The 55,736-nt window shown below is 64.9% G+C and carries 52 protein-coding genes, 2 tRNA genes and 1 pseudogene (2 of these 55 cut by a window edge); 26 read left to right on the top strand and 29 right to left on the bottom strand.

The genetic code is table 11. The annotated features are described in order from the left end of the window. Both EA796_RS01930 and EA796_RS01925 read right to left on the bottom strand, forming a co-directional pair. Window position 1, bottom strand: partial view of an rRNA pseudouridine synthase gene (locus EA796_RS01930; protein ID WP_021442517.1) — a 1-nt sliver only. It extends 710 nt beyond the left edge of the window; only 1 of the gene's 711 nt is visible here; its start codon straddles the left edge of the window (only 1 of its three bases is visible, at window position 1); the stop codon falls past the left edge of the window. Window positions 2-63: 62 nt separating this feature from the next. Continuing rightward, window positions 64-558: a shikimate kinase gene (locus tag EA796_RS01925; protein WP_122107322.1), complete on the bottom strand. Its 495-nt coding sequence runs from the start codon at window positions 556-558 to the stop codon at window positions 64-66. A 147-nt stretch (window positions 559-705) separates the two neighbouring features. Here EA796_RS01925 and wecB point away from each other — a divergent pair, with 147 nt between their 5' ends. The 4 genes from wecB to EA796_RS01905 are packed head-to-tail and all read left to right on the top strand — an operon-like array spanning window position 706 to window position 8,020. Next, a complete protein-coding gene (gene wecB / locus EA796_RS01920; protein WP_122107321.1) occupies window positions 706-1,848 on the top strand; it encodes a non-hydrolyzing UDP-N-acetylglucosamine 2-epimerase in 1,143 nt (380 codons plus the stop codon). A gap of 6 nt (window positions 1,849-1,854) precedes the next feature. Then, a complete protein-coding gene (nrfB, locus tag EA796_RS01915; RefSeq protein WP_122107320.1) occupies window positions 1,855-4,029 on the top strand; it encodes a cyclic di-3',5'-guanylate-activated glycosyltransferase NrfB in 2,175 nt (724 codons plus the stop codon). Continuing rightward, window positions 4,026-7,175, top strand: a complete 3,150-nt coding sequence (locus tag EA796_RS01910; protein WP_122107319.1) for a phage receptor — start codon at window positions 4,026-4,028, stop codon at window positions 7,173-7,175. Before nrfB ends, EA796_RS01910 begins: the two co-directional genes overlap by 4 nt. Further along, entirely contained in the window at window positions 7,175-8,020 is an 846-nt protein-coding gene (locus EA796_RS01905; protein ID WP_122107318.1) for a DUF4434 family protein, read from the top strand. The genes EA796_RS01910 and EA796_RS01905 overlap by 1 nt, the downstream gene beginning before the upstream one ends. A 7-nt stretch (window positions 8,021-8,027) precedes the next feature. On the opposite strand, the gene EA796_RS01900 is transcribed toward EA796_RS01905, so the two are convergent. The 8 genes from EA796_RS01900 to EA796_RS01865 form a co-directional block, all read right to left on the bottom strand. Continuing rightward, window positions 8,028-8,447 (bottom strand): thiol-disulfide oxidoreductase DCC family protein, encoded by a 420-nt coding sequence (locus EA796_RS01900; RefSeq protein WP_305955977.1) that lies wholly within the window; start codon window positions 8,445-8,447, stop codon window positions 8,028-8,030. A gap of 38 nt (window positions 8,448-8,485) precedes the next feature. Further along, entirely contained in the window at window positions 8,486-9,808 is a 1,323-nt protein-coding gene (gene rimO / locus EA796_RS01895) for a 30S ribosomal protein S12 methylthiotransferase RimO (RefSeq protein WP_021446054.1), read from the bottom strand. A 96-nt stretch (window positions 9,809-9,904) separates the two neighbouring features. Next, the gene (locus tag EA796_RS01890; protein WP_122107316.1) at window positions 9,905-10,453 is read right to left on the bottom strand and encodes a cytochrome b; all 549 of its coding nucleotides are present in this window, start codon (window positions 10,451-10,453) and stop codon (window positions 9,905-9,907) included. A gap of 136 nt (window positions 10,454-10,589) precedes the next feature. Further along, window positions 10,590-10,666 (bottom strand) — tRNA-Met (locus tag EA796_RS01885). Between the two features lie 115 nt (window positions 10,667-10,781). After that, a tRNA-Met gene (locus EA796_RS01880) sits at window positions 10,782-10,858 on the bottom strand. A 551-nt stretch (window positions 10,859-11,409) separates the two neighbouring features. Then, the gene (locus tag EA796_RS01875) at window positions 11,410-13,455 is read right to left on the bottom strand and encodes a pyridoxamine 5'-phosphate oxidase family protein (protein ID WP_122107315.1); all 2,046 of its coding nucleotides are present in this window, start codon (window positions 13,453-13,455) and stop codon (window positions 11,410-11,412) included. 53 nt (window positions 13,456-13,508) lie between these two features. After that, window positions 13,509-14,135 carry a glutathione S-transferase family protein gene (locus tag EA796_RS01870; RefSeq protein WP_122107314.1) on the bottom strand — a complete coding sequence of 209 codons (627 nt, stop codon included), beginning with the start codon at window positions 14,133-14,135 and terminating at the stop codon, window positions 13,509-13,511. A gap of 31 nt (window positions 14,136-14,166) precedes the next feature. Next, entirely contained in the window at window positions 14,167-15,054 is an 888-nt protein-coding gene (locus tag EA796_RS01865; protein WP_122107313.1) for an alpha/beta fold hydrolase, read from the bottom strand. A 174-nt stretch (window positions 15,055-15,228) separates the two neighbouring features. Here EA796_RS01865 and EA796_RS01860 point away from each other — a divergent pair, with 174 nt between their 5' ends. Beyond that, window positions 15,229-15,807: a CGNR zinc finger domain-containing protein gene (locus tag EA796_RS01860; RefSeq protein WP_122107312.1), complete on the top strand. Its 579-nt coding sequence runs from the start codon at window positions 15,229-15,231 to the stop codon at window positions 15,805-15,807. A 222-nt stretch (window positions 15,808-16,029) separates the two neighbouring features. On the opposite strand, the gene EA796_RS01855 is transcribed toward EA796_RS01860, so the two are convergent. The 4 genes from EA796_RS01855 to EA796_RS01840 form a co-directional block, all read right to left on the bottom strand. Next, window positions 16,030-19,164, bottom strand: coding sequence for an efflux RND transporter permease subunit (locus tag EA796_RS01855; RefSeq protein WP_122107311.1), 3,135 nt, complete (start codon window positions 19,162-19,164; stop codon window positions 16,030-16,032). 1 nt (window position 19,165) lies between these two features. Beyond that, window positions 19,166-20,254, bottom strand: a complete 1,089-nt coding sequence (locus EA796_RS01850; RefSeq protein WP_122107310.1) for an efflux RND transporter periplasmic adaptor subunit — start codon at window positions 20,252-20,254, stop codon at window positions 19,166-19,168. Between the two features lie 181 nt (window positions 20,255-20,435). After that, window positions 20,436-20,645, bottom strand: a complete 210-nt coding sequence (locus tag EA796_RS01845; protein ID WP_003243425.1) for a 4-oxalocrotonate tautomerase family protein — start codon at window positions 20,643-20,645, stop codon at window positions 20,436-20,438. 76 nt (window positions 20,646-20,721) lie between these two features. Continuing rightward, window positions 20,722-21,456, bottom strand: a complete 735-nt coding sequence (locus tag EA796_RS01840) for an SDR family NAD(P)-dependent oxidoreductase (RefSeq protein ID WP_122107309.1) — start codon at window positions 21,454-21,456, stop codon at window positions 20,722-20,724. Window positions 21,457-21,600: 144 nt separating this feature from the next. Here EA796_RS01840 and EA796_RS01835 point away from each other — a divergent pair, with 144 nt between their 5' ends. Both EA796_RS01835 and EA796_RS01830 read left to right on the top strand, forming a co-directional pair. Further along, window positions 21,601-22,515: a LysR family transcriptional regulator gene (locus EA796_RS01835; protein ID WP_122107308.1), complete on the top strand. Its 915-nt coding sequence runs from the start codon at window positions 21,601-21,603 to the stop codon at window positions 22,513-22,515. Window positions 22,516-22,685: 170 nt separating this feature from the next. Then, window positions 22,686-23,114, top strand: coding sequence for a cupin domain-containing protein (locus EA796_RS01830; protein ID WP_021446044.1), 429 nt, complete (start codon window positions 22,686-22,688; stop codon window positions 23,112-23,114). A gap of 84 nt (window positions 23,115-23,198) precedes the next feature. Here the strand turns inward: EA796_RS01830 and EA796_RS01825 are convergent, their stop codons facing one another. Together EA796_RS01825 and EA796_RS01820 are read right to left on the bottom strand one after the other, a co-directional pair. Further along, window positions 23,199-23,741 (bottom strand): thioredoxin family protein, encoded by a 543-nt coding sequence (locus tag EA796_RS01825; protein ID WP_232460336.1) that lies wholly within the window; start codon window positions 23,739-23,741, stop codon window positions 23,199-23,201. Window positions 23,742-23,844: 103 nt separating this feature from the next. Continuing rightward, window positions 23,845-24,264 carry an Ohr family peroxiredoxin gene (locus EA796_RS01820; RefSeq protein ID WP_122107307.1) on the bottom strand — a complete coding sequence of 140 codons (420 nt, stop codon included), beginning with the start codon at window positions 24,262-24,264 and terminating at the stop codon, window positions 23,845-23,847. A 491-nt stretch (window positions 24,265-24,755) separates the two neighbouring features. Here EA796_RS01820 and EA796_RS01815 point away from each other — a divergent pair, with 491 nt between their 5' ends. The 4 genes from EA796_RS01815 to EA796_RS01800 all read left to right on the top strand — a co-directional run bounded on the left by EA796_RS01815 (window position 24,756) and on the right by EA796_RS01800 (window position 27,931). Continuing rightward, complete coding sequence (locus EA796_RS01815) at window positions 24,756-25,235, top strand: hypothetical protein (protein ID WP_122107306.1); 480 nt, start codon at window positions 24,756-24,758, stop codon at window positions 25,233-25,235. A gap of 62 nt (window positions 25,236-25,297) precedes the next feature. After that, on the top strand, window positions 25,298-26,143 hold the full coding sequence (locus EA796_RS01810; protein ID WP_122107305.1) for a DUF692 domain-containing protein: 846 nt from the start codon (window positions 25,298-25,300) through the stop codon (window positions 26,141-26,143). After that, on the top strand, window positions 26,136-26,879 hold the full coding sequence (locus tag EA796_RS01805; RefSeq protein ID WP_122107304.1) for a DUF2063 domain-containing protein: 744 nt from the start codon (window positions 26,136-26,138) through the stop codon (window positions 26,877-26,879). The genes EA796_RS01810 and EA796_RS01805 overlap by 8 nt, the downstream gene beginning before the upstream one ends. Window positions 26,880-27,103: 224 nt before the next feature. Beyond that, window positions 27,104-27,931 carry an AraC family transcriptional regulator gene (locus tag EA796_RS01800; protein WP_122107661.1) on the top strand — a complete coding sequence of 276 codons (828 nt, stop codon included), beginning with the start codon at window positions 27,104-27,106 and terminating at the stop codon, window positions 27,929-27,931. 119 nt (window positions 27,932-28,050) lie between these two features. On the opposite strand, the gene EA796_RS01795 is transcribed toward EA796_RS01800, so the two are convergent. Beyond that, window positions 28,051-28,548: an Rrf2 family transcriptional regulator gene (locus EA796_RS01795; RefSeq protein ID WP_122107303.1), complete on the bottom strand. Its 498-nt coding sequence runs from the start codon at window positions 28,546-28,548 to the stop codon at window positions 28,051-28,053. A gap of 328 nt (window positions 28,549-28,876) precedes the next feature. Here EA796_RS01795 and EA796_RS01790 point away from each other — a divergent pair, with 328 nt between their 5' ends. Both EA796_RS01790 and EA796_RS23020 read left to right on the top strand, forming a co-directional pair. After that, window positions 28,877-30,079 carry an NAD(P)/FAD-dependent oxidoreductase gene (locus EA796_RS01790; protein WP_122107302.1) on the top strand — a complete coding sequence of 401 codons (1,203 nt, stop codon included), beginning with the start codon at window positions 28,877-28,879 and terminating at the stop codon, window positions 30,077-30,079. Window positions 30,080-30,710: 631 nt separating this feature from the next. Then, complete coding sequence (locus EA796_RS23020; protein WP_147459024.1) at window positions 30,711-31,100, top strand: hypothetical protein; 390 nt, start codon at window positions 30,711-30,713, stop codon at window positions 31,098-31,100. A gap of 311 nt (window positions 31,101-31,411) precedes the next feature. On the opposite strand, the gene EA796_RS01780 is transcribed toward EA796_RS23020, so the two are convergent. Further along, window positions 31,412-31,873: a DUF6130 family protein gene (locus tag EA796_RS01780; protein ID WP_031304011.1), complete on the bottom strand. Its 462-nt coding sequence runs from the start codon at window positions 31,871-31,873 to the stop codon at window positions 31,412-31,414. Window positions 31,874-32,080: 207 nt separating this feature from the next. Here EA796_RS01780 and EA796_RS23250 point away from each other — a divergent pair. Further along, window positions 32,081-32,452: pseudogene (locus tag EA796_RS23250) on the top strand (transposase); the annotation flags it as partial. Window positions 32,453-32,689: 237 nt separating this feature from the next. Here the strand turns inward: EA796_RS23250 and EA796_RS23600 are convergent. The 3 genes from EA796_RS23600 to EA796_RS01765 form a co-directional block, all read right to left on the bottom strand. Continuing rightward, the gene (locus EA796_RS23600) at window positions 32,690-32,818 is read right to left on the bottom strand and encodes a co-regulatory protein PtrA N-terminal domain-containing protein (RefSeq protein WP_371921447.1); all 129 of its coding nucleotides are present in this window, start codon (window positions 32,816-32,818) and stop codon (window positions 32,690-32,692) included. Between the two features lie 132 nt (window positions 32,819-32,950). Beyond that, window positions 32,951-33,370 (bottom strand): cupin domain-containing protein, encoded by a 420-nt coding sequence (locus EA796_RS01770; RefSeq protein ID WP_122107300.1) that lies wholly within the window; start codon window positions 33,368-33,370, stop codon window positions 32,951-32,953. A gap of 5 nt (window positions 33,371-33,375) precedes the next feature. Next, on the bottom strand, window positions 33,376-33,816 hold the full coding sequence (locus EA796_RS01765; protein ID WP_122107299.1) for a carboxymuconolactone decarboxylase family protein: 441 nt from the start codon (window positions 33,814-33,816) through the stop codon (window positions 33,376-33,378). Window positions 33,817-33,890: 74 nt separating this feature from the next. Here EA796_RS01765 and EA796_RS01760 point away from each other — a divergent pair, with 74 nt between their 5' ends. After that, the gene (locus EA796_RS01760) at window positions 33,891-34,844 is read left to right on the top strand and encodes a LysR family transcriptional regulator (RefSeq protein WP_256679062.1); all 954 of its coding nucleotides are present in this window, start codon (window positions 33,891-33,893) and stop codon (window positions 34,842-34,844) included. Between the two features lie 193 nt (window positions 34,845-35,037). Here the strand turns inward: EA796_RS01760 and EA796_RS01755 are convergent, their stop codons facing one another. The 4 genes from EA796_RS01755 to EA796_RS01740 form a co-directional block, all read right to left on the bottom strand. Next, entirely contained in the window at window positions 35,038-35,538 is a 501-nt protein-coding gene (locus EA796_RS01755; RefSeq protein ID WP_122107297.1) for a YkgB family protein, read from the bottom strand. A 408-nt stretch (window positions 35,539-35,946) separates the two neighbouring features. After that, window positions 35,947-36,471, bottom strand: a complete 525-nt coding sequence (locus tag EA796_RS01750) for a DoxX family protein (protein ID WP_256679061.1) — start codon at window positions 36,469-36,471, stop codon at window positions 35,947-35,949. Window positions 36,472-36,593: 122 nt separating this feature from the next. Then, a complete protein-coding gene (locus EA796_RS01745; protein WP_122107296.1) occupies window positions 36,594-37,892 on the bottom strand; it encodes an ATP-binding protein in 1,299 nt (432 codons plus the stop codon). Further along, window positions 37,889-38,629, bottom strand: a complete 741-nt coding sequence (locus EA796_RS01740) for a response regulator (protein ID WP_003243444.1) — start codon at window positions 38,627-38,629, stop codon at window positions 37,889-37,891. The genes EA796_RS01745 and EA796_RS01740 overlap by 4 nt, the downstream gene beginning before the upstream one ends. A 274-nt stretch (window positions 38,630-38,903) precedes the next feature. Between EA796_RS01740 and EA796_RS01735 the strand changes: the two genes are divergently transcribed. The 4 genes from EA796_RS01735 (at window position 38,904) to dinB (ending at window position 42,929) form a co-directional block, all read left to right on the top strand. Then, window positions 38,904-39,170, top strand: a complete 267-nt coding sequence (locus tag EA796_RS01735; RefSeq protein ID WP_122107659.1) for a DUF2790 domain-containing protein — start codon at window positions 38,904-38,906, stop codon at window positions 39,168-39,170. A 61-nt stretch (window positions 39,171-39,231) separates the two neighbouring features. After that, window positions 39,232-40,458: a cytochrome c biogenesis protein DipZ gene (locus EA796_RS01730; RefSeq protein ID WP_122107295.1), complete on the top strand. Its 1,227-nt coding sequence runs from the start codon at window positions 39,232-39,234 to the stop codon at window positions 40,456-40,458. A gap of 63 nt (window positions 40,459-40,521) precedes the next feature. Beyond that, on the top strand, window positions 40,522-41,643 hold the full coding sequence (locus EA796_RS01725; RefSeq protein ID WP_122107294.1) for an AGE family epimerase/isomerase: 1,122 nt from the start codon (window positions 40,522-40,524) through the stop codon (window positions 41,641-41,643). Between the two features lie 227 nt (window positions 41,644-41,870). Next, window positions 41,871-42,929, top strand: a complete 1,059-nt coding sequence (dinB, locus tag EA796_RS01720; RefSeq protein ID WP_122107293.1) for a DNA polymerase IV — start codon at window positions 41,871-41,873, stop codon at window positions 42,927-42,929. Between the two features lie 61 nt (window positions 42,930-42,990). Here dinB and EA796_RS01715 read toward each other — a convergent pair whose 3' ends face one another. From EA796_RS01715 to EA796_RS01700, 4 genes are read right to left on the bottom strand one after another with little or no spacing between them, the layout of a single operon-like run. After that, entirely contained in the window at window positions 42,991-43,389 is a 399-nt protein-coding gene (locus EA796_RS01715; protein WP_122107292.1) for an META domain-containing protein, read from the bottom strand. A gap of 4 nt (window positions 43,390-43,393) precedes the next feature. Next, entirely contained in the window at window positions 43,394-43,825 is a 432-nt protein-coding gene (locus EA796_RS01710; protein ID WP_122107291.1) for a hypothetical protein, read from the bottom strand. Between the two features lie 27 nt (window positions 43,826-43,852). Continuing rightward, window positions 43,853-44,848, bottom strand: coding sequence for a 2-hydroxyacid dehydrogenase (locus EA796_RS01705; protein WP_122107290.1), 996 nt, complete (start codon window positions 44,846-44,848; stop codon window positions 43,853-43,855). A gap of 9 nt (window positions 44,849-44,857) precedes the next feature. Further along, complete coding sequence (locus tag EA796_RS01700; protein WP_122107289.1) at window positions 44,858-47,608, bottom strand: response regulator; 2,751 nt, start codon at window positions 47,606-47,608, stop codon at window positions 44,858-44,860. Window positions 47,609-47,726: 118 nt separating this feature from the next. On the opposite strand from EA796_RS01700, the gene EA796_RS01695 reads away from it, so the two are divergent. The 7 genes from EA796_RS01695 to EA796_RS01665 all read left to right on the top strand — a co-directional run. Continuing rightward, window positions 47,727-48,437: a response regulator transcription factor gene (locus tag EA796_RS01695; protein ID WP_122107288.1), complete on the top strand. Its 711-nt coding sequence runs from the start codon at window positions 47,727-47,729 to the stop codon at window positions 48,435-48,437. Further along, window positions 48,434-49,768 carry a sensor histidine kinase gene (locus tag EA796_RS01690; RefSeq protein WP_122107287.1) on the top strand — a complete coding sequence of 445 codons (1,335 nt, stop codon included), beginning with the start codon at window positions 48,434-48,436 and terminating at the stop codon, window positions 49,766-49,768. Before EA796_RS01695 ends, EA796_RS01690 begins: the two co-directional genes overlap by 4 nt. Window positions 49,769-49,881: 113 nt before the next feature. Further along, the gene (cysM, locus tag EA796_RS01685) at window positions 49,882-50,793 is read left to right on the top strand and encodes a cysteine synthase CysM (protein WP_122107286.1); all 912 of its coding nucleotides are present in this window, start codon (window positions 49,882-49,884) and stop codon (window positions 50,791-50,793) included. A 3-nt stretch (window positions 50,794-50,796) separates the two neighbouring features. After that, complete coding sequence (rlmD, locus tag EA796_RS01680) at window positions 50,797-52,149, top strand: 23S rRNA (uracil(1939)-C(5))-methyltransferase RlmD (protein ID WP_122107285.1); 1,353 nt, start codon at window positions 50,797-50,799, stop codon at window positions 52,147-52,149. 119 nt (window positions 52,150-52,268) lie between these two features. Beyond that, window positions 52,269-54,512, top strand: coding sequence for a GTP diphosphokinase (gene relA, locus EA796_RS01675; RefSeq protein WP_021442157.1), 2,244 nt, complete (start codon window positions 52,269-52,271; stop codon window positions 54,510-54,512). 93 nt (window positions 54,513-54,605) lie between these two features. Next, window positions 54,606-55,436, top strand: coding sequence for a nucleoside triphosphate pyrophosphohydrolase (gene mazG / locus EA796_RS01670; protein WP_122107284.1), 831 nt, complete (start codon window positions 54,606-54,608; stop codon window positions 55,434-55,436). A gap of 182 nt (window positions 55,437-55,618) precedes the next feature. Then, a protein-coding gene (locus EA796_RS01665; RefSeq protein WP_021442159.1) for a DUF2058 domain-containing protein crosses the window boundary here: on the top strand, window positions 55,619-55,736 show its 5' portion. 422 nt of this gene lie beyond the right edge of the window; only the first 118 of its 540 coding nucleotides appear in the window; its start codon is at window positions 55,619-55,621; the stop codon falls past the right edge of the window.

Genomic DNA, 55,736 nt, shown 5'->3' with positions numbered 1-55,736 from the left:
TGCGGGGTGGCTCGGCTGGCAAAAGGGCGGCCATTGTAACGCCCCGCCTGTAGGCATGCGGGGTTATTCGGCAGATGAGTTCGGGTAGTCGTGCGGGCTTTGGTATTCGCGCTTGCGCCCGGTGAATCCCTCGAACAGCGCACGATGGCGCGCCAGGCCGTACTCGTCCTGCCGTATGGGGTACTCGCCGACCCACTGGATCAGGTTGTCGAGCATGGCCTGCTGCTCGGTGGCACTGGCGAACTTCTCCGCTTCCCAGGGGCGCCGTCGGCAGTGGGCGATACAGGTATCGACGCCGGGATTGAGGAAGATCAGCTCGTCGCAGTGGAGCAGCGCGGTCTCGATCAGGTCGCCATAGCAGCCTTCGATCACCCAGTGTCGATGTGCCTGGATAAAGCCCATCAGCAATGCCCGGCTTTCGCCAAGCGGTTTGCGCTGAGGCCCCTCGTTCCAGGCGATCTCGTCCAGCGCCAGACGGGCGACGGCGCGGCCGCCGATCAGCTGCCGGGCCAATGTGCTCTTGCCGGCACCGGCATTGCCCAGCAGCACGATACGCATGGGTGCGTCTCCATTGATTTGGCTCAAGGCAACTCTAAATCGGCCTGGACAGGGCGCGATAGAGCGACTTGTATTGCCGGTGCGAGTTCTTCTCATCAGGCAGACGGCCGATTCCCCCTCATGGAGAGCCAGGCCAAGGAGCGGTGCATGTCCCTCAAGGTTCAGATGGTCTTCGGCACCCGGCCCGAGGCGATCAAGATGGCGCCGCTGGCGCGGGTACTCAAACACTGGCCGGGGGTCGAGCTGTTCGTCTGTTCCACCGGCCAGCACCGCGAGATGCTGCGCCAGGTGCTCGCCGCCTTCGAGCTGGGGGTGGACGAGGACCTCGACCTGATGACCCAGGGCCAGACCCTCAACGGCCTGGCGCAGCAACTGCTGCTGCGCCTCGATGCCAGCTACGCCCGGGTGCAGCCGGATATCGTCCTGGTCCACGGCGACTCCACCACCAGCTTCGTCGCCGCGCTGGCCGCCTTCCACCGGCAGATCGCCATCGGCCACGTCGAGGCCGGCCTGCGTACCGGCAACCTGCGCGCGCCCTGGCCGGAAGAGGCCAACCGCACCCTCACCGGAGTGCTCGCCGACCTGCATTTCGCCCCCACCGACAAGGCCCGCGACAACCTGCTGCGCGAGGGCCGCGCGCCGGCCGATATCGAGGTCACCGGCAATACGGTGATCGACGCCCTGCTGTGGATGCGCGATCACCTGCGCAGCAGCGGCTGGCAGCCGGCGGCCGATTCGCCGTTGGCGGCGCTGGCGGCGGAGCAGCGCCTGGTGCTGATCACCGGGCACCGGCGGGAGAACTTCGGCCAGGGTTTCGAGCAGATCTGCCAGGCCCTGGCCGAGCTGGCCGGGCGCTACCCCGAGGTGCAGTTCGTCTACCCGGTACACCTCAACCCGCAGGTGCAGGGGCCGGTGCGCGGCCTGCTCGGCGGTCTGGCCAATGTTCATCTGGTGGCGCCGCAGGACTACCCGCACTTCGTCTGGCTGATGGACCGCGCCTACCTGATCCTCACCGACTCCGGCGGCGTGCAGGAAGAGGCGCCGGCGCTGGGCAAGCCGCTGCTGGTGCTGCGCGAGGTCACCGAACGGCCCTCGGTGCTGGAGGGCGGCACGGTGCGGCTGGTGGGCACCGACCCGGCGCGCATCGTCGCGCAGACCGCGCGCCTGCTCGACGATGCCGAGGCCTACCGGGCGATGAACCGGGTGTTCAGCCCCTATGGCGACGGCCACGCCAGCGAGAAGATCGCCCAGCGCCTGCTGCGCTGGGCCGCAACAGCCAAAACCGAGTGACGCGCGATGAGTCTGGATCTGGTCGACCTGCTGGCCTATGTGCTGTATGCCCTGAAATACCTGGCCATCCTGCTCGCCGCGCTGATGTTCCTGCTCGGCCTGGATGACCTGTTCATCGACCTGGTGTACTGGGGGCGTGCGCTGATCCGCCGCTTTCGCGTCTACGCCGAGCACGAGCGCGCCGACGAGAAGCTGCTCTACGGCACGCCGGAAAAGCCCCTGGCGATCATGGTGCCGGCCTGGCAGGAGGTCGGCGTGGTCGGCGAGATGGCGCGCCTGGCGGCCTCCACCCTGGACTACGAGAACTACCAGATCTTCGTCGGCACCTACCCCAACGACCCCGACACCCAGGCCGACGTCGACGCCGTGTGCCTGCATTACCCCAACGTGCACAAGGTGGTCTGCGCCCGCCCCGGGCCGACCAGCAAGGCCGACTGCCTGAACAACGTGATCGATGCCATCCTGCGCTTCGAGGCCGAGGCGCGGGTGGAGTTCGCCGGCTTCATCCTGCACGACGCCGAGGACGTGATCTCGCCGCTGGAGCTGCGCCTGTTCAACTACCTGCTGCCGAACAAGGACCTGATCCAGGTGCCGGTCTACCCCTATGCCCCGGAGTGGAGCGGCTTCACCGCCGGGCATTACGTCGACGAGTTCGCCGAGAACCACGGCAAGGACGTGGTGGTGCGCGAGGCGCTCACCGGCCAGGTGCCCAGCGCCGGCGTCGGCACCTGCTTCAGCCGCCGCGCCATCGCCGCGCTGCTGGAAGACGGCGACGGCATCGCCTTCGACGTGCAGAGCCTGACCGAGGACTACGACATCGGCTTCCGCCTCAAGGCCAAGGGCATGAAGTGTATCTTCGCCCGCTTCCCGGTCAGCGATCCGAAACTGGCCCTGGCGCAGGAGTCCGGGCTGGGCATGAGCCAGCGCTTCGCCCAGGTGATCTGCGTGCGCGAGCACTTTCCGCGGACCTGGGCGCACGCCATCCGGCAAAAATCGCGCTGGATCACCGGCATCGTCTTCCAGGGTACCCGCAACCTGAGCTGGAGCCCGCGGGCGGCGCTCAACTACTTCCTCTGGCGCGACCGCCGCGGGCTGTTCGCCTACCTGCTGAGCTTTCTGGTCAACCTGCTGTTCTTGGTGCTGCTCGCCATGTGGCTGATCGGCCTGTTCAACCCCGAGGCCTGGCATTTTCCCTCGATCCTCTCCGGCAGCCCGCTGCTCAGCACGCTGCTCTGGCTCAACGGCCTGCTGCTGCTCAACCGCCTGTTCCAGCGCGGCTACTTCGTCACCCGCTTCTACGGCATCGGCCAGGGCCTGCTGTCGGTGCCGCGGATGATGTGGAGCAACTTCGTCAACTTTTTCGCCAACGTCCGCGCGCTCAAGCAGGTGCTGGAGATGGGCGACTCGCGCCGGGTGGCCTGGGACAAGACCACCCACGAATTCCCCTCGCTCGGGCAGAGCCCGCAGACGCCGCTGGGCCGGCGCCTGGTCGAACAGGGCCTGATCGGCGAGGCGCAGCTGACCGCGGCGCTGACCAACCCGGTGCGGCGTCGTCTCGGCCGCCAGCTGTTGCTCGACGGCCTGCTCGACAGCCGCCAGCTGTTGCAGGCCCTGGCCGCGCAGCTGGACGAGCCCTGGGCGCCGCTCAACCCCTTCCGCCTCGACCAGCGCCTGATCCGTGCCTTTCCCCGGCGCCTGGCGCTGCGCTATGCGGTGCTGCCGGTGGCGGAGGAGGGCGAGACCCTGGTGCTGGCCAGCGAACGCCTGCTCAGCCAGGTCTCGGTCGGCGCCATCAGTCGCCAGCTCGGTCGTCCGGTGCGCTGGCAGCTGGCGCCGCAGGGGCGGGTGACCCTGGGCCTGCGCCACTGGTATGGCGGCCGTCACAGCAGCGAGGAGAGCCGCACCATGCTTGCCGCACTGCAGCGCCATGCCGACGACGAGGCCCTGCTGGAGCAGGTGTGCAAGCACCAGGTGCTGTTCGGCGACCTGCTGCAGGTGCGCGGCCTGCTGCCGCCGTCGCTGTTCAACCAGGCGCTGATCGACTTCGACCCGGAGCGGCACTCCCTCGGCCAGCACCTGCTGCAGCGCGGGGTGATCGGCGAGGAGGTGCTGCGGCAGGCGCTGCGCGAACAGGCCGAGGAACAGCACGAGTCCTATCGGCTTGTGGAGGCGCGGGTATGAAGCGCCTGCTCGCTGTGTCCCTGCTCGCCGGTCTGGTCGCCAATGCGCCGATGGCCGCCGAGCCCTTGACCGGCTTCCAGCAGTTTCGCAGCTACCCCTTCCTCGACCGCGCCTACCGCGAGGCCGGCCGCGGCAACTGGGCGGAGGTGGAGCGGCTGATGCGCCATCTGCTCGAGCGAGTGCCGCGCAACGACGAGGCGCGCAGCCTGCTGGTCGAGGCGCTGGCCAAGCAGCGCCGCTACCGCGAGGCCGAGGCGCTGGCCACGCAGCTGAGCGACGGTCACGATGCCCTGCTGGAGCTGCGCCTGACCTGGATCGAGCAGGACCCGCCGGGCACCTCGCTGGTCGAAGCCTGGCTGGCGCAGAGCGAGGGCGACGACCATGTGCGCCTGTGGCAGGCCTACAGCCTCAGCCTGGCCAGGTTCGGCGGCGCCAAGCGTGCACTGGACTGGCTCAACGAGATTCCGCCCAAGGGCGACGACCAGGTGCTGCGCATGGCCCGCGCCAACTGGGCCGAGCGCCTGCGCGACTGGTCCGCCACCGAGCAGCAGCTGGCTGCGCTGGAGGCCGAGGGCCGGCTGAGCGAGGACGACTGGCGGCGACTGGCCAATGCCCGCGTGCAACTGCTCGACGAGGCCGGCCTGCAGCGCCTGCTGGCGCGGCCGCCGTCGCCGGCGGCGGAGCGGCAGCTACGCCTGGCCATGCTCGATCGCGCCGTCGCCCTGGGGCAGCTGGAGATGGCCAAACGCTGGCTGGCCAGCCTGCCGCCGGCCGACCGCGACAGCGCCGAGCAGCGCGGCCGTCTGTGGGAGCTGGCGCGCCAGGGTGGCGATACGCCGCTGGTGCGCGAACTGGGCGAGCAGCTCGGGCGGCCCTGCCTGGAGACCGCCGAATGGCTGTCGCGTCATGACCCGGGCGCGGCCCTCGAGCAATTGCACGACTGCCGCGCCGAGGACGATCCGCAGACCTGGCTGGTGCTGGCCCAGCGCCTGCAGGCCGAGGATCTGCTGCAGCGCCAGCGCCTGGCCGAGCCCTGGGACTCGGCGCGTCGCGACAGCCTGCTGGCGCTGTGGCGCGAACAGGGCCGCGGCGACCTGGCCCTGGCCTGGCTGGCGCGTCAGCCGCAGACCCCGGCGGTGCAGCGCCAGCGTGCCGAACTGCTGCAGGCCGCCGGCCAGCGCGAGCAGGCCGAGCGCCTGTGGTTCGACTACTACCGCAGCAGCGGCGACCTGCAGGCGCTGGATCAGGCCAGCTACCTGGCAGTGCAGGCGGGGCGCCACGATGTGGCGCGGCAGTGGCTGGAGCAGGCCTTCGACAGCCGCGGCGGGCGTCTGCCGGCGCCGCTGTTGCAGCGCCTGGCCGGGCTCTATGCCGAGGCCGATGCGCCTCTGGATATGGCGCGCGCCCAGGCGCTGCTGGCGCATCTGGACGGCGACAGCCGTGCCGCGCTGCTCGGCCGCCTGGCCGAAAGCGGCCACTGTGCCTGGGTGCGGGGCGAGATCGCCGATACCACGCGCAACCCTGCCGAGCTGCGCGTGCTCGGCCGCTGCGCCATGCCGGTGCGTCCCGGCGAGGCGGTGGTCTATTACCAGGCGGCGCTGGCTCAGGGCGATCAGGCCAGTCGCCTGCCGCTGGCCTATGCCCTGGAGGCCGCCGGCGATGCGCCGGCGGCCTGGCGCATCTGGCGCGAGCTGGCGCCGGCGCAACTGGACAACATCGGCCGGCTGACCGCCGCGCGCAGCGCCCTGGGCGCCGGCGAGGCGCAGGCCGCCGAGCGCTACTGGCAGGCGGCGCAGTCGACCAGTGCCGACGACTGGGCCCTGGGGGCAGCCATCGCCCAGGCCGGCGGTGACCTGCCGCTGGCCCTGCAGCGCCAGCGCCTGGCGCTGGACCAGCGGCCGCAGGCCGGTCACTACTATGGCGCCGCGGCCACCGCCCAACTGGCCGGCGACACGCAGCAGAGCACGGCCTGGCTGGCCGAGGCGGCGCGGCTGGAGCCGGCCAACCCGCGTTACAACGCCGACTACGCCATGCGTCTGGCCGCCGCCGAGAGCGCCGAGGAGCGGCGCCGCGCCATTGCCCCGCTGCAGCGTGCGACGCGCGACTATCCCGAGGACTACCGCCTCGGCGAGACCCTGGCCTGGCGTTACGCCGAGGCCGAGGACAGTGTGGCGGCGCGCCTCGAGCTGCGCCGGGTGATCGACCTGGAACAGCACCCGGTGGCCGGCGACGACCAGTACGGCAGCCTGGAGGCGCGGCGCTACCGTCAGCGCCGCGCCCATGAGAGCCTGTCGCGGCGCGACAGCTTCACCCTGGCCAGCGTCTGGTCGCCGGCCGGGGTGGCCACCAATGACATCCTGCGCGACGACGGCAGCCGCGCCGGAGAGAGCCGGCGGGCGGCGTCCAGCAACGTGCAGATGGCCGTCTGGGACCACGCCCTGGGCGCCGAGCCGAGCCGCGCCGGACGCAGCCTGTCGGTCTACGGCCGGGCGCTGCTGGGCGGCGACGGGCGCCACCGCTACGGCCGTTCCCTGGGCACCGGTCTGGGCCTGCGCTATCGGCCGCTCGGCACGCACAACCTCAATCTGTACAGCGAGCTCTATGCGCAGAGCGAACTGGACGACGCCGACTTCGACGGTTTCAGTCTCGGCCAGTGGCTCAATCCGGCCGCGGTGTCCGAGGCGCTCAACGATCACGTGCGCAAGGGCCGGGTCAGCACCGACCTGCTGCTGCGCGCCACCGCCTCCTTCTTCGATCAGGGCGACTGGCGCAACGACTGGCGGGTCGACGAAACGCAGTGGAACGAGCGCTCCCTCTATCTCGACGCCGCCTGGTGGACCCGCGCCGGCGATCATGCCTGGCTGTCGCGCTACCAGCAGGGGCGCACCTACAAGCTGGCCGCGGCCGGCGCGCAGACCCTGATGCCCTACGGTTTCGTCGAGTTCAGCGCGCAGGACCCGCGCAGCCACTGGCGCCAGGACTGGCGCAGCGGCCTCGGCCTGCGCTGGCAGCTGTGGTACGGCGACAGCCGGTACAACGCCTATCCGGCCAACCTCAAGGTCAATGCCGAGTACCAGTGGGGGCTGGGCGGCAACCTGTACGAACGGGCCAGCGGCGTGCTGCTGCGAGTGGAGGTGGATTTCTGATGCGTAGCCTTGTTCTGGCCTTCTGTCTGCTGCTCGTCGCCCAGCTGCACGCCGAGGAGCGCCTGTTCTTTCAGCCGCTGAATGCCGACAGCCGTCTGCAGGAGCAGGCCTGGCGGGATATCTGGCGCGCCAGTGCCGACGCCGGGGTGAAGACCCTGCTGGTGCAGTGGACGGCCTATGGCGAGGCGGATTTCGGCGGCGCCGACGGCTGGCTGGCCAACAGCCTGCGCGCCGCGCAGGAACAGGGCCTGCAGCTGGTGCTGGGGCTGTACATGGACCCGGCCTATTACCAGCGCCAGCGCGAGCTGGACGGCCCGGGCCTGCAGGCCTACTGGCAGTACCAGCTGGGCCTGTCGCTGGCGCACCAGCGGCTGCTGCGCGAGCAGTGGCAGTTGCCCGTGGCCGGCTGGTACCTGCCGCTGGAGTTGGACGACGTGCAGTTCCTGGCCGGCGAGCGGCGCCAGGTGCTGCGCCGCCAACTGCAGGATTTCGCCGCCCAGCTCGACGCGCCGCTGCACCTGAGCGCGTTCAGCGCCGCGCGCCTGAGCCCGCACGCCTATGCGGCCTGGCTCGGCGACTTGCAGGCGCTGGGCATCTCGGTCTGGTGGCAGGACGGCGAGGGCACCGCCAGCCTGGCGACGCCGGTGCGCCGCGCCTATGGCCAGGCACTGCCCTGCAGCATCGGCATCGTCCGCGAAGCCTTTCGCCAGACCAGCGCAGACGGCCAACCGTTTCGCGCCGAGCCGGCCGAACCGCAGCGGCATTACTCCGGCTGTCATGCCGATGCCGTGTTCTCGCTGCGTTATCGCCCCTGGGGCGCGCCGCTCAGGGACAGTGCGCACTAGCGCTGCATCAGCCGGGTGGCCAGCGCCCCTGACGGCGCAGGCGGCGCAGCACCCAGCGTCGGTAGGTCCACGACAGCAGCGGGCGCAGGCCGGGCAGGGCCAGCAGCCAGGCCAGCGGGCGCAGGCGCGCAGTGCGTTGTAGCAGCAGGATGTAGGCGTCCAGCTCGCGGTGGATGCGGCCCTGTTCGTCCGCCACGTGCAGTTCGCTCAGTGCCGCTTGCGGGTCGATGCCGGCGGCGCGCAACTCCTCGTCGCGGCCACTGATATCCAGCCACTGCACGCTGTCGGCGGGCTGGTCGCTGAGGCGTTCGTAGCGGCGGCGGTCGGCGACGCAGCGCGGACAGGCACCGTCGTAATAGACCTTGATCGGCATGGTGGCGAAGCGGTGAGGAACCTGCCGTTGAGTATAGGCCTGCAGAAATGACAAGCCCCGCTCGGGGCGGGGCTTGGCGGTGCGGCGTAGGCTTAGATCAGTTCGCCCCACATGTCGTATTCATCGGCATCGACGATGCGCACGCGCACCTTGTCGCCCGGCTTGACCGCGGTGGAGTCGATAAACACGCTGCCGTCGATCTCCGGGGCGTCGGCCCAGGAACGGGCCACGGCGCCTTCGCCGTCGACTTCGTCGACCAGCACGTCCATCTCCAGGCCGATCTTGGCCTGCAGGCGCGCGCTGCTGATCGCCTGCTGGTGGGCCATGAAACGCTCCCAACGCTGCTGCTTGATCTCGTCTGGCACAGGTTCGAGATCCATGTCGTTGGCCGGGGCGCCGTCGACCGGGCTGTACTGGAAGCAGCCGACGCGATCGAGCTGGGCTTCGCTGAGCCAGTCCAGCAGGTACTGGAAGTCTTCCTCGGTCTCGCCGGGGAAGCCGACGATAAAGGTGGAGCGGATGGTCAGCTCGGGGCAGATCTCGCGCCATTTCTTGATCCGCGCCAGGGTCTTGTCCTCGAAGGCCGGGCGCTTCATGGCCTTGAGCACTTTCGGGCTGGCATGCTGGAAGGGGATGTCCAGGTAGGGCAGCAGCTTGCCGGCGGCCATCAGCGGGATCACGTCGTCGACGTTGGGGTAGGGGTAGACGTAGTGCAGGCGCACCCACACGCCCATCGCCGACAGCGCCTCGCACAGTTCGAGCATGCGCGTCTTCACCGGCTGGCCGTTCCAGAAGTCCAGCTTGTACTTGAGGTCGACGCCGTAGGCGCTGGTGTCCTGGCTGATCACCAGCAGTTCCTTGACGCCGGCCTTGACCAGGCGCTCGGCCTCGCTCAATACGTCGCCGACCGGGCGGCTGACCAGCTTGCCGCGCATCGAGGGGATGATGCAGAAGCTGCAGCTGTGGTTGCAGCCCTCGGAAATCTTCAGGTAGGCGTAGTGGCGCGGGGTCAGCTTGATGCCCTGCGGCGGCACCAGGTCGATCAGCGGGTTGTGCTCGGTCTTCGGCGGGATCACCTCGTGCACGGCGTTGACCACCTGCTCGTACTGCTGCGGGCCGGTGACGGCCAGCACGCTGGGGTGCACGTCGCGGATGCTGTCTTCGGCCACGCCCATGCAGCCGGTGACGATCACCTTGCCGTTCTCGGCAATGGCTTCGCCGATGGCGTCCAGCGATTCGGCCTTGGCGCTGTCGATAAAGCCGCAGGTGTTGACCACCACCACGTCGGCATCCTGGTAGGTCGGCACGATCTCGTAACCTTCCATGCGCAGCTGGGTCAGGATGCGTTCGCTATCGACCGTGGCCTTGGGGCATCCCAGGGAAACGAAGCCGACTTTCGGTGTGGCGGTGGACATGCGGGCTAACCTCGATGGGCGCCCCGGGGGCGCCGCTGATCAAAAAGTGCGCAATTCTAGCGGCGGATCGGGCACTTGACCAGAGGCGCCTGGTCTTCAGTTGCGTTTGGGCAGCATGCGGACCAGGGTGTTGTCGCCGCCTATATAGTGGTGCAGCAGGCCGGCCGCGGCGTGCAGGCCGATCAGCCAGTAGCCGGCAGTGCCGGCCAGCTCGTGCAGTTCCTTGAATTGTCCGACCAGCTCCTTGTTCGGGCCGATCAATGCCGGCAGCTCCAGGCCGAAGAAGGGGATGGGCTTGCCGGCGGCACTAAGGATCAGCCAGCCGACCAGCGGCGTGCCGATCATCAGGGCGTACAGGGCGACATGCATCAGTTTCGCGGGTACGGCTTGCCAGGCGCTTAGCGCCGGCTCGATCTTCGGCGCCGGGGCGATCACGCGAGCCAGCAGGCGCAGCCAGACCAGGGCCAATACGCTCAGGCCGAGCATGAAATGCCATTGCTTGAGCAGCTCGCGGGCGTCGCTGCCCTTGGGGAAATTGCCTTTGAGTTCGATGCAGGCGTAGACGGCGGCGATCAGGATCAGCATCAGCCAGTGCAGGCCGATGGACAGGCTGCCATAGCGGGACGGGGTGTTCTTCCAGTTCATCAGGGCGTTCCTCTGTCGATAACCTGCGTCTTCTGCAGGTACGGTAAGGGTATGCCCGCCTGGCTTAAGGGAAGCTGAGGAAGATCAACGGCGGAAACGAAAAAGGCCACTCGTTTGAGTGGCCTTTTTCTGAAGGTGGTTGCGGGAGCAGGATTTGAACCTACGACCTTCGGGTTATGAGCCCGACGAGCTACCAGACTGCTCCATCCCGCGCCGATGATTCTACGCCTGATTTAAATGCTGTCAATCGGTTTGTTTGTTTTAATCGACTGAGTCAATTGAAGGCGCAAACAAAAAGGCCACTCGCTTGAGTGGCCTTTTCGATGTTTGGTTGCGGGAGCAGGATTTGAACCTACGACCTTCGGGTTATGAGCCCGACGAGCTACCAGACTGCTCCATCCCGCGTCTGTGGGTCGGCATTCTACCGTCGGCTGCGCCGCTGTCAACCATGTATTTGAAGAAAACTGTTTTCAACTCAGGTGCTTAGCGTTAAACAGCTGTTAGATTTCAGGGCTCCAGGCCAGGCCGGGCAAGGCTTCCAAGGGTGTCGTGCGCCAGATGGTCCACGTCGCCTGTGCATCCCATGTCCGAGTGTTTTTGGCGTCCCACTGGTGGTCGACTGGGTGTTTTGTGTCCGTTAGCGTTCGCAAGCGTGCGGGTCCAGCAGTGGAAAAAGCGGGTATTCACGCGGGGTTCGTAAACCGCCAGGAGATACCCGCCATGCCTTTGACTGGTGTCCAGATGCGCCAAGCCAGGCCCGGTCGTCCCAAGTCCCCCCAAATTCAGTGACGGGCGGGGCTCTTTTCATTCGGCTCTAAGTCGTTTCTCAGCCCGCACCTAACCGTTGCAAGCGAGCTGTTCGGGCCGAATGTTGAGATTCGCCGGACCAGTTACAGCACGGAAGATTTCAAGCCCGGCGATGGAGGTGATTTCATCAGCTATTTCCGTGTTCCTCATCAGATATCCAGAACCAGCGGCTGCCCACCGCTTTCGTCTAAAGCGGGTACAGCGCAACAGATGAGCGCCATGCCTTCGTCCGGCATCTGAGCCGGGAGATGGGGGTAGTGCACCTGGCCGCTGAGCACTTTCGTCCGGCACATGCCGCAGGACCCACCACGGCAGCTGAAGTCGGGAGACAGACCACGGCTTTCCGCCAGTTCCAGCAGGCTGCCGCTGCCTGGTTTCCAGCGGGCTTCCCTGGCCGAGGCGGAGAAATACACCGGCGCCGGCGCTGTTGCCGCCGGCGGCTGAGCGGGTTTTGCAGGGTGATTGTCCTCTTTGCGTTGCAGTGTCGAGGGGCCAAAGGTCTCGGCGTGGATGCGTTGATCGGCGATGTTCAGTGCGCGCAGGCCGTCGTAAATCGCTTGGACAAAGCCCCCGGGGCCACATAAGTAGAAGTCGTAGTCGTCCACCGGCAGGTGAATCTTGATCGTCGCGACGTCGAGACGTCCGAGCAGTTCATGATCCCGGCCCAGCACTGTATTTTCTTCCGGGCAGCTGAGGGCGCGGTGCACCTGCAACAGATCAGGGCAGCGTTTGCGCAGATCCGCGATTTCCTGCTGAAAAGGCAATTGCTTCAAGGTTCGCGCGGACTGGAACAGGTGAATGCGGCGCTTGTTTCCCGACAGCTGGTTCTGCGCCACCAATTCCCGCAGCATCGAAAGCAATGGCGTCATGCCGACGCCTGCGCCGATCAGTACCACGGGGCGTGGCGTGTCTCCGTCAAGGGTGAAGCGCCCCATGGGTGCGCGTACCTGTAGCCGGTCACCGACTCGAACCTGGTCGTGCAGGTAGCGCGAGACCAGCCCCTGAAGCTTGACGCTGATGCGCAGAAAGCTGTCAGAGGGTGCGCTGGACAGGCTATAGGTGCGAACCAGCACCTGCCCCCCGGCAGCCTTGGGAATGCGTAGCGGTAGATGCTGTCCCGCCATGAAACTGACCGTCCCGCCGTTTGGGGGCTGGAGGTAGAAGGAACGGATGTCCTGGCTTTCCTGTTCCAGGCGGATCACTTGCCAGTCCTGCCACTGATTGCGCTGCTGCCCATCGGCTTCGGCCCAGGTACCGGTCATCAGACTGGTCGGCGCGTATTCCTGGAAATTCCAGCGAATCGATAAGGCGCGCGGTCGAAGCACGGCCTGCTCTACGTCGAGGGTCCAGAGGCGTTCGGCACCCTTGAAAGCGCCGATCATCGGGCTATTGGCAATCAGTTCCGTCGTTCCAAACAGTTGCAACACATCGCCATTGAGAAAATCGACAAAAAGCAATCCGGCGACCGGGTTCAGGTGCAGGTTGCCCAGGGTGTTGAAGTGCAAGTTGCCGGCGTAGTCCGGGATGGTCAGGCGGTTCCCGCTGACTTTAATGAATCCAGGCCGCCCACCGCGATGGGAGACATCCACAGAGCGTTGGCCGTCTTCGTGCTCGACGTAGCTGGCGACGAAGAACGTATCGGCATTGCGGATCATCGCTGTCAGGCTGGCGTCCAGCGCCGCGAAGTCCTGGCGTGCGTCCTGCTCGTCGCGGCCTGTCTCCTCGCGGGTGTAGGTGCGTTGCTGGATGTACTGCGGGCAATTGCCGAAGGAGTGCTCGACGGCGACTTCCAGACGACCCGCTTCGACTTGTCGGAGGACGCCGTTCATGCGGTTGCGCCGCCGTGTGTGCAACTCGATGCCCAGCAGGCCGATCGCGCTGCCGGTCGCAAAGCCGCTGGCCGCCGGGTCCTGCTGGTCGAGTTCGGTGGCTAGCACCAGGCAGCGGGGATCGGGCGAGGTGACGAAGCCTTCCGGCCCTTCGAGTAGCGTCGCCCAGGGCCGGCCCTGGGCATCCACTGCGCCGACGATCATGAAGGGCAATTGGTGATAGAAGTCACGGTGCTGGTCTGGCATGTAGTCACGGATCACCCGCTGACCGTAGGACTCCATGTCCCCGGAAACGCCGGCGCGTTCTTGCATCGCCTTTTCGCCGGCATGCCAGGGAGAACGGCGGGGATTGGTTGAAGTATCCATCACGAAAACCTCGCTGGAGAGGCTGCCGGGCGTACCGGCAGCGGGCGGCGGGTTCAGCCGGCCTGCAGGCCCGCCACGGAGCGCTGCATGGGCACGAAGCCGGGCAGGGCCTCGATGCGGGTCAGCCAGGCGCGGAGGTTGGGGTATGGCGCCAACGACACATTGCCCTCCGGCGCGAGCGCGATGGAGGTGTAGTTGGCGATGTCAGCAATGCTGGGACAATCACCGGCGAGGAAGGGCGTTTTGGCCAGTTCGCCATCCATGATCTGGAACAAGGCATGGGCGCGGGCGATGACTTCTTCGGCATCGAAGCGGGCGCCGAATACCCTGATCAGCCGCGCGGCCCCAGGCCCGAAGGCGACCTGGCCGGCGGCCACCGACAGCCAACGCTGTACACGGGCCTCGCCTAGGGGATCTGTCGGCAGCCAGCGACCGTTGCCATATTTTTTCGCCAAGTAGACGAGGATGGCGTTCGAGTCGCTGACGATGGTGCCGCCGTCGTCGATCACCGGCACCTGACCGAAGCTATTGAGGGCGAGGAATTCGGGGTGCTTGTGGGCCCGCTTGGCCAGGTCGACGAAGATCAGCTCGGTGGGCACCTTCAGCAACGCGAGCAGCAGCTCTGCGCGGTGGGCATGCACCGACAGCGGATAACGGTAGAGTTTGATGGCGCGGGTCATGGCGCTAGCTCCGGTCGAGTTGGGCAAGACATCAGGCCTGAATACTCCCCAGCACGTCCCGGATGCGCCGGGCGATATGATCCACATGGGTTTCCAGGGCGAAGTGCCCGGTATCGAGCAGCTCCACGATCGCATCGGGATTGTCGCGTTTGAAAGCTTCAGCGCCCGGCGGGATGAAGAAGGGATCGTGCGCGCCCCAGATCACCAGGGTAGGCAGTCGCGTATCGCGCAGGAACGCTTGGAAGGCCGGGTACAGCTTCAGGTTGTTGGCGTAATCGAGGAACAGGTCGAGCTGGATGTCCTTGTTGCCTGGACGTTCCAACAGCAACGCATCGAGGTAGTACGACTCGGGCGCCACCCGCTCCACGTCCTTCACGCCATGCAGGTACTGCCAGCGGGTGCCGGCCAGGTTCAGCACGGCATCGTTCACCACCTGGCGGCGCTCGGGATTGCCCGGTTCGGCCCAATAGTCGCGGATCGGCTGCCAGGCATCGCCCAAACCTTCCAGGTAGGCATTGCCATTTTGCGAGATCAACCCGGTGACTCGATCCGGATGGGCCAGGGCCAGGCGCAGGGCGGTGGGTGCGCCGTAGTCGAATACGTAGAGGGCGTAGCGTTGCAGGCCCAGCTTCTCGACGAAGGCGTCGAGGGTGAGCGCCAGGGCATCGAAGCTGTAGCGGTATTCACGCTCAGCGGGCACCTCGGTGAAACCGAACCCCGGCAGGTCCGGCGCAACGATATGGAACATGTCGGCCAGCAGCGGGATCAGTTCGCGGAACTGGTGGGAAGAGCTGGGAAAGCCGTGCACCAGCAGCAGGGTGGGGGCGGCGGGGTCACCCGCCTCACGGTAGAAGACGCGGACACCGTCGGCGTCGACGAACTGATGGCGAACCGGGATATGCACGATAGGTGAGGTCATGGCGGTCACTCTGTAACTTGTAAAATGATTATTTATGGTTACCCATGGCGCCGATTATGAACCTTGCCTGTAACCTGTCAACTGGATAAAAAAGGTTACAAGCCAGAATTTTGTAACTGTTCACTTATGGTTTATAGGGTTACTATTTGGCCGGTTACCTTACAGAGCGCCATCATGACCACCACCTCTGCTTCGTCTCCCGTCGAACCCTTCGTACTGGCCGACCACCCCGTGCTGGACATGCTCAATACCTTGGCCGCGCTGGACGGGGCTCCTCTGGAGTTCTGGCGCAGCGACGAGGATGTCCGAGCTTGGCTGGTCCGCACCGGCTGGGACCTATCCAGCACGCGCTTTCCCAAGGGCGAGTTGCTGAAGGCGGCGTTGACCCTGCGCGAAGCGGTGCGGGGGCTGGTGGAGCGACGCAAGGCGGGCGGCCAGGGTTCGCCGGAGGTACTCAATCGCTTCCTGGCCACGCCCAGCCACCTGCGGCTGGACTGTTCGACGAGTGGAGAACTGCGACTGGAGAAAGTGCGGGCAGCAACCACCGCCGAGCAGTACCTGGCGCCTCTGGCCGAGGCGGCTGCCAAGTTGCTGGTGGAAGGAGACTTCAATCTGGTGCGTCAATGCGAACATCCAGATTGCGTGCTCTGGTTCTACGACCGCACCAAGTCCCATCGCCGCCGCTGGTGCAGCATGGCGCTATGCGGTAACCGGCATAAGGTGGCGGAGTTCCGTAAACGCAAGCAGCAGTGATGCGGGGTTTATGAGAAGGACTGAGTCTGGATTGCAGGGACGACTACAACGCCGGGCACGCGACGAAGCCCAGGTCCTGGCCGGCTCCGCTGCACAGGCGTCCTTGGCCAGTCGTTCAGCTGCTCCAGCACCATGTGCTCGGCACGTTCACGGACTTCGGGGGAGTAGGTTGTAGTCGTTCTCATGACCTCATCTTCTCGGCGGCAGATCGCCGCGATTCGCTCATGCCTCGCTGCCTTCGCGCTGCCGCAGTGCACGGGCTTGCGTCTGCCCGGAGGGCGTCCAACTCGGGGGCGCCTCGCGGGTCGGCTGCGGCTTCGTGCGCAGGATCAGCGCGGCGAGGGCAGGGAGGAACAGCAGCGTCAGCAACGTTCCGACCAGGACTCCGCCTATCAGCACATAGGCCATCGCTGACCAGAACACCGAGAAGGTCAGCGGGATGAAGGCGAGGGCGGCGGCCAGCGCCGTGAGCAACACTGGGCGGGCGCGACGCACCGTGGCTTCGATGATCGCTTCGCGTAGCGGCCTGCCGTCAGCCTGCTCATGGCGGATCTGGTCGGTGAAGATCAGGGTGTTGCGCATCAGGATGCCGCCGATGCCGATCAACGCCAGAATGGCGTTGAAGCCGAACGGCTGGCCGAACAGCAACAGGGTCGGCACCGCACCTATCAGGCCCAGCGGCGCGGTGGCGAAGACCATGAACATCAGGGCGAAAGAACGCACCTGGAACATGATCACCACCAGGGTCAGCAGAATCATGAGCGGGAACCACTCGGCAAGGGCCCGATTGGCCTTGGCGCTTTCCTCGACCGGGCCGCCGATGGTCACCCGGTAGCCTTCCGGCAGGCCGGCGATCAGCGCCTGCAAGTCGGCATATACCGCCTTCTGCACATCTGGCGGCTGGGTACCGGGCAGGATATCGGCGCGCACCTCGAAGGTCGGTTCGCGGTCACGGCGTTTGAGGATGGGCTCCTCCATCACGGCCTGGAAATGGCCTACCTGCTCCAGGGGCACCGATACCCCCGCCGCGTTGGTAATGGTCAGGCCGGCGATGCCGTCGAGGTTCTCCCGCTGGGTATTCAGGGCCCTCACCATCACCGATACGCTGCGAGTGCCTTCACGTACCTCGGTCACCGGGTTGCCGACCAGCAGGGCGTTCAGCTGGCTCTTCACCTCATCGAGGCTGAAGCCCAACAGGCGCAGACGATCCTGGTCGAGCACCAGGCGGTAGGCACTGCTGCGTTCACCCCAGTCGACGAAGGTGTCGCGCGTCATGGGGTTGGTGCTCACCACTGCGCGCACTTCTTCGCTGACCTGCCGGAGTCGTTCGAGATCGGGGCCGGAGACGCGAAACACCACCGGGAACGGCACCGGAGGGCCGAACACCAGTTGCGTGACGCGCACCCGCGCGGAGGGGAATTCGCCGGCTTCGACGCGGGCCTGCATGCGTGCCTTGAGGGCGTCGCGGGCATGCGAGTCGGCGGTTTGCACGATGAGCTTGGCGAAGGCCGGGTCCGGCAGTTCCGGATTCAGCGACAGGAAGAAGCGGGGGGCGCCGCCGCCCACATAGGCATCCACCATCTGCGTCTGGGGTTCTTCGAGCAGGGCTTGCTCCACCTGAGCGACCACCGCTTCGGTGGCCTTGAAGGCGCTACCCGGCGGCATGTAGACCTCCACCAGCAACTCCGAGCGGTCGGAGTTGGGGAAGAACTGCTTCTTCACCGCGCCAAGACCCAGGATGCTGAGGGCGAAGGCGCCCACCACCAGAACGCTGACGAGCACGCGGCGGTTGACGCACCAACTGACAACACGTCGCAGACGCTGGTAGCCCGGCGTGGCGTAAAGCGCCTCGTGGCCACCGGCCACCGGGCGGATCTTCGGCAGCAGTTTCACGCCCAGGTAGGGGGTGAAAAACACCGCCACCAGCCAGGAAGCGAGCAGGGCGAAGCCGACGATCCAGAAGATGTTGCCGGCATATTCACCGGCGCCCGAGCGGGCGAACCCCACCGGCAGGAATCCGATGACCGTCACCAGGGTGCCGGTCAGCATGGGCGCGGCAGTGGAGGTCCAGGCGAAGGTGGCAGCCTGCATGCGTCCCAGGCCTTCTTCGAGCTTTACCACCATCATTTCGATGGCGATGATGGCGTCGTCCACCAGAAGCCCCAGAGAGAGAATCAGCGCGCCGAGGGTGATGCGGTCGAACTCTCTGCCAGTCGCCAGCATCACTACGAAGACGATGGACAGAGTCAGAGGCACGGCGGCGGCTACCACCAGGCCGACGCGCAGGCCCAGCGCCAGCAGGCTGATGACCATGACCACGGCAAGGGCGACAAAGAACTTGAGCATGAATTCGTTCACCGCCAGGCGGATCTTCTCGGCCTGGTCGGCGACCTTGTCGAAGCGTACGCCGAGCGGCAGGTCGGCCTGGATGCGTGATTCTTCGGCCTGCAAGGACTCGTCCAGCTCCAGGCCGTTGAAATGCGGCTCCATCACCACGCCGAGCATCAGCGCTGGCTTGCCCTGGTGACGGATACGATAGCTCGCCGGCTCTTCGTAGCCGCGGCGCACGTTGGCAACGTCGGCGATGCGCAGGAGTCGGCCGCCCGCGTTGATCGGTACGTTCTCGATCAGCTCGAGGCTGTCGAAGGCGCCATCGAGACGGATGTGGGCGCGCGGGCCGCTGGTCTCGACGAAGCCGGCCGGCGCCACGGCATTCTGTTTGGCCAGGCTGTCGAAGATCTGCTCGGGCCGCAGACCCAGGGTGGCCAGACGCTCGTAGGAGAACTCGACGAAGATGCGCTGTGCCTGCTCGCCGAGGATGTTGACCTTCTTCACCCCGGGCAGACGCAGCAGTTGCTGGCGCAGATCCTCGGCCATGCGCACCTGCTGGCGATGCGGCAAGGGCTCGGCCTCCAGTGCGTAGAGGGCGAAGTAGACGTCGGAGTATTCATCGTTGAAGTAGGGGCCCAGGACGCCCTGGGGCAGGCGCTGGGCCTCGTCCGTGAGTTTCTTGCGGGTCTGGTAGAACAGCTGCTGGATGTCCTTGGGACGGGTGGAGTCGAGGAACTGCAGGCGCATCGAGACGAAGCCGGGCTGGGCGATGGTCTCCACCCGGTCATACAGATCCAGTTCCTGCAGGCGCTTTTCCAGGCGATCGGCCACCTGCTCCTGCATTTCCCTGGCGGTGGCGCCCGGCCAGGCTGCCGTGATGGTCATGGTCTTTACGGTAAAGGAGGGGGCCTCGGCGCGGCCGAGCTTGCCGAAGGCGATGACGCCGGCCAGCAGCGTCGCGATGATCAGGAACAGGGTCACCGCCGGCTGGCGCACGGCGTAGCTGGACAGGTTGAAGCCGCTCATCTCAGTGCTCCCGGGCGAGCGAAGGCGTAGCGAGTTCGCGTACGCTGTCGCCGGCATTGAGGAGCTGCGCGCCGAGCGCGACGATGCGCTCGCCAGGCGCCAGGTCTCCCTCCAGCAGCGCATGTTCCTGCCCCAGGCGTAGGACCTTGACCGTTCTCAGCGTAACCCGGCTGTCTGCGCCTATGACCCAGACACCGGTTGCCTGGCCCTTGTCGAGAAGCGCGCCGAGCGGCACCCGAACTTGTCGCGCCTGTGCCGCGCTGCCCAGGTGCAGCGTTACGGTGGAGCCCAGGGCCAGATCGGCATTATCCCCGGCCAGGGTGTAACGGGCTCGAAAGGTACGGGTGACGGGGTCGGCACTGGCGGACAGTTCGCGTAGCGTCGCAGGCAGCGGGGTTTCCTGGCCGTAGGGAATGGCCTGCGCCGGCTGACTGGCCAGCACGCGCTGGGTCTCCGGGAGGTCGATCACCGCCTCGCGTGCGCCCGCATGGGCCAGCCTGACGACCACCTGACCCTCGCCGACCACCTGGCCGCGATCCGCCAGCACCTCGGTAACCACGCCATCGGCGTCGGCGATTAGGGTCGAGTAGTGCTGGCGGTTCTCCACTTGGGCGGCCTCCGAACTGGCGGCGGCATGAGCCGCTTCGGCCACGCGCAGCCGGGTGGCCGCCTGTTCGAATCTCTGCCGCGAAATGGCACCGGTATGGCTCAGGCGGCGATAGCGGGCTTCGTCGTCGCGCGCCTGGCGCAATTCGGCCTGGGCGGCGGCAACCCGATTGCGGGCGGCGCGCAGAGCGAGCTGGAAGTCGACGTTGTCCAGTACCAGCAGGACGTCGCCGCGCGCCACGGGGGAGCCGGGATCTACCCGACGCTCGACGACCTTGCCGCCGACCCTGAAGCCCAGGTCACTGGTGGTGCGGGCGGCGACGACCCCGGTGTAGAGCGAGGTGCCGCTGGTGGCTGCCTGCGCGGTTGTGGTCAGCACGTTACGTGGCTGTAGAGCCGGCGCCGAGGTATCGGCCTGACTGTGACAGCCGGCCACCAGCGCCAGTGACAATATGAGGGGGAGTGACAGAGGCTCGGTACGCATCGTTCGCAGTCCTGATGGGGGCTGCGGTAATTTATATTATGGTAATAATATAAAATCAAATGCCGTCCATCATTTAATGGCTGGTGCAGCCTCTCAGCATTCCTGCGAGAGGCTCATACGGCACGGCCGGCTCAGGGGGAGGAGAGGTGTGGGCCGGTCGAGCCGACCGACCCACAGGGGGCTAGCTCTGCGGCGTCTTGCTGCGGTACTCGGTGGTGGTCATGCCGGCATAACCCCAGTTATCGGTGTCGACCTCCTCGATCACGATATGGGTAAGATCGGGACGCTTGTTGAGGACGCGTTCCAGGGTCTCAGTGATTTCCTTTATGACCTGGGCTTTCTGCTCGCGGGTGACGCCATCGCGAGTGATTCGAACGTTGACGAACGGCATGGTATTGCTCCTGCGTTGGGGTAGGACGGGGCGGTCTTCACCGCGGTGCGCTATCGATTCTGGCCGCGCTGGCCGACTACCACTTGCCGACGCTCATGCCGCCATCGACGGGCAGCACCACGCCGGTGGTGAAGTCCGCGTTGGCCAGATACAGCACGGCATCGGCGATTTCACTGACCTGACCGATGCGGCCGGCCGGCTGCAGGCCGTTGAGGAAGTCGCGGGTCGCCGGATCGTGCATCGGGGTTTCGATGATCCCCGGGGCGACCGCGTTGACTTTGATGTTGTAGGGCGACAGTTCCAGGGCCAGTGCGCGGGTGGCCTGGTTCAACCCGCCCTTGATCAGCACCGGCAATGCCGCGGGAACCGCCAGGTTGGGTTGCAGCGCGACCGCCGCGGTGATGTTGATGATATGGCCCTGCTTGCGCTCGATCATATGGGCGGCGGCTACTTGCGAAGCGTAGATCACCCCCTTCAGATTGGTTTCCAGCAGGCTCTCGATATCCTCCGGGCTGTACTCGACGAAAGGCTTCGGCAGGAAGAAGCCGGCATTGTTGACCAGCACATCGACCTTGCCGAACACCTCGATGCCCACCTGGAAGATACGCTTGGCGGTTGTCGGGTGGGCAATGTCGCCCGCCACGCCAATGAAGCTGTCGGGGTTGCCGAGTTCGGCGCGCGCCTCGGCCAGACGCGCCTCGGAGCGTGCATTGCCGACCACGTTGAATCCGCTGGCGAGAAAGGCCTTGACCAGGCCAAAGCCGATACCGCTGGAAGCTCCGGTGATGACGACGGTTTTGTTGCTGCTCATGATGTTTCTCCTGAAGAGAGTGAAGGGCTCTTGCTCGGCGCCGAGCGGAATCTGCGATACGCCGTTGGGAGGGACTATATTTGTGCCTCCAATGCCGATAAATGGGGTTTGGGAAACTTCAGTTGATACATGGTGTAATTAATCATGCGCAGACAGTTCGACGATGTATTGCTGGGCAGCATCGAGCTTTTTTGCCTCGCGGCCGAGGAGGGTGGTTTCACCGCGGCCGCGCTCGTTGCGGGGGTAACCCCGGCAGCGGTCAGCCGCTCGGTCGGCCGTCTCGAGGAGCGCCTGGGGACGAAATTGTTCGTGCGCACCACGCGCAGCATCCGCCTGACCGAAGGTGGGCGCAGTTATTACGAACAGTGCCGGCAGGCCCTGACGCAGTTGGTGGATGCGGAGCGGGAGGTGATGGGCAAGCAGCAGGAACCTTCGGGTACCTTGCGCATCAGTCTGCCCACCACTTACGGGCACCACCGGATTCTGCCGCTGCTGCCCGAGTTCCGGCGGCGCTACCCGAAGGTCCGGGTCGAGGCCCATCTGAGCAACCGCAATATCGATTTCGTCGGCGAAGGTTATGACATGGCCGTGCGTGTGCGAGCCCAGCCCGACTCGACCTTGATCGCCCGCCCGCTGGAAGATGCCCGTCTGCTGGTGGTGGCTGCCCCCGAATACTTGCAGCGGATCGGTGCCCCGCTGGTGCTGGACGATCTGCAGCAGCACGAATGCATCCAGTTCGAACTGCCCAGCAGTGGACGACGGATCACCTGGCTATTCAGCGAAGGGGGCAAGGAGCGAGAGATGCTGACCGATGGCGGCTACCTCTGTTCCGACGACGTGCTCGGCGGCGTGACCCTGGCCAAGCATGGTGCGGGTCTGTTCCAGACCTATCGCTTCATCGTCGAGCGCGAACTGGCGGAGGGCTCGCTGGTAGAGGTGCTTCAGCCGTTTGCCGGGCGCTCGCGGCCTTTCACCCTGTTGTACCCGCAGCACAAGCACATGCCGCTGCGCCTGCGGGCGTTCGTGAACTTCATCATGGAGAAGCAGCAGGCCTGGTAGGCCGCTGTCGTTAGTGCGCGGGTGGAGGGTCGACTAGCCGCCTGTACCCTGATGTATCCCAGGCCCTTGCGCACACGCAGGCATGCAAATCTGCACCCTTTCGACATACCGACGCTACGGCGGTTGGTCAGAGTGGCGCCTCCCTCTGACTGCTCTGAAAGGAGACGACCATGCGTTATCCCCATCTACTCGCCGCCGCCGTGGCGCTTACCGCATTTGCCGGGCTTGCCCAGGCCGACCAGCACCAGACCGAAAGCGCTGCGAGCGCCAACTGGAAACAAGGTATCCAGCGCACGGATCTGACTCGCGATGATCTTGGCGACTCGGTTCACGAGGTGATTCAGGCACGGGTCGATTTCGACCCGGGTGTGGCATCGCCGAATCATTCCCATCCGGGGGTGGAGGTCGCTTACGTGATCGAAGGCACCTTCGAGTATCGGCTCAAGGGGCGGGCACCGGTGATTCTCAAGGCCGGCGAGTCCCTCTACATCCCGGCCGGCACACCGCATATCGCCACCAATATCGGTGAGGACAAGGCCTCTGAGCTGGCGACTTACATCGTCAAGAAAGGCACACCGCTGCTCGTGCTGGAGCAGTGATTCCTGCCCGGCGAACGGGCATGACATGAGACCGCCACAGGGCGACGGGATGGTATATCCCGTCGCCCTGTTCCTATTTCCCTTTCAGTGGGTGGCCTGAAGCAGTTGCCGAATCTTGGTTTCGGTTTCGGCATAGGCACCTTCGCCGAAGTGCTGGTAGACAATGCGACCGCCCTGGTCGATCAGGTAGAGGGCCGGCCAGTAGCGGTTGCCGAAGGCGTTCCAGGTCCTGTAGCCATTGTCCTGGGCGACCGGATAGGTGATGCCGAGTCGATCTACCGCCTCATCGAGATTGGCCGTTACCTTTTCATGTGCGTACTCGGGCGTGTGCACACCAATCACGACCAGCCCTTGATCGCGATAGCGTTCGTGCCATTGCTGCACATGGGGCAGGGTGCGCAGGCAGTTGATGCAGTCATAGGTCCAGAACTCGACGAGGACGACCCGCCCGCGCAATTGCTCCAAGGTCTGGGGCTCGCTGTTGATCCAGTGGGTGATCCCCCTGAGTTCAGGAACCGTGGGGGCGGGTGACGCACTGCGTGGATTGAGCGGGTCGTCCTGGGCGCCTGCGCTGCAGGCGGCAGTCATCAGGCAGGCCGCAAGGAGGCTGAAAAGAGGCTTGATCACGTTGGGGATCCTGTCGTGGAGAGGGCGCGCAAGGCGGCTGGTTGCAGGGGGCGAATGCCGACGCTGCCGTCCGCCGGCGGGCGGACAGCAGCGCATGCCGGGATCAGATCAGGTTGATTTCGACGTCTATGTTGCCGCGAGTGGCCTTGGAGTACGGACAGGTGCTGTGCGCGGTGTCGACCAGCGCTCGAGCGACTTCCGGCTCCACCCCGGGCAGGCTGACATTCAGCCGCGCCCGCAGGAAATAGGCGGTGCCTCCGGTACCCAGGTCCACTTCCGCATCCACCGCCAGGCCGTCGGGGAGAGCAACCTTGAGCGCGGCAGCTGCCTTGCCGATGGCGCCGATGAAGCAGGCCGACCAGCCGGCTGCCAGCAGTTGCTCGGGATTGGTGCCGGGGGCGGACGAGCCGGGGGCGGACAGCTTGATGTCCAGCCTTCCATCCGAACTGCGCGACTCGCCGTTGCGGCCTCCGCGGGTGTGGGTCTTGCCGGTGTAAAGCACCTTCTCGATAGGGTTGATCATGGGGTGTACCTCGTTGATGGGGCTGCGCCATATCTCTTCATTGAGTATCTCGGGCGATGGCGTGAGCCCGAGGCGGCTCAGACTTTCATCCCCTTGTAGTGCGCATGTGTCCAGCCGCGGCCGCTGTGCAAGCCTGTGTAAGATTTCGCGCTGCAATACAGAGCGTTACAAAGCGTGGCCGTGCCCCCTAGAGGGTCCCGGCCAGTTCTGCCTGTGATGGGCAATGCGGCGTGTCCCGGCGCAGCGGCCCTCGGCAAACCGCTCATTGAGGTATCTCTCTGTATCCGCGACCTGGGTATTGGGCGCAGGCATACAAAGGCGCCGGTCTGCCGATACTTCATGGATACATCGCCGGTGCCAAATGGCCAGGCCTGCAAGAGGCCTGCGCATCCCCGTCGAGTATCGATCGGCGCGCCATCTGCCTCATGCCGGATTCAGCCCTTGTGGCATTACCCGCGCGGTCGACCGCGCTCAGCGTCCGGAGAAATCTTATGTCTCGTACCCACGTCACCAACAAGACCCGTCTTGGCCTCATCGCTGTTGCCCTGGCGGGCGGCATGAGCCTGGCCCAGGCCTCCTTTGCCGTGGAGGCATTGCCTCAGGGTTACCAACTGGCTTCCGCCGAGAAGGCTGGCGAAGGCAAGTGCGGGGAGGGCAAATGTGGTGAAGGCAAATGCGGCACCAGCGAGGCCGGCGCCAAGGTCAGCCAGGCCGAAGGCAAGTGCGGTGAGGGCAAATGCGGCGACGAGTCCTTCGCCCGCACCGATAGCGACGACGACCACCTGGTGTCGCTCGCAGAGTTTCTGACCGTAGCCCCGACCCGTCAGGTCGAGTTCGAGGAGATGGACACCAACGGCGACGGCTACCTGTCCGAGGCCGAGGTCTACAAGTATCGCAGCAATCAGTACACCTCCAACGGTAAGCCAGTACCCACGGAATTGTTCACCCGCATGAGCCAGGCCAAGGACTGATCCGAAGCCCTCCCGGTGCCCATGCGCGGGGAGGGCGTCACCCTATCTGGAGAGCCATCGTGATGCCCTTATCAGCCTTGAATGGCGCCGGCCTTGGTCTGCGCCGCGCCTTGCTACCCGAGTTTCGTCTCATGGCGGACAGCGCCGTGGACTTTCTCGAATGTGCACCCGACAACTGGATTGGTGTGGGGGGCGCTTATGGCGAGCAATTGGCGCGGCTTGCCGAGCGTTTTCCGATTACCTGCCACGGCCTGTCGTTGTCCTTGGGTGGGCCGGCCCCTCTCGACCGGGAGTTGCTGCAACGCACCCGTCTGTTTCTCGATCATCATCGCGTTGCGCTGTACAGCGAACACCTGAGCTACTGCTCCGACGACGGCCAGCTCTACGATCTGCTGCCGCTGCCTTTCACCGACGAGTCGGTGCGGCATGTCGCCTCGCGTATTCGCCAGGTTCAGGACATGCTGGGACGCCGCATCGCGGTGGAGAACATCTCCTACTACGCCGCGCCCTATCAGGCGCTGAGCGAGATCGACTTCCTCAAGGCGGTGCTGGATGAGGCGGATTGCGACCTGCTGCTGGACGTCAACAACCTCTTCGTCAATTCGATCAATCATGGTTACGACGCAGCGGGTTACCTGGCCGCTATTCCGCCGCAGCGAGTGGTCTACTTGCATGTGGCCGGCCACTATGACGAGGCCGAGGATCTCAAGATCGATACTCACGGCGCCGCGGTGAAGGACGGCGTCTGGAGCCTGCTGGCGCAGGCCTATGGGCGTTTCGGGGCCTTGCCGACGCTGCTGGAGCGCGACTTCAACTTCCCGCCGCTGAGCGAGTTGCTGGAGGAGGTGGAGCGGATTCGCGCGTTTCAGCATGAAAGCCGAGAGCTTCAGGAGGTGCGCCGTGCCTGAGACCCTGCACGAGCAACTGATGACGCTGGCGCGCCATGTCCGTGATCCGCGGCAGCCGGCGCCTCCCGGTATCGAGGCGCGCCGTCTGGCCATCTATCGCCAGCTGTTCATCGGCAACCTCGACTCCCTGCTCGGTGGTGGCTTCCCGGTGCTTCGCGCCACGCTTGCACCTGCGCAGCGGCAAGCCTTAGTTCACGCCTTCTACGCCGACTACCGTTGCCGGACGCCACTGTTCACCGAGCTGGCGAAGGAATTCGTCGGTTACCTGGAGGAGGGGGCTGGCGATGCTCCGGACCTGCCGCCCTGGCTGGCGGAACTGGCCCACTACGAATGGACGGAAAGCGCGCTGCTGCTGAGCGCCAGCTGCGAGCCGGCCCATGATCCCGAAGGCGATTTGCTCGAGGGCGTGCCGCTGCTATCGACCTTGGCCTGGCCCTTGGCCTACCGCTGGCCGGTTTGCGATATCGGTCCGAATCACCTTCCGACATCTGCATCGAGCGAGCCCACGCTGATCCTGGTGCAGCGTCGAACGGACCAGCGAGTGCATTTCTCCCGCCTTGCGCCGCTGGCGTATGCCTTGCTCACCTTGCTGCAGACGCGAGAGTGCAGTGGCCGCGAGCATCTAGCCGCACTGGCCGAAGCCGTGGGCGTCTCCATCGATGAGATCCTCCCTCAGGGGCAGGCTCTGCTCGAATGCCTGCGTGTGCAGGGCGTGGTGCTGGGTATCCGAGCCTAGCGCCATGCGTGCTCGCTGACGGACCAGGGGCGGCCTGACGCGCTCGTTTGGAGGCGCGGACAATTGCTGTCGTCCCTAACATTGGCGATTGGCTGACCTGAAAATTTCGCCGGCCGGGGTAGTTGCTGAGGGCGCGCTTGACCAAGGCCTGGGCAGGATCATGCTTCGAGCCAAACTGCTGGTGATAGGATACTGATCGTCCGCATGCTTCCATGGGGCCCGATATGGATCGTTTGTCCACCCTGTTGTCGCAGTTCGGCGTCCGCGCAAGGCTGTTTCATAATGGCAGACTGTGCGGCGTGGCGACGTACGATGGCATCGAGCCGCATGGCCACTTTCATCTCTTGCAGGCTGGCAGCGTCACTTTAAAGCGCCCCGATGGAGGGGATCTGCTGCTCAGCCGGCCCAGCCTGATTTTTCTGCCGCGCCCCAGTCGGCATAAGTTGATCGCCGACGAACCCACGGGCGCCCAGCTCGTGTGCGCTTCAATGGAATTCGATGGCGGTGCCAGCAACCCGTTATCTGCGTCGTTACCCGATCTTTTGGTGTTGCCTCTCGACGAGCTGCCGCTGCTGGCCGACACATTGAGGTGGTTGTTCGCGGAGGCGGCTGCCGGACACTGTGGCAGGGAGGCCGTGCTTGATCGCCTATTCGAGCTGCTGATCATCTTGCTGCTGCGGCATCTCCTCGATCAGCGTGCGCTGAACAGCGGAATGATGGCGGGATTGTCCGACTCGCGCCTGGCGCGCTCTCTGGTACAGATGCACAACGCACCTCAGCGCTCCTGGTCGGTTGCTGAGCTGGCTAGCGAGTCGAACATGTCGCGCGCCGCCTATGCTGCTCATTTCCACTCAGTCGTAGGGCAGACGCCAGGAGATTATCTGCTGAGTTGGCGCATCAGCGTCGCGCAGAAGCATCTGCGCGAAGGGCGACCGATATCAATTGTCGCCGACGAGGTCGGTTATGAAAGCCCATCAGCTCTGGCTCGGGCGTTTCGCCGCAAGACTGGGCAAAGCCCCCGAGACTGGATGAAATCCCTGGGGCGCACTTGAAGGTTGGGGAAAAACGGGGCTGAACCAGAGCCAGGGCTTGTAAGTGCAAGGCTAGGCCCTGTTCTGGAGGCCGACTCCCACAAAGGGACGGCTGACCGGCGTTCTCAGGGCCGGGCAGGTCAGTTCATCCACTTCAGCACCTGTTCGCCATACTCTGGCGGCGTTTTGCGCGCAACCCGGCGAACGATATCCAATATGGTCTGCTGAGCGAGCGCTTCCTCCATCCGCTGCTGGGCCTGAAGCATGACCGCATGGATGCTGCAAGGACCAGCGCTCTCCCAATCTGGTTCCGGGCAGCCGGTCTGGAACACCGCGCAACGTTGGCGCACGTTGCGGCACTCGAAGATTTCCTTGTCGCCGTCGATTGCACGAACGATGTCCAGCACCGTGATCTCGTCGGCAGGGCGAGCCAAGCGGAAGCCGCCACGCACTCCTTCGGTCGCAACCACCAGATTAGCCTTGGCCAGACGAGTGAACACTTTGGCCAGCAACTCCGGCGGAACGCCTTGCAGCTCTGCCAGCGTTCGCACGCTGGCCTCGCGCCCATCGCCTTTCTCGTCAGTCAAAAAAAGCAGGCAGTGAATCCCGTATTCCACGCCTGCACTGTACAAAGCCATGCGATAACTCCGCCTTATGTGATCGTATTTCTAATGAGGATTTCTAAGGGGAATCCAAGGGCGTCAGCGTCACGCATGCTCGCCAGCGGGCTTCCTTCTATTCAGATTATGCCTTAAGCCCAGACAAACCAAGCGCGTGAAGGTGGATGCCTGATAACGGCGACGAACGGTGCACTGTTCAGGAGAGAAAAGCTTGCTCGATCTAACTACGACTCATATAGTCGTAGTTGTCGGCCCGCCTTGGAAACGATGAACGCCTTTCCGGCATTGCTGCAGCCGGGTGCGCTGATCCTGATTGATCACCCTATTTCGATTTCTGGAGATTCACATGAAGCAACGCATACTCATCATCGGTGCCGGTTTTGGTGGCATGTGGAGTGCGCTCAGCGCCACTCGTCTGCTGGACAAACACAACCGTAATGACGTCGAAGTCCTAGTCCTTGCGCCGCAGGCCGAACTCCATGTCCGTCCACGCTTCTACGAGCCGGATGTGCATCGCATGGTTGCCCCCCTCAACAAACTGTTCGACGCTGTGGGCGTGACTTTCGTTAAGGGCATGGCCGAGCATATCGACGTAGAGCGCCAGGTGGTCAGCTACCGCGACGCCCAGGGCAAGGCTGCGGAGCTGGCGTATGACCGGATAGTCCTCGCTTCCGGTAGCAAGGTGGTGCGCCCGGCGCTAGCCGGTATTGAGCATGCCTTTGACGTGGATCAGTTGGACGAGGCGGTGCGCCTTGAGCGGCATGTATCGTCCCTGGGCGCACGGCCCGATTCGCCCAGCCGCAATACCGTTGTAGTTGCAGGTGGCGGCTTCACCGGTATCGAGACCGCTGCCGAAATGCCCGCCCGGCTTCGCGCCGCCCTGGGCGAGAACGCCAATATCCGGGTCATCGTTGTCGATCGCGGGCGCGAGATCGGCGCAGCGTTGGGGGAGGGACCGCGTTCCGCCATTGTCTCCGCAAGTGAGGAGCTGGGCTTGGAGTGGCGTCTGAACAGCCTTGTCGCTGCTGTAGATGAGCGCGGTGTGATTCTGGCCGACGGCGAGCGCATCGACGCAGATACCGTGATCTGGACCGTCGGAGTGCGTGCGAGTTCTCTGACCGAACAGATCCCTGGCGAGCGCGACGACTACGGCCGCCTGTACGTGGACGACAACCTCCAGGTTCCGGGTCAGAAGGACGTGTTCGCAACTGGCGACGTGGCCAATGCGGCTACGGACGGAAACGGCAACCGCTCCCTCATGTCGTGCCAGCATGCAATTGCTCTCGGCCGTTCGGCTGGCAACAACGCTGCGGCCAGCCTCCTGGGCGTACAGCCAACTACATATCGCCAAGCCAAGTACGTGACCTGCCTGGATTTGGGAGCCTGGGGCGCTGTATTCACCGAGGGCTGGGACCGACAGGTGCAAATGGTGCGAGATGAAGCCAAGTCGCTCAAGCAGCAGATCAATAGCGTCTGGATTTATCCGCCGGCTGCTGATCGGAGCGCTGCACTTGCCGCCGCCGATCCACTGATCCCGGTCGTTGCCTAATCCCGCAGTTACCGCAACGCCCAGGGCCGTGCAGTGAAACTTCACGGTCCTGGGCAAAAGAGCGCCGAGGCAATCAATATGAACCTGCTCCTTCAGATCACTACACGTCCTCAAGCCCAACCACACATCGAGTGCTACCTGCGCGAATGGTTGCCCGGAGTAAAGTGGACCCTGATACGTCAGACCGAAGACGGCCGTTCGTGGTTGCTCACGCTTTTGGCGAATTCGTGCAGTGACCCTATTGAAAAAACGGTGCGTGCACTAACGCTCAGTAACTGGGTGATTGCAATGGCCTTCTTCTCTTCGCACGAGCAGCCCTTGCCAATGTGCAAAGGCTAGCTTTTGTTAAGGCTGACGTTGAAAGGTGGTGAAAGATGAAATCGACGAAAAGGATCGCCATTGTCATTGTTCTTCTTAGCCTGGCCATATCTGGCCTGGAGAGCGAGAACAGAAGTTGGTCTACGCAAGGCAATGACGTTGATGGCTTGCATTCGACCTGCACTGATCAGTCGGGTCATGACGTTAAGCTGTCAATTTACGGCGGCGATCAGTGTCTGGCTTTCATGCTGATCTGAAGCGAGATTTTACTTTCACTGTGTACGATAAGCGTTTATGGCCGGAGTGCATAATTATGACCGTCAAGAATGTTGTGCGACACGAGTATTCAGTTGTGCTCAAGGGACTGAGTGCTGCGTTTCTGCCGACCCTGTTGTTAGTTGGCTGCGCGCAGAGCCCCGACATCAGATTGGGCCATGATAGTTATTCGGGAACAACTCTAAAACATGATGTCGAATTTTTCGACTGCATAAAGGCGGATGTTCATAAGGGCGAAGAGACATTTGTCGTCAAGGATAATGAGACGTCGATGCTCTTTGTCGGAAAGCCCGATCCCGTCCAAGCTTCAGGTCTTGTTGAGTTATCCGGTTCGCCAGGCGATAGAAGTTACTCGGTATACCAGAGGCATGCCTGGTATGACCATGGGCGCTTGATCAAGGCGGCCGTTCTGTGCGCCAAGGTCTAAGGTATTAGCCAGGCAACTCAAAATGGGGCGGCCGGGAAGCTTGAACACATCTCTACCGGCAGGGGGCGCCCCGATATCCTATCGCGATTCCCGTGTTACCGACGAGCGCCCCGAGGCCGGCAGATCAGCGCAACGACCTGAATGCGGTGCGCGCTTCGAAGCTGAACGGATCCAGCTCTTCTCAGATGGAGAAGTGACCGCCTTTTTCTACGCGCTTGAAGTAGGCAAGATCGAGGTAGTCCAAAGTTCTTAACTACCTGTCCCTCAGTTCCCGGACAGACCAGTACCTCACGCGGAGGACTTTGCCCTGGTTAGTTCATGGCAGGCTCCATAGGCCGCTGCTGCGGAACCGTGAAAATAACTTCCGTACTGGTGAGGATCTTGTGAGTCGGGTCGGCCACATCGAGCAGCATCCTGTGGGTGCCGGGCTTCAGCCCGACAACAATGATCGGGTCGCCGCTGGTATGCGCCCAGGTACCTGGGGAGCCGTCCAAGGTCACGTGCAGGTGTCCTAGGCGCGGCGACACATCGGCTGCCTCCTTGCCGAACACCGGCATGATGCGAATGTTTTCCGCCCGGTACTGGACGATGACTACCCCGCGAGCCAGAGGCTCGGCAAGCGGAGGGTAAGCAATCAGCTTTGGCGCAGCTTCTGATTGCAGCGGAAGTATGGCGGGAGGTTGACTTACGTCATTGGCACTTTGTGAGTTGGCTGTAACACAAAAAAGAGCGCTTACCGCGAACGCGGAAAGACCTCGAAGAGATAGTGGCATGGTGTACTCCTCGCCCGCAGGATTATTAAGAGATGAAGCCGCCTGGGCATCTCACCAGTGCAGAGCCGGCCACGTCGAAGTCTCCGATGCCTAAAGCAATTATATCGGGCTTCGACCACAGTGCTTTCCAATCAGGTATGGCGACATCACTTATGCCTGGGCGCAAGGTCGTTGGCATTAACTGGTCGTGGTATCGATGCCCCTTAGGTCGACAAGCTCCTGCATGGTGAGGAGAACGTGGTCTGTGGCGATGCCCGCTCCACTGGGGTGGAGAAACGTCCCGAGCATGCAGGGCGCGAGGTCATCCGGCTGATGGTGGCACGGCGCAGCACCTACAAACAGTTAAGTCAGCGCAGTGGCCCATACAATGTCAGGCGCGAAATCGAGTAGGTCGAGGCACAGGTGCGGGCCGGCGTCGAACACCCGTTCCGGCTGATCAAGCGGCAGTTTGGCCGCGTGAAGGTGCGCTTCCGGGGACTGACCAAGAACACCGCACAACCGGTCACACTGTTCGCCCTGTCGATCCTATGTACGGCCCGTCGGCAATTGCTTGCCGATGCAGGTGCGGTACGTCTGTAAAACGCATAAACCGGTCAAAGCCGGGTTTCTGCTGCAATCTATTGCCGAGGGCCGGGCAAAAATGCGATTCAGTCGCCGATAGGCTGCCCGTGGCTGACTTGTGCGGGGTTTCCCTAGCCATCCGCAGAATTACTGAGGGGCTTTCACCCAAGGCGGATTCTTGGGTGCAACGACTTATGTATACGGGGAGCCGTCCTTGGCATCACATCCAGCTTGGATGTAGCCGACTACCAAATATCATTTACTGGTAGTCCCACCATGCCGAGTCTCGATTCTTTCAATAAGTCGGTCACTTCCGCCTTCGGCGAGAGCAGCGCCGGAAGCTCCTACAAGAGCACAGATAATAAGGGCTTTGAGTATTTTCATCAGGATCTCCAAAAGCAAACTTAAGTTATAAGCTGGTAGTGGTTTTTAATGTCAGGAGTACGGTTGCCAATCAACTGCTCCGCACTCGTTGAATGCGCCCGGCGCTGGGCGCAATTGAGCACATGCTGAGCGTTACTTCTTCAGTGTGACGGGCTGGACGAGTTCCTTTTTACCGTCGGACAGCAGCCACGCCACCAGAGATGCTGGCTCGGAGTTACTTGCATTACGGGACACCCGATGCAGTTGTCCTGGGCTTTCATACCAGGCTTCACCGGCCTTGAATCGTTGAGGGGGGTATCCGTCAACGGCCGATTCAATCTCTCCGCTCAGCACCACGACGAACACGTGTCCAGGGTGCCGGTGAGCTGTAGAAGTAGCGCCTGGTGCGTAATCGACACGAACCGCCGTCGCATGCTTAAAAACGTGGGGAGGAACAACGGCTTGCGCAATCGGAGTGACGGTTTCTCCTTCGCTACCGGTACCGTGGGCCATAACACCGGAACTCAGTAGCCCTGCGGCCGTGAAAAAAATTGCTTTGATATACATGTTCATCGAGTTCACTCCGGCTGCATTCCAAAACCAACGCCAAAACGGTTCCAGGCATTAATGCCGGCGATCACGAACGTCAGCTCTGCCAGCTCTTGAGCGCTGAAGTGGGCTGCTACTTCTTGGTAGATTTCATCCGGCGCGTGCTGGCTCGCTACCAGCGTTAGTGTCTCGGTCCACAGCAGAGCAGCACGCTCTTGCTCGGTGAAGAAGGGCGTTTCCTTCCATACACTCACGGCCATCAAGCGACGAAGGCTTTCGCCTGCTTTCACGGCGTCAGTGGTATGCATGTCTATGCAATAGGCGCAGCCGTTGATCTGAGAGGCGCGGATTCGAACAATTTCACGCAACGGTCCGGGCAGCACCGATTCCGAAGCGGCTTTCTCGAGGCCAAGCATCGCCTTCATCGCTTGAGGCGCTGCTTGGTAGTAGTTGAGGCGTTTTGAGCTCATATTTTTCTCCACAGGACCGACGGAATTCGGCCTTGGAGAAACTTTATTGATCGTCAGGTCTCGGATAAACTGGCTTGACTCGTTTTCACTGGACGGAAATTCGGACAATCATGGCCTTTGATCGATTAGAGGCAATGCGTGCGTTCTGCCGCATCGTTGAAGTGGGGAGTTTTACTTCGGCGGCAGCAGTGCTGAACGTGGCGAAAACGACAATTTCCGGGCAGATTCAAGCACTTGAATCACAGCTAGGAGTGAAACTGCTGCATCGGACCACTAGACGAGTTTCTCCGACCACGGATGGCACCGCCTACTATGAGCGTGCACGTTTGCTACTGGATGATCTCGACGAACTGGAGGCTTCTGTTGCGCAGAGCCGTAGCGTTGTTCGTGGCCGGGTGAAGGTTGAAATGCCCTCGCCAGTCGGTATTTGTCTGGTTATCCCATCGCTTCCGGAGTTCACCGCGCGACATCCGCAGATTCAACTGGATATCGGCTGCAGCGAGCGCGTAGTTGACCTCGTGCACGAAGGCATCGATTGCGCTTTTCGAGGCGGTACGGTCGCCGATCAGGATCTGGTGAGCCGTCCGGTGGGGCTGATGAGGTTTTGCCTCTGCGCCTCACCCGCCTATTTGCTCGATTCCATGCCGATATTGAAGCCAGACGATTTGCTTGTGCATCGTTACCTCGGGTTCACCTTTCCCGCCTCAGGCAGGCAGCTCACCCCTGTACTTCATCGTGGCGATGAGCACTTTGTGATCGAACAGCTACCGGTGATGCGTTTCAACAATGGCAGTGCTTATATCACTGCTGGGCTAGCCGGGCTCGGCATTGTCTCGGTTCCGCGCGCCGAGGCAAACCCACATCTTCAATCGGGAGGTTTGGTTGAGGTGTTGCCAGGGTGGGAGCTGGATAGCATGCCGATCAACCTCGTGTATCCGTACACGCGGCATTTATCTGCAAAGGTTCGGGCCTTCACAGAATGGGCGGCGGCTTTGATGAATGGCCACCCACTCTGGACAATGAACTAGTAGCTCAGCGTTCAGAATAAGCGGTGGCGGAACCAATCTCTGGCACGCTGTAGAGTATTAAATCGCCGCCACGAGGTACTCGCGGCGGCTAGGCAGCAGGCGGATGATAGGAGTGCGTGGGGCGCTGTAGGGGCAGACGTGCGCCTGATGCGCCCGACAACTTCAGTCCGTACCTAGAGCAATAGCCGGCCGCTCAAGAGGCCTCCAATTCGCTTAGAGAATGTCCGGCCACTAATACCGAGGCGGCAAGCAGGCCAAGGTCCTTAAGGAGGAACTGGCCCGGGGCGACGGTGATGGCCGGAAAACCGAGGCCGGCCTCAATCACCCCCGGTGTCGAGAACATAAGGCTCAAGGTCGTAAGAAACAGCCCGGCAGACAGTGCGCCACCAATCAGCGAGAGCTTTGGTGAGAGCAGGCGCCCCGCAATAAGAACGGCGATCGAGATCTCGAGGACGCCGAGCAGGCGAGAAAAAGTGTCGACGCTGAAAATCGCATAGGTCCATCCCAGGATGGGGCTGTTGCCCACCAGCGGAACCAGCCCCTCGGCCTCATAGTGCGTGAACTTCATGCCGCCGAACCAGAGGTAGATGACCGCAAGGGCGAAATAGGTGCTGTAGACCCCAATCGCCATGGTTTTGTTACCAATCGATAGTTGTTCGGATGAACTGCTTTGATACTGAGTGTTGATTTTCATCGTGTAGGTTTCCTGTAACTGGGTGAACGTTCGTTATTAACGGGCTCGATCAAGCGGCCATAAAAGGACCATCCAGGTGGTGATTCGTGATGGCATTAAGGTTGAGGCTGTTTAGGCAGCCGATAGATGATCGACTAATAAACCCGACGTACCGCACATTGGGTGCGTTGGCAGTGTTGCTTGATACGTCGTGCTCTTGGGGGCCAAGCGTCTAGAGTTCGATGCAGATCGTCTAAACACCCCTGAGCGTCTTGAGAGGGGGGCGGTGTTCTCGTTCCCTAAAGAGAGCTGCTGCAGTTGCGTTACCGCCAGGCGTTTCGCAACGGCAGTTTCAGGTGCAAGGGGCGTTGCCAGGTACCAACGCAAAATGCCCGCACACTTCAGGTGGCGGGCATTCTCGCTTGTGGGTCAGCGTCTGTTGCGTAGCAGTTCATCCAGGCTGAAGCGGCCTGCGCCCTTGAGGAAAAGCGGTAAGAGGGCGACCAGATAGATCAGCGGCAGCTTGTAGTTGCCGAACCCCTTGTCGCTGATGGAGTAGCCCATAAGCAGTTCGGACAGGCTGGACCACTGCGCCGGCCAGTGCACCGCTGCGATGGCGACCAGGGTCAGCATCATCAGTACCAGCGACGCGAGGCGGGTCCCCAAGCCAAGCAGAAGGAGCAGGGGCGCGATCAGTTCGATCCACATCGACAGCTGCCAGTTCAGCTCGGCTGGAAATGCGCTGAAGGGAAAGGGAAAGGCCGATTGGATATGGCCGAACCAGTTCTGACCGTTCCACTTCTCCAGGCCGGCCTCGAAGAACTCCCAGGCCAGAAATAGACGCAGTGGCAGGTCGGCGCTCCAGGCGCCGTAACGGTCGATCCTGGCGAAAACCCTCTCGAGCGGGGAGAAGAGAGAGCTACGGGGGTTTGCAGAGGAGGGTATACGACTCATGGTGAGGGCCTTGGCATGGGTGCGGCCGGCGAAATGCCGTCGCCAGGCGGCCTATGCTCACCGGGCGGCTTGTCCCGGATATGTCCATCAGGAGGCGTGCTGTATCGCTCTGTATCCCCGGCTCAGGGCGTTACATTCAGCTCCAGCTGTGCGCAAAGCCCTCCACTTTCGCGGTTGCTCAGGCTCAGGCGGGCGCCCAGGGACTCGCTCAACTGCAGCGCGATGGCCAGTCCAAGGCCGGTGCCGCCGGTGCTGCGGTTACGCGAACTTTCCACCCGGTAGAAGGGTTTGAAGACCTCTTGCAGCTCCGCCTCGTCGATGCCCGGGCCATCGTCCAGCACTTGCAGGCACACCCGGCCCTCGCTGTCGGCTCGCACCTGCAGCTGGGCGCTGCCGGCGAACTTGAGGGCATTGTCGAGCAGGTTGCTCAATACCCGCCGCAAGGCGTAGGGCCGGGTTTCCAGAAGCGCACCGCTGTACCCGTGGAGGCTGACGGCCTGGCCGCTATCCTGATAGTCGAGTACTAGGCTGTCGAGAAAGGCGTCCAGATCCACCCGGCACGGCGCTTCGCGGCTGCCCTCCATGCTGCGGGCATAGGCCACGCCCTCGCGAACCAGGTGCTGCATCTCGTTGAGATCGCTCCACATGGACTCCCGTTCCGCCGAGTCCGGCATCTGTTCGACCCGCAGCTTCATGCGTGTGATCGGGGTCTGCAGGTCATGGGAAATGGCCGCCAGCAGTTGCATGCGCTCCTTCAGGTAGGCGGCGATGCGGCCTTGCAGGGTGTTGACCGCGCGTGCCGCATGGGCGACTTCCCGTGGGCCGCTCTCGTCCAGCGGTGCGGGCGGGGCGTCCGGGTCGAGCTGCTCGACGGTGTCGGCCAGCTGCGTCAGCGGGCGAATCGCCATGCGTACGGCGACCCAGGTGCACAGCAGCAGTAAGGCCAGTTGCAGGACGAGCACCAACGGCAGCCACTGTGCGACCGGGATGGGAGCCGGCGTCACATCGAGAGTCAGCGGGCTGCCGTCGCTCAATTGCAGATGGACCTGAAAGTGCGGCCGCGGTCCGTCGATGGTTTCGAAACGCAGGGCGTAACGCCGGCCAATCGCCTGTTCGATCGAGGCAGCGGCCATGTGGGGTTCGGCCATGTCCATGGGGCGCCCTGGCAGCCCCTCATCGAGGCGATAGCGATAGTTGCGCCGTTCCAGTAAGGGCAGCCACTCGGCGCGTTCTGCCGCCGGCAGACGATCGATCAGGGCGACGGCAGTGCTCACGTCCAGCTCCAGGTTGCCCAGCATCACGTCGCGACCGGTCTGATAGCGCTCGTAGAACTGGGAGGTGAAGGACAAGCCGTAGGCCAGCACCAGACCGCAGAGAAAGAGCAGCGTCAGCCGCGCCGCCAGGCTGCGTGGGCCGATCACGCGGGGGACTCGAGCAGTTGCACCGGCAAGGAGAAGACGTAGCCCTCGCTGCGCACGGTCTTGATGTACATCGGCTCGCGCGCGTCGTCCCGCAGACGCTGGCGCAGGCGGCTGACCAGCAGGTCGATAGAACGATCGAAGATGTCGGCCTCGCGCCCCTGGGTCAGATTCAGCAACTGTTCGCGGCTCAATACCCGCTGCGGATGGTCGAGGAACACTCGCAGCAGGCGGTATTCGGCACCGCTGAGAGCGATCAGGGTGTCCGAGGCGTCCAGCAGGTGCCGCGCACTGGTATCCAGGCGCCACTGGCCGAAGCCGATCAATCGGCTGCTTTCGCTGATCTGCAGGTTCGGCGGCAACATGCGCGCGCGGCGCAGCACGGCATTGATCCGGGCCAACAGCTCGCGCGCGGAAAAGGGCTTGGTCAGGTAGTCGTCGGCTCCCATCTCCAGTCCGACGATGCGGTCCGTTTCCTCGTTGCGCGCGGTCAGCATCAACACCGGCGTGGTTTTGTGCCGGCCCACGCGCAACTCCCGGCACAGCCGCAGACCGTCGTCACCGGGCATCATGATGTCGAGCACGATGAGGTCGACCGTATTGCCCTCGAGAAAGGCTCGCATCTGTCTGCCATCGGCGGCCAGGCTGACACGCAGGCCGTTCTTCTTCAGGTAGTTGCCGACCAGCTCGCGGATCTCGCGGTCATCGTCAACTATCAGGATGTGATCGACATGCTCCATGGGCGCTCCTCTTCGTCGTTGCGCGCTTGAGTTTATCGCCGCCGACGGCAGTTGCCCGCCGCCCTTTGTATTGCAGTGTATCCGACCTCCCTTCCGCTACTTGAGCATGCACCGCCGGCCTCGAGTATCCACATGTATCAGAACGCGCCAGCGATACCTGATGCGGCACAAGAGGCTCATCGCCGACATATCGACGATACCGCCCAGCACTCTAATGAGCGCCAGGTGGATGCACCGACGTGTCCACCATCAGTCTCAAGTGAGGATGCCTTTTATGAAACTCAGTGCTCGCGGCGCCACCTATCTCCTGGTAGCGGCTTTCTCCTTTGGCAGCCTGGCAGTGCAGGCCGCCGAGTCCATTCCGGTGGAGCGCTACCGCTACGGCGCGCAGTTGGATGTGCAGAAGGTCCTGGCGTTACATGAAGAGCCGTCTGCGGATTGCCAGGTGGTAAGCGCGCGCATGGACTACCTGGACTCGATGGACCAGAAACGCAGCCTCGAGTATCGGAAACTCTCCAGCAGCTGTTCTGAAGGCAACTGACCTCGGGCGACCGGCTTGCTCAGCCATTGCCGATGATCTTCTTTGTGTCGACGAGGTGCCTATGTTGCTCGTAGCCTTTCTTGGTGGGGTGCTGACCCTGCTCAGCCCCTGTATTCTTCCGGTGCTGCCATTGCTCCTGTCTCGCGCCGGAGGGCCGATCTGGGCACCCATGCTGACCCTGCTCGGCATGGCCACCGGGTTCGCCGTGCTGGCCAGCCTGGCAGTCGTTTCCAGCGACTGGGTGATCGGGGCCAGTCAATGGGGGCGCTATTTCGCCCTGGGTCTACTGGCCGCCTCGGCGCTGGCGCTGCTATCGACGCGCGTCGGCAACTGGCTGTCTCGGCCCTGGTTATGGCTGGGCAACCGGCTGCACGGCGATGCCCGGCGCCTATCACCGGGGTTATCCGCTTGGCTGCTTGGCTGCGCCGCCGGCTTGCTCTGGGCCCCCTGTGCAGGCCCCATCCTGGGCCTGATTCTTTCGGGCGCCATGCTCGAAGGTCCGAGTGCCTCGACCAGCCTATTGCTGCTCAGCTTCGGGCTCGGCAATGCCGTGGCGTTGGCGGGAGTGATCTGCCTCGGGCGTGGCCTGTTCCAGCGTGCTCGGCTATCGTTGCGCTGGATCGAATGGTTGCGGCGCGGTGCCGGGATTGTTGCCCTGCTGGCGGTCATCGGTATCGCTAGCGGCGCCAGCGGCCAATTGGCCAGCCTCGGCTCCTCCACTTGGGCATTCAAGCTCGAGAGTCAGGTGCTGGAGGACGTGCCGGCATTGCTCGACCAACTGTCCAGCAACGCTCCCGCAGGCGTTCCCGTACTGTCCGACCTGGGGCCGGCACCGACCCTGGCCGGCGCCACGCAGTGGCTCAACGGCCCCGCCCTGGACCTGTCTGACCTGCGCGGCAAGGTGGTGCTCGTGGATTTCTGGACCTACGACTGCATCAACTGTCGCAACAGCTTGCCTTACGTCAATCAATGGGCGCAGCGCTACGCCGACCAGGGCTTTGTAGTGATAGGGGTGCACACGCCCGAATATGCCTATGAGCGGATAGTCGACAACGTGCGCCAAGCCACCAAACGTCTGGGTATCCAGCATCCTGTGGCGATCGATAACCAGTACCGAGTGTGGAATGCGTTCAACAATCACTACTGGCCGGCGCACTACTTCATCGACGCCAGTGGTCGTATTCGCTACCTGCATATAGGAGAGGGCGGGTATGAAATGCAGGAAGAGGTTATCCAGCAACTGCTGCAGGAGCGGGATGAGCTGCCGCCAGAGCAGAATCCAGCCTAGCCTGTCTGCCCACGCCGGATCGGATTGCTCGTCTCTCGCGCCACCTACCAAAGCAGGTACTCCATGCGTTCGACACCACCGCTCGCTCTTGCCACCGGCATCGCCGCGCTTGATCGCCATTACCGGGACACTATCGTGCCGTTGTGGCGATCAACCGGCTGGAACATGGCCCTGAACCTGCCTTATGAGGCGCTGAGTGGTGCTACGGGGCTGCCTCTGCAAGTCGAACGCTACCGAGCCATGGCGTGTGCGCGGCAATTGCTGGTGTTTTCCCAGGCAGGCCTGCCTGGCAGTGCTGCTGCGGCCCATGCCGATCGATTGTTTCTCTCGTTGCAAGACTATTTCGGCGATGGCAAGGGAAGCTGGATCCATAGCGTTGACGCGGCTGGGCAGCCCTCTGACAGCACACGCGATCTCTATACCTACGCGTTCGTGACCTATGCCTGTGCCGAATACTACAAACGAGGTGGCGGTGAAGCCGCCTTGGGGCTCATGAAGCAAACGATCGAGCTGATCGAGAAGCGCTTTGCGGACGGAAACGGCCTGTACGTCTCGGCCTTAGGTGAGGACTACGCCGATATCGGTGCCGGGACTTTGCAGAATCCGATCATGCATTTGACCGAGGCGTATCTGGCGGCCTACGACATTGCAGGCGATGACTGGTACAAACGACGCCTGCGAGAAATAGGCAGGGCGGTGCAGGCGCGATTCGTCGATCCGGTCAACGGCTGCGTGGCGGAACTGCCAATGGGGGAGGCGGGAAACCGCATTGAACCGGGCCATCAGTTCGAGTGGTTTTCCCTGGTCATAGGGGCACCTGCGGTTTTTGCCGGCTTGGAGCTACATGCCGAATTGCACCGTGCCTTCGATTTCGCATATCGGCACGGCGTGATGCAAGCCAACCTTGGCGTGGCGGCCGCGATAGCGGCGGACGGTACCCTACTGGACGACAGGCAGCGTATATGGGCGCAGACGGAGTTCGCCCGTGCACTTGCGGTGGAGGGGAGCATCCGCTCCCTGGAGATATTGACGCAGTGGGCAAGGCACTATCGCGAACGTTTCCTGCATTCGGGCGGGTGGCATGAAGTCCTGGGAGCCACCGACGAACTGCTGCGGCAAGACATGCCTTCAACCACGCCCTATCACCTGCAAAGCGCCTATGTGGCGCTACGCGCACTGGTGTAGGACGCTGTTTGCCAGCGATACCGTGCTTGGCCTGTTGCTTCACTCCCAGAGATCGCTATTCTGGCCAGCCCAGGCTGACGAGTAGCTTTGTTCTGCCACCCGTTCTTCGGTTGATCAATGGCTCTGGCGTCGTCCGACCCAGAGAATCCAGCCGAGAAAACAGAGGGTATTAAAGCGGCTATCGGATGGCGTTCTCCTTTGGTTTGTACAAGTAAAATCAATAGCTTATGAATCAAAGGAAAATCATCCACATCGACTGCGACTGCTTCTATGCCGCCATCGAGATGCGCGACGACCCGAGCCTGGCCAATCGGCCGCTGGCGGTGGGCGGCTCAGCCGAACGGCGCGGGGTGATCGCTACCTGCAACTACGAGGCGCGCGCCTACGGCGTGCGCTCGGCGATGTCGTCGCGGCATGCGCTGAAGCTGTGCCCGGACCTGTTGATCGTCAAGCCGCGCTTCGAGGCGTACCGCGCCGCGTCGCGGGAGATTCACGGCATCTTTCGCCAGTTCACCGACCTGATCGAGCCGCTGTCGCTGGACGAGGCCTACCTCGACGTCAGCGACTCGGCGCATTTCGCCGGTAGCGCCACCCGTATCGCCCAGGAAATCCGCCGGCGCGTGGCGCAGGAGCTGCACATCACGGTATCGGCCGGGGTGGCGCCGAACAAGTTCCTGGCCAAGATCGCCAGCGACTGGCGCAAGCCCAACGGGCTGTTCGTCATCACGCCCGACCAGGTCGAGGATTTCGTCGCGGCGCTGCCGGTAAGCAAGCTGCACGGCGTCGGCAAGGTCACCGCGGACAAGCTGGCGCGCCTGGGGATTCGCACCTGCCTGGATCTGCGCGACTGGAACAAGCTGGCGCTGGTGCGCGAGTTCGGCAGTTTCGGCGAGCGCCTGTGGCGCCTGGCCCACGGCATCGACGAACGTGCGGTGCAAGTGGACAGCCGCCGTCAGTCGCTCAGTGTCGAGCACACCTATGACCAGGATCTGCCCGACCTGGACAGCTGCCTGGCAAAGCTGCCGGCGCTGTTGGAGGAGATGAACGGGCGTCTGCAGCGGCTGGATGCCAGCTACCGACCGGACAAACCCTTCGTCAAGGTCAAGTTCCACGACTTCACCCAGACCACCCTGGAGCAGGTCGGCGCCAGCCGCGATCTAGACAGCTATCGACAGCTGCTGAGCAATGCCTTCGCCCGCGGCGGCAAGCCGGTGCGCCTGCTTGGCGTCGGGGTGCGCTTGCACGATCTGCGCGGGCGGCAGGAGCAGCTGGAGCTGTTCGCGTAGCTCGGATGCAATCCGGGAGTTCCTTGGGGCAACCGCCCCGGATTGCATCCGGGCTATGCCGTCATTCCGCCCAGAGACGAATCGGCTTGCCGGTCGCCGGCCACAGCTGCAGTTGGCCGATGGCGTTGAAATCCCAGCGCTGCACCTGGCCGATGGCGTCGAGGAAGCGCTGTTCCTGTTCCATCAGCGCGGGGGCGCACAGCTTGCGGGTGCTGCCGGGACGCTCGAAGCCGAGTGCATTGCCCTGCAGCTGATAGCCGGCGAACCAGTGGTTGCAGCCGGCATGGCCGTGGGCGCGGCCGTCGGCGGCGAAGGTGATGGTCAGGTGGCTGCGGTCGATCAGCGGGCGTTCGCCGATCCACTCCACCTGGTAGCTGCGCTCGGTCTCCAGTTGCGGCGCGTCGCTGGCGCAGCCGCCCAGGGCGGCTGCGAGCAGGGCGAGGGGCAGGGCGCGGGGCATGGTTTCAGTCCTCCTGACAGGTGGGGCACAGGTGCTGGCCATCAAGCTTGCGCCAGCCCAGTTCGGCGATACGGGCCTCGGCGGCCGGCGCCTGGGCGGCCTTGCCCAGGGCGGCGTCGACGGCGAATTCGAAGTCCAGTTGCTTGCCACAGCCGTCGCAGTTCACCTGCCAGTTGTGGATGGCCAGCTCCTTGAACTGCGGGCCCTTGCACACCGCCAGCCACTGGCCGGGCGGGTTGATCAGGTGACGGACCTTTTCCACCTCCAGGCGCATATGCAGGTCGCGGCTGCCCTTGAGGGTGACCAGCAGGCTGTCGCCGGCCTGGATCGAGCCGCCGTTGCCGGTGACCTGATAGCGGCCCGGCGCCAGGGCGCGGCACTCGGTGAGGGTGTGCTGGGGGGTGAGCAGGGAATAACGGAAATCGTGTTCGGCCATGGGTCCTCCGGATCAGCCGGCATGCTATCACGCGCCGGCCCTGACCTCATTGCACGGGCGGCCGGCGGCCCAGGCGGCGATATTGTCCAGGGTGGTGCGGGCGATGGCGGCCAGCGCCTCCTGGGTGAGGAAGGCCTGGTGGGCGGTGACGATGACGTTGGGGAAGGTCAGCAGGCGCGCCAGCACGTCGTCCTGCAGCGGCAGGTCGGAGCGGTCCTCGAAGAACAGCTCGGACTCTTCCTCGTAGACGTCCAGGCCCAGGTAACCGAGCTGACCGCTCTTCAGCGCGCCGATCAGCGCCGGGGTGTCGACCAGCGCGCCGCGGCCGGTGTTGATCAGCATGGCGCCGCGCTTCATCTGCGCCAGGCGCGCGGCATCGATCAGGTGATGGCTGCTGGCGGTCAGCGGGCAGTGCAGGCTGAGGATGTCGCTCTGGCTTATCACCTCGTCGAGCGGCGCCTGGCGCGCGCCGATGGCATCGAGTCCGGTCACCGGCAAGGGGTCGTGGATCAGCACCCGGCAGCCGAAGCCGGCCATGATGCGGGCGAAGCTCAGGCCGATCTTGCCGGCGCCGATCACTCCGACGGTCTTGCCGTGCAGGTCGAAACCGGTCAGCCCGTGCAGGGAAAAATCGCCCTCGCGGGTGCGATTGAAGGCGCGGTGGATGCGCCGATTCAGCGCCAGGATCAACGCCACCGCATGCTCGGCCACCGCATGCGGCGAGTAGGCCGGCACCCGCACCACGCACAACCCCAGGCGTTCGGCGGCCTTGAGATCGACATGGTTGTAGCCGGCCGAGCGCAGGGCGATCAGCCGCGTGCCGGCGGCGGCCAGGCGCTGCAGCACCGGCGCCGACAGCTCGTCGTTGATAAAGGCGCAGACCACCTCGCAGCCGCTTGCCAGTGCCGCGCTGGCTGCGGTCAGGCGCGCCTCGTGGAACTGCAGCTGCCAGCCATCCGGGCGCGCGGCGGCGAGGAAGCTGTCGCGGTCGTAGGTCTTGCTGCTGAACAGACAGATGCGCATGCGGGCTCCTCAGGCGCTTTGCGCGGCGATCTCGGTCAGCCGGGCGATCGCCGCATCCAGTTCGTCGAGGGCGCGCTGGGCGCCCGGGTCGTCCTGCTTGAGCAGGGTTTCGCTGCGCTGGCAGGCAGCGCGCAGCTGTGGCACGCCGCAGTAGCGGGTGGCGCCGTGCAGGCGGTGGACCCGCTCGATCAGCGCGCTGCGCTCGCCGGCTTCGCGGGCCTGGCGGATGGCCTGGCGGTCGCCGGGCAGCCCGGCCAGCAGCATGTTCAGCATGTCGGCGGCGAGGTCGGCCTTGCCGGCGGCCAGGCGCAGGCCTTCCTCGGCGTCGAGCACCTGCGGCTGCGCCGAGGTGACGGGCGCCTCGAGGGGTTTCGCCGCGGGCTGGTTGCGCAGGCTCAGGCCGGTCCACTTGAGCACCACCTGGGCCAGCTGACGTTCGCTGATCGGCTTGGTCAGGTAGTCGTCCAGGCCGCTTTGCAGCAGGATGCGCTTCTCGTTGGCCAGGGCGTGGGCGGTCAGCGCGACGATGGGGGTGGCGCTGCGGCCCTGTTCGCTTTCCCACTGACGGATCGCCTCGGTGGCCTGGCGGCCGTCCATGCCGGGCATCTGCACGTCCATGAACACCAGGTCGAAACTGCCGCGCTGCACCGCCTCGATGGCGGCATAGCCGCTGTCCACCGCGCTGACCTGGGCACCCAGATCGTCGAGCAGGGTCTGCACCAGCAGCAGGTTGGCCGGGTTGTCGTCGACGCAGAGGATCTGCGGGCGACGGCTGCTGGCCAGGCTCGCGGGCTCGCTGACCGGGCGTTGCGGGCAGGCCAGCTCGATCAGCGCCTTGTGCAGCTTGCGCGTGCACGGCGGCTTGGCCTGCAGCTGGGTGTAGGCATCGGGCAGCGATTCGTGGAACAGCCCCAGTTCGGTGGTGGGGCACAGCACCAGGGCCTTGCAGCCGAGGCGGTCGAGGTCCCAGATGCGCTGGCCGAGGGCATCGGCCGGCAGTTGGGCGGCGGTGATGCCGAGCACCGCCAGGCTCAGCGGGCGCTCGCGCTGCTGCTGGCTGGCCACGGCGTCGAGCAGCTGGCCCAGGTCGGCGAAGCTTTCCACCTCCAGGCCGCAGTCTTCCAGCTGATGGGCCAGGGCCTGGCGCGCCAGTTCGTGGCTTTCCAGCACCGCCACGCGGCGGCCCTGCAGCGGCGCGCGCGGCAGGTCGTCGGCGTCGTCGCGGGCCTTGGGCAGGGTCAGGCTGACCCAGAATTCCGAGCCTTCGCCCGGCGTGCTGTCGACGCCGATCTCGCCGCCCATCTGCTCGATCAGGCGCTTGGAAATCACCAGGCCCAGGCCGGTACCGCCGGCCTGGCGGCTGAGCGAGTTGTCGGCCTGGCTGAAGGCCTGGAACAGCGCGCGCAGGTCCTCGTCGGACAGGCCGATGCCGGTGTCCATCACGCTGATGCGCAACTGGGCGCGGTCGGCGCTCTCGTCCTCGACCATGGCGCGCATGACGATGGTGCCTTCGCGGGTGAACTTGATGGCGTTGCTCACCAGGTTGGTCAGCACCTGTTTCAGCCGCAGCGGGTCGCCGCGCAGGGCCAGCGGGGTGTCGCGGTAGATCAGGCTGACCAGCTCCAGCTGCTTCTCGTGGGCGGCGGGGGCGAGGATGGTCAGGGTGTCCTGCAGCAGGTCGCGCAGGTTGAAGGGGATGGATTCGAGCACCAGCTTGCCGGCCTCGATCTTGGAGAAGTCGAGCACCTCGTTGATGATGCCGAGCAGGCTGTCGGCGGACTTCTCGATGGTCGCCAGGTAGTCCTGCTGGCGCGGGCTGAGCTCGCTCTTCTGCAGCAGGTTGGTGAAGCCGAGGATGCCGTTGAGCGGGGTGCGGATCTCGTGGCTCATGTTGGCGAGGAACTCGGACTTGATGCGGCTGGCCTCCAGGGCCTCCTTGCGCGCGAAGTCCAGCTCGATGTTCTGGATCTCGATGGTCTCCAGGTTCTGCCGCACGTCCTCGGTGGCCTGCTCGATGCTGTGCTGCAGCTCTTCCTGGGCGTTCTGCAGGGCCTCGGCCATGCGGTTGATGCCGGCGGCCAGCTCGTCCAGCTCAACGCTGCCCAGCGGCGGCAGGCGGGTTTCCAGGTGGCCGTCCTTGAGCTGGGCGACCCCGGCCTTGATCGCGCGCAGCGGGCCGTTGATGCTGCGGCTCATGCGCAGGGCGAGCAGGGCGGTGACGCCGAGGCCGCCGACGATCAGCAGCAGGCTGGCGAACAGGCTGCGGTAGCCGCTGAGCAGGGTGCCCTGGTGCGACAGCTCCAGCTCGACCCAGCCGAGCAGTTCGGCGCTGCGCTCGTCGCCGGAGTCGTCGCTGAGGGCCAGGTGCTGGTCGTACACCGGCAGCAGAAAACGCGTGGCGTCCTGGCCGCTGAGGCGGCTGAGCCCGGGTTGGTCGTTCGGCACCGGGTTGAGCATGCTCGGCCCGGCATGCGCCAGCGGCGCGCGTTCGGCGGCGAGGAAGCTCACCGCGCGCACGTCCGGGTGCTCCAGCGACTGCCGGGCGATGCGTTCGAGCAGCGGCTTGTTCTGCTGCTGCAGGGCCGGTGCGGCCAGCGGCGCGAGGTGCTCGACCAGCATCTCGCCGCGCTGCAGCAGCTGCGCCTGCAGCCCGGACAGCTGCACCCAGGTGAAGTAGCCGCCGAGCACCAGCGCCAGCAGGCTGGTGGGCAGCAGGGTGAGCAGCAGCACGCGGCCCTTGATGCCTAGATCCTTGAACACGCCTGGTCTCCTTTATGACGTCTGGGCAGTGTAGCGATTCGCTGCCGAGGAATCTGTAGATGAGTGGTCCGGGTTTAGTAGGTAGAATTGTTCGCATTCGTCTTGTCGGTCGTTCGCCATGCTGTCCACCGCCCATCCCGCCGCCCGCATCCTCGCCGTCGAAGACGACCCGCTGCTCGCCAGCCACCTGCAGGCCTACCTGCAGGGCTGCGGCTACCGCGTCACCCTCAGCCGTGACGGCAGCGAGGGGTTGCGTCTGGCCGAGTGCGAGGACTTCGACCTGATCCTGATGGACATCCTGCTGCCCGGTACCAATGGCCTGGACGCTCTGCAACAGCTGCGCCGGCGGCGCGGCGTGCCGGTGCTGCTGATCTCGGCGCTGGGCGACGAGCCCCATCGCATCGCCGGCTTCAGCCAGGGCGCCGACGACTTCCTGCCCAAGCCGTTCAGCCTCGGCGAACTCAGCGTGCGCATCGAGGCGATCCTGCGCCGGGTCGCCTACGAGCGGCGCGAGCCGTCGCCGCGCGAATCGGCCGACGCCCTGTGGTTCGACGAGGACCGCTGCGACGTGGCCCTGGCCGGCCACTGGGCGGGCCTGACCCCCAGCGAGTACCGGGTGCTGGAGCTGCTCTGGCGGCACCGCGACGAGGCGCTGAGCAAGCCATTCCTCTATCAGCAGGCGCTGCGCCGCGGCTACGCCCAGCACGACCGCAGCCTGGACATGCACGTCAGCCATATCCGCCGCAAGCTGCAGACCATCGGCTACCAGGGCGGGCGGGTGGAAACGGTGTGGGGCCGGGGCTACGTGCTGGCGCGGGCGGGCGCATGAGGCTGCCGGGGCGGCACTCGCTGCTGTGGAAACTGACCGGCGCGCTGGCGCTGTTCTGCCTGCTGCTGGTCAGCCTGCATGTCGACCTGGAGCGCCTGTTCATCCAGGCCACCTCGCGTCTGCCGGCGTCGACCAAGGCGCTGCTGCGCGCCTATGGCCAGGAGGCCGAGGCCGCCTGGCGCGAGGCGGGGGCGAGTGGGATCGATGCCTTCCTGGCGCGCCTGCGCGAGCGCGAGCAGGTCTGGGCGGCGGTGGTCGACGGGCAGCAGCGCGCCCTGTCGTCGCAGGCGCTGAACGGGGACGAGCGCGCGCGGCTGGACTTCGTGCGCCGTCTCGACTGGCTGGTGGGGCGACCCGGCGGCACGCCGACCTTCTATGTGCCGTTCAGCGACGGCGAATCGCGCCTGGTGATGGAGCTGCCCCAGCGCCTGAACCCGCGCCAGCACCTCGAACTGTGGAACCTGCTGCTGCAGCGGATAGTGCCGGCAGTGCTCGCGGTGCTGCTCGGCGTGCTGCTCTATCGCCTGCTGATCGCCCCGCTGGCGATCCTGCGGCGCCAGGCCAACGCCCTGCACGCCGACGATCTCAGTGCGCGGGCCGGCGGCGTGGCGCGGCGCCGCGACGAGCTGGGCGAGCTGGCCCGCGCCTTCGACCACATGGCCGAGCGCCTGCAGGCCACGGTGTCGCTGCAGCGCCAGCTGCTACGCGACCTCTCCCACGAGTTGCGCACCCCGCTCAGCCGCCTGCGGGTGGCCGGCGAGAGCGGCCAGGATGCCGAGCAGCTGAGCCAGCGCGTGCTGCAGGAGGTCGACGGCATGCAGCGCCTGGTGGCCGATACCCTGGAGCTGGCCTGGCTCGACACCGAGCGCCCGCGGCTGAGCGCCGAGCAGGTCGAGCTGGCCGCGCTGTGGGATGTGCTGGCGGAGAACGTGCGGTTCGAGAGCGGCTGGTCCGGCGCACGGCTGCGCTACGAGGTGGCGGGCGACTGCCGCCTGCACTGCAACCTCAATGCCCTGGCCCAGGCCCTGGAGAACGTGCTGCGCAACGCCGTGCGCCATTCGCCGGCCGGCGGCACGGTGCGTCTCGGCGGGCGCCGCGAGGGCGCCTGCTGGCACCTGTGGCTGAGCGACGAGGGCCCCGGCGTGGCCGAGGCGCAGCTGGAGGCGATCTTCCTGCCCTTCACCCGCCTCGACGGTTCGCGCCCCGGCGACGGCGGTTTCGGCCTCGGCCTGAGCATCGCCCGCAGCGCCATCGCCGGGCAGGGCGGGCGCATCTGGGCGGAGAACGGCGCGCCCGGGTTACGCGTGCATTTTCAGCTGCCGGCCGCCTGAGTCCGGGCGCCTCGCGCGCCCTCTGCAGCTCTTGCGCGACAGCATGGCGTGATGCCGTCGCGGGTTAGGCGTATCATGATGGCCCTTCGCGGCAGTCCGGATTCGAGCGACCCATGACCCTGCACTTTCCCACCATCGCCGATTGCGTCGGCAACACCCCGCTGGTGCGCCTGCAGCGCCTGCCGGGCGACACCTCCAACACCCTGCTGGTCAAGCTGGAAGGCAACAACCCGGCCGGGTCGGTCAAGGATCGTCCGGCGCTGTCGATGATCACCCGCGCCGAGCTGCGCGGCGACATCCAGCCCGGCGACACCCTGATCGAGGCCACCAGCGGCAATACCGGCATCGCCCTGGCCATGGCGGCGGCGATCAAGGGTTACAAGATGATGCTGATCATGCCCGACAACATGAGCGCCGAGCGCAAGGCGGCGATGACCGCCTACGGCGCCGAGCTGGTGCTGGTGAGCAAGGAAGACGGCATGGAAGGCGCCCGCGACCTGGCCGAGAGCCTGCAGCGCGGCGGTCGCGGCAAGGTGCTCGACCAGTTCGGCAACGGCGACAACCCCGAGGCCCACTACGTCGGCACCGGCCCGGAAATCTGGCAGCAGACCGACGGGCGCATCACCCACTTCATCAGCTCGATGGGCACCACCGGCACCATCATGGGCGTGTCGCGCTACCTCAAGGAGCAGAACCCGGCGGTGCAGATCGTCGGCCTGCAGCCGCAGGAAGGCTCGGCCATCCCCGGCATCCGCCGCTGGCCGCAGGAATACCTGCCGAAGATCTACCAGGCCGAGCGCGTCGACCGCGTCATCGACATGGCCCAGGTCGAGGCGGAAACCGTGATGCGTCGCCTGGCGCGGGAAGAGGGGATCTTCTGTGGCGTGTCCTCCGGCGGTGCGGTGGCGGCCATGCTGCGCCTGTCGCGCGAGGTGGAGAACGCGGTGATGGTGGCGATCATCTGCGACCGCGGCGACCGCTACCTGTCCACCGGCGTCTACGACGAACCCGCGGCAGAGCACTAATTCATGGCCAAACGCAGCTCCGTTCTGCGCTTTCAACCCAGTGGCGGCAGCCGCGCTCCCCAGGTGCCGGTGGGCAAGAAGCAGCAACTGAGCATCGAGCGCCAGGCCGGCGACGGTCGCGGCATCGCCTTCGACGGCGGGCGCACCTGGTTCGTCAGCGGCGCCCTGGCCGGCGAGCGCGTCGAGGCCAGGGTGCTGGCCGCGCGCAGCCAGACCGTCGAGGCGCGCGCCGAACGCATCCTCGCGCCTAGCGCCGCGCGGCGTCAGCCGCCCTGTGCGCATGCCGGGCGTTGCGGCGGCTGCAGCCTGCAGCACATGCCCCATGCCGATCAGCTCGCCCTGAAACAGCGCACCCTGGCCGAGCAGCTCGCGCGGCTCGGCGGCGTGCAGCCGGACGAATGGGCGGCGCCGCTGGTGGGGCCGGAATTCGCCTACCGCCGCCGCGCGCGCATCGCCGTGCGCTGGGACGCCAAGGTGCGCCAGCTGCAGGTGGGTTTTCGCGCCGAGGCCAGCCAGGAGATAGTCGCGATCGACGACTGCGTGGTGCTGGTACAGCCCTTGCAGCCGATTCTGCGCGGTCTGCCGGCGCTGCTGCGGCTGCTGGGCAAGCCGCAGGCGTTGGGCCATGTTGAGCTGTTCAGCGGCAGCGCCGAGGCGCTGTTGCTGCGCCATACCGCACCGCTCGATCAAGCCGACCTGCTGCTGCTGCGTGCCTTCTGCGCCGAGCACGGCGCGCAGCTGTGGCTGCACGGCGAGGGCGAGCCTCAGGCCGATCAGGCCGGCGCCGAGCTGGGCTTTGCCCTGCAGCGCTGGCAGCTGCAACTGGCCTATCGGCCGGGAGATTTCGTCCAGGTCAACGGTCCGGTCAACGAGGCGATGGTCGCCCAGGCGCTAGACTGGTTGGCAGTGCGGCCCGGTGAACGGGTGCTGGATCTGTTCTGCGGCCTGGGCAATTTCGCCCTGCCGCTGGCGCGCCAGGCCGCCGAGGTGGTGGCGGTGGAGGGCGTTGAGACTATGGTTGCGCGCGCCGCGGCCAACGCCGCCGGCAACGGCCTGGACAACGCGCACTTTTTCCGTGCCGACCTGTCCAAGCCGCTGGCCGACGAGGCCTGGGCCGGCGGCGGTTTCGCCGCGGTGCTGCTCGATCCGCCGCGTGACGGCGCGCTGCAGGCGGTGCGCGGGATGACGGCGCTGGGCGCGCGGCGCCTGGTCTACGTCTCCTGCAACCCGACCACCCTGGCGCGCGACGCCGCCGAGCTGGCGCAGCAGGGCTACCGCCTGCGCCGTGCCGGGATTCTCGACATGTTTCCGCAGACCGCGCATGTCGAGGCCATGGCCCTGTTTGAGAAACCCTAGGCTGCGGCCCGGGGCACGAGGGATGCGCAGGACGCGCGTGCTTTCAGTTAATCCGACCGGTTCGCAGAAACCGGCGACTGCTCGGCGCACCTTGGGCGCGCCGTAGGGAAGGTAAGACGATGGTTCAGGTGAGAGCGCACCAGCCGATCAACGACGACGGCAGCATCAACCTCGAGGCCTGGCTCGACCATGCCGCGAGCGTCGATCCGGCGCTGGATCGCGAGGCCCTCAAGGAGGCCTGCGAATTCGCCCGCGATGTCGAGCAACAGGCCAATCCCACGCAGAACCTGTGGGTCGAGGGCACCTCCAGTTTCCGCGTCGGCCTGGAGATCGCCGAGATTCTCGCCGACCTCAAGCTCGACCAGGATTCGCTGGTGGCCGCGGTGCTCTACCGCGGCGTGCGCGAGGGCAAGGTGACCCTGGCCGCGGTGCACCAACGCTTCGGCCCGGTGGTGGCCAAGCTGATCGAGGGCGTGCTGCGCATGGCGGCGATCAGCGCCTCGCTCAACCCGCGCGATTCCCTGGTGCTCGGCTCGCAGGCGCAGGTGGAGAACCTGCGCAAGATGCTGGTGGCCATGGTCGACGACGTGCGCGTGGCGCTGATCAAGCTGGCCGAGCGCACCTGCGCTATCCGTGCGGTCAAGGAAGCCGACGAGGAGAAGCGCCAGCGCGTGGCGCGCGAGGTGTTCGACATCTACGCGCCGCTGGCCCACCGCCTCGGCATCGGCCATATCAAGTGGGAGCTGGAGGACCTGTCGTTCCGCTACCTGGAACCGGTGCAGTACAAGCAGATCGCCAAGCTGCTGCACGAACGGCGGCTGGATCGCGAGCAGTACATCAACGACGTGATGAACCAGCTGCGCGCCGAACTGGAGGCCACCGGGATCAAGGCCGACATCAGCGGGCGGGCCAAACACATCTATTCGATCTGGCGCAAGATGCAGCGCAAGGGCCTGCAGTTCAGCCAGATCTACGACGTGCGCGCGGTGCGCGTGCTGGTGCCGGAGGTGCGCGACTGCTACACCGCCCTCGGCATCGTGCACACCCTGTGGCGGCACATTCCCAAGGAGTTCGACGACTACATCGCCAACCCCAAGGAGAACGGCTACCGCTCGCTGCACACCGCGGTGCTCGGCCCGGAGGGCAAGGTGCTGGAGGTGCAGATCCGCACCCACGCCATGCACGAGGAGGCCGAGCTGGGCGTGTGCGCGCACTGGCGCTACAAGGGCACCGACGTCAAGTCCGGCTCCAACCACTACGAGGAGAAGATCTCCTGGCTGCGCCAGGTCATCGAGTGGCACGAGGAACTGGGCGATATCGGCGGCCTGGCCGAGCAGCTGCGCGTCGACATCGAGCCGGACCGGGTCTACGTGTTCACCCCCGACGGCCACGCCATCGACCTGCCCAAGGGCGCCACGCCGCTGGATTTCGCCTACCGCGTGCACACCGAGATCGGTCACAACTGCCGCGGCGCCAAGATCAACGGGCGCATCGTGCCGCTCAACTACAGCCTGCAGACCGGCGAGCAGGTGGAGATCATCACCAGCAAGCAGGGCACGCCGAGCCGCGATTGGCTCAACCCCAACCTGGGCTATATCACCACCAGCCGCTCGCGGGCGAAGATCGTCCACTGGTTCAAGCTGCAGGACCGCGACCAGAACGTCGCCGCCGGCAAGACCATGCTCGAGCGCGAGCTGGGCCGCCTGGCCCTGCCGCATGTGGATTACGACAAGCTGGCAGAGAAGGCCAACCTGAAGACCGCCGAGGATCTGTTCGCCTCGCTCGGCGCCGGCGACGTGCGCCTGGCCCATGCGGTCAACCTGGCCCAGCAGCTGGTGGAGCCGGAGCGCGCCAGTGAGCAGCTCGAGCTGATCCCGCGCAAGGCCCAGGGCTTCAAGCCGGGCAAGCGCGGCGACATCCAGATCCAGGGCGTCGGCAACCTGCTGACGCAGATGGCCGGCTGCTGCCAGCCGCTGCCGGGCGATCCGATCGTCGGCTACATCACCCTCGGTCGCGGCGTCACCATCCACCGCCAGGATTGCGCCACGGCGCTGCAGCAGGCCGCCCGCGAGCCGGAGCGGATCATCCAGGTGAGCTGGGGCGAGGCGCCGGTGCAGACCTATCCGGTGGAGATCGTGATCAAGGCCTACGACCGCTCCGGCCTGCTGCGCGACGTGACCCAGGTGCTGCTCAACGAGAAGCTCAACGTGCTGGCGGTCAACACCCGCTCGAACAAGGAGGACAACACCGCCTCCATGTCGATCACCGTGGAGATCCCCGGCCTGGACGCTCTCGGCCGCCTGCTGGCGCGCATCAGCCAGTTGCCCAATATCATCGAGGCGCGCCGCCACCGCGCCAATTGAGCCTCAAGCGGCAAGCTTCAAGCAGCAACTGAACAGCGGCACTCGGCGCTTTCTTGCGGCTTGAAGCCTGTGGCTTGCAGTCCAGGAGCTTGCATGTACCGACTCGACGACCTGCTGCATCTGATGGCCCGCCTGCGCGACCCGCAGCACGGCTGCCCCTGGGACCTCAAGCAGAGCTACGCGAGCATAGTGCCGCATACCCTCGAGGAGGCCTACGAGGTGGCCGACGCCATCGAGCGCGGCGATTTCGAGCACCTGCCGGGCGAGCTCGGCGACCTGCTGTTCCAGGTGGTCTACTACAGCCAGCTGGCCCGCGAGGAGGGGCGCTTCGACTTCGCCCGGGTGGTCGACGGCATCACCCGCAAACTGATTCGCCGCCACCCCCATGTGTTCGTCGACGGCGACCTGTACGGCGCGCCGGATGCGGCGAAGCTGGAAGAGGCGGCGGTCAAGCAGCGCTGGGAGGAGCTCAAGGCCGAGGAGCGCGCCGAGAAGGCCGCCGCGCCCGAGCAGCTGTCCTTGCTCGACGACGTGCCCGCCGCGCTGCCGGCGCTGAGCCGCGCGGCCAAGCTGCAGAAACGCGCCGCCCAGGTCGGCTTCGACTGGCCGGACGCGCTGCCGGTGGTGGACAAGGTGCGCGAGGAACTGGACGAAGTGCTCGAGGCCATGAGCGAGAACGATGCCGAGGCGGTGGCCGAGGAGATCGGCGATCTGCTGTTCGTCGTCACCAACCTGGCCCGGCATCTCAAGGTCGACCCGGAAGGCGCGCTGCGCGCGGCCAACGGCAAGTTCGAGCGGCGCTTTCGCTTTATCGAGCAGAGCGTGCGCGAGGCCGGCCGCAGCCTGGACGGCTGCTCGCTGGAGGAACTGGACGCCCTGTGGGGCGAGGCGAAGAAGCTCGAGAAGCAGACGCCGGGGTGCTGAACCGAGCTGGCCCGGATGAAATCCGGGGGATTGCTCGGCACGCCGTTCCCGGATTGCGTCCGGGCTACGCGGTGCTTTCGGGCTGGAGCCGCGGCCGCTTAGCCCTTATGCTGGGCACCTTCGACCGGCGGCGCCGAGGGCTCGGCGCCGCTGCAACTGAATCATGTTCGGGATCTCTAGTCATGGGTCTTTCCCTGCGCGACCAGCTGCTCAAAGCCGGCCTGGTCAACGAAAAACAGGCCAAGCAGGTTGGCAAGCAGCAGCAGAAGCAGAAGCGCCTGGCGCACAAGGGCCAGGCCG

Origin of the sequence: Pseudomonas sp. AOB-7 (genome assembly GCF_003696305.1) — a bacterium.
GTDB lineage: Bacteria > Pseudomonadota > Gammaproteobacteria > Pseudomonadales > Pseudomonadaceae > Aquipseudomonas.
This window is presented reverse-complemented; position numbering and strand designations above follow the sequence as displayed.

Coding starts and splice junctions, on each gene's coding strand:
- EA796_RS01790 (WP_122107302.1), top strand. CDS start 28,877: ATGAAGCAACGCATACTCATCATCGGTGCCGGTTTTGGTGGCATGTGG.
- EA796_RS01910 (WP_122107319.1), top strand. CDS start 4,026: ATGAAGCGCCTGCTCGCTGTGTCCCTGCTCGCCGGTCTGGTCGCCAAT.
- EA796_RS01870 (WP_122107314.1), bottom strand. CDS start 14,135: ATGACCCGCGCCATCAAACTCTACCGTTATCCGCTGTCGGTGCATGCC.
- mazG (WP_122107284.1), top strand. CDS start 54,606: ATGTACCGACTCGACGACCTGCTGCATCTGATGGCCCGCCTGCGCGAC.
- nrfB (WP_122107320.1), top strand. CDS start 1,855: ATGAGTCTGGATCTGGTCGACCTGCTGGCCTATGTGCTGTATGCCCTG.
- EA796_RS01750 (WP_256679061.1), bottom strand. CDS start 36,471: ATGAGTCGTATACCCTCCTCTGCAAACCCCCGTAGCTCTCTCTTCTCC.
- EA796_RS01815 (WP_122107306.1), top strand. CDS start 24,756: ATGTCTCGTACCCACGTCACCAACAAGACCCGTCTTGGCCTCATCGCT.
- EA796_RS01830 (WP_021446044.1), top strand. CDS start 22,686: ATGCGTTATCCCCATCTACTCGCCGCCGCCGTGGCGCTTACCGCATTT.
- EA796_RS01875 (WP_122107315.1), bottom strand. CDS start 13,455: ATGGATACTTCAACCAATCCCCGCCGTTCTCCCTGGCATGCCGGCGAA.
- EA796_RS01695 (WP_122107288.1), top strand. CDS start 47,727: ATGCTGTCCACCGCCCATCCCGCCGCCCGCATCCTCGCCGTCGAAGAC.
- rimO (WP_021446054.1), bottom strand. CDS start 9,808: ATGTCCACCGCCACACCGAAAGTCGGCTTCGTTTCCCTGGGATGCCCC.
- EA796_RS01835 (WP_122107308.1), top strand. CDS start 21,601: ATGCGCAGACAGTTCGACGATGTATTGCTGGGCAGCATCGAGCTTTTT.
- EA796_RS01740 (WP_003243444.1), bottom strand. CDS start 38,629: ATGGAGCATGTCGATCACATCCTGATAGTTGACGATGACCGCGAGATC.
- EA796_RS01755 (WP_122107297.1), bottom strand. CDS start 35,538: ATGAAAATCAACACTCAGTATCAAAGCAGTTCATCCGAACAACTATCG.
- EA796_RS01855 (WP_122107311.1), bottom strand. CDS start 19,164: ATGAGCGGCTTCAACCTGTCCAGCTACGCCGTGCGCCAGCCGGCGGTG.
- dinB (WP_122107293.1), top strand. CDS start 41,871: ATGAATCAAAGGAAAATCATCCACATCGACTGCGACTGCTTCTATGCC.
- EA796_RS01905 (WP_122107318.1), top strand. CDS start 7,175: ATGCGTAGCCTTGTTCTGGCCTTCTGTCTGCTGCTCGTCGCCCAGCTG.
- EA796_RS01925 (WP_122107322.1), bottom strand. CDS start 558: ATGCGTATCGTGCTGCTGGGCAATGCCGGTGCCGGCAAGAGCACATTG.
- EA796_RS01840 (WP_122107309.1), bottom strand. CDS start 21,456: ATGAGCAGCAACAAAACCGTCGTCATCACCGGAGCTTCCAGCGGTATC.
- EA796_RS01735 (WP_122107659.1), top strand. CDS start 38,904: ATGAAACTCAGTGCTCGCGGCGCCACCTATCTCCTGGTAGCGGCTTTC.
- EA796_RS01710 (WP_122107291.1), bottom strand. CDS start 43,825: ATGGCCGAACACGATTTCCGTTATTCCCTGCTCACCCCCCAGCACACC.
- EA796_RS01860 (WP_122107312.1), top strand. CDS start 15,229: ATGACCACCACCTCTGCTTCGTCTCCCGTCGAACCCTTCGTACTGGCC.
- EA796_RS01780 (WP_031304011.1), bottom strand. CDS start 31,873: ATGCCACTATCTCTTCGAGGTCTTTCCGCGTTCGCGGTAAGCGCTCTT.
- EA796_RS01765 (WP_122107299.1), bottom strand. CDS start 33,816: ATGAGCTCAAAACGCCTCAACTACTACCAAGCAGCGCCTCAAGCGATG.
- EA796_RS01705 (WP_122107290.1), bottom strand. CDS start 44,848: ATGCGCATCTGTCTGTTCAGCAGCAAGACCTACGACCGCGACAGCTTC.
- cysM (WP_122107286.1), top strand. CDS start 49,882: ATGACCCTGCACTTTCCCACCATCGCCGATTGCGTCGGCAACACCCCG.
- rlmD (WP_122107285.1), top strand. CDS start 50,797: ATGGCCAAACGCAGCTCCGTTCTGCGCTTTCAACCCAGTGGCGGCAGC.
- EA796_RS01850 (WP_122107310.1), bottom strand. CDS start 20,254: ATGCGTACCGAGCCTCTGTCACTCCCCCTCATATTGTCACTGGCGCTG.
- EA796_RS01730 (WP_122107295.1), top strand. CDS start 39,232: ATGTTGCTCGTAGCCTTTCTTGGTGGGGTGCTGACCCTGCTCAGCCCC.
- wecB (WP_122107321.1), top strand. CDS start 706: ATGTCCCTCAAGGTTCAGATGGTCTTCGGCACCCGGCCCGAGGCGATC.
- EA796_RS01810 (WP_122107305.1), top strand. CDS start 25,298: ATGCCCTTATCAGCCTTGAATGGCGCCGGCCTTGGTCTGCGCCGCGCC.
- EA796_RS23600 (WP_371921447.1), bottom strand. CDS start 32,818: ATGAAAATACTCAAAGCCCTTATTATCTGTGCTCTTGTAGGAGCTTCC.
- EA796_RS23020 (WP_147459024.1), top strand. CDS start 30,711: ATGACCGTCAAGAATGTTGTGCGACACGAGTATTCAGTTGTGCTCAAG.
- EA796_RS01845 (WP_003243425.1), bottom strand. CDS start 20,645: ATGCCGTTCGTCAACGTTCGAATCACTCGCGATGGCGTCACCCGCGAG.
- EA796_RS01690 (WP_122107287.1), top strand. CDS start 48,434: ATGAGGCTGCCGGGGCGGCACTCGCTGCTGTGGAAACTGACCGGCGCG.
- relA (WP_021442157.1), top strand. CDS start 52,269: ATGGTTCAGGTGAGAGCGCACCAGCCGATCAACGACGACGGCAGCATC.
- EA796_RS01800 (WP_122107661.1), top strand. CDS start 27,104: ATGGATCGTTTGTCCACCCTGTTGTCGCAGTTCGGCGTCCGCGCAAGG.
- EA796_RS01725 (WP_122107294.1), top strand. CDS start 40,522: ATGCGTTCGACACCACCGCTCGCTCTTGCCACCGGCATCGCCGCGCTT.
- EA796_RS01890 (WP_122107316.1), bottom strand. CDS start 10,453: ATGAACTGGAAGAACACCCCGTCCCGCTATGGCAGCCTGTCCATCGGC.
- EA796_RS01770 (WP_122107300.1), bottom strand. CDS start 33,370: ATGAACATGTATATCAAAGCAATTTTTTTCACGGCCGCAGGGCTACTG.
- EA796_RS01715 (WP_122107292.1), bottom strand. CDS start 43,389: ATGCCCCGCGCCCTGCCCCTCGCCCTGCTCGCAGCCGCCCTGGGCGGC.
- EA796_RS01795 (WP_122107303.1), bottom strand. CDS start 28,548: ATGGCTTTGTACAGTGCAGGCGTGGAATACGGGATTCACTGCCTGCTT.
- EA796_RS01865 (WP_122107313.1), bottom strand. CDS start 15,054: ATGACCTCACCTATCGTGCATATCCCGGTTCGCCATCAGTTCGTCGAC.
- EA796_RS01820 (WP_122107307.1), bottom strand. CDS start 24,264: ATGATCAACCCTATCGAGAAGGTGCTTTACACCGGCAAGACCCACACC.